At 53.6% G+C, this 56,929-nt stretch carries 57 protein-coding genes and 5 tRNA genes (2 of these 62 running past the window's edge); 30 read left to right on the forward strand and 32 right to left on the reverse strand.

The genetic code is table 11. From position 1 onward, the window contains the following. The 4 genes in view from sitD to BZK40_RS04335 are tightly spaced (at most 2 nt apart) and all read right to left on the reverse strand, a layout consistent with a single transcriptional unit that may run on beyond the window. Window positions 1-230, reverse strand: partial view of an iron/manganese ABC transporter permease subunit SitD gene (gene sitD, locus BZK40_RS04320; protein WP_032944764.1) — the 5' portion only. The gene continues 622 nt to the left of window position 1, outside the view; 230 of the gene's 852 nt are visible here — the first part of the coding sequence; the start codon lies at window positions 228-230; the stop codon falls past the left edge of the window. Then, window positions 227-1,084 (reverse strand): iron/manganese ABC transporter permease subunit SitC, encoded by an 858-nt coding sequence (gene sitC, locus BZK40_RS04325; protein ID WP_008785642.1) that lies wholly within the window; start codon window positions 1,082-1,084, stop codon window positions 227-229. Before sitC ends, sitD begins: the two co-directional genes overlap by 4 nt. Before the next feature lie 2 nt (window positions 1,085-1,086). Next, window positions 1,087-1,902: an iron/manganese ABC transporter ATP-binding protein SitB gene (gene sitB / locus BZK40_RS04330; RefSeq protein ID WP_003825870.1), complete on the reverse strand. Its 816-nt coding sequence runs from the start codon at window positions 1,900-1,902 to the stop codon at window positions 1,087-1,089. Next, window positions 1,899-2,816, reverse strand: coding sequence for a metal ABC transporter substrate-binding protein (locus BZK40_RS04335; RefSeq protein WP_057068101.1), 918 nt, complete (start codon window positions 2,814-2,816; stop codon window positions 1,899-1,901). Before BZK40_RS04335 ends, sitB begins: the two co-directional genes overlap by 4 nt. Window positions 2,817-3,003: 187 nt before the next feature. Here BZK40_RS04335 and BZK40_RS04340 point away from each other — a divergent pair, with 187 nt between their 5' ends. Next, window positions 3,004-3,348: a nitrous oxide-stimulated promoter family protein gene (locus tag BZK40_RS04340; protein ID WP_003825888.1), complete on the forward strand. Its 345-nt coding sequence runs from the start codon at window positions 3,004-3,006 to the stop codon at window positions 3,346-3,348. A gap of 122 nt (window positions 3,349-3,470) precedes the next feature. Here BZK40_RS04340 and BZK40_RS04345 read toward each other — a convergent pair whose 3' ends face one another. From BZK40_RS04345 to hypA, 7 genes are all read right to left on the reverse strand, one after another. Beyond that, the gene (locus tag BZK40_RS04345; protein ID WP_003825890.1) at window positions 3,471-3,899 is read right to left on the reverse strand and encodes a TOBE domain-containing protein; all 429 of its coding nucleotides are present in this window, start codon (window positions 3,897-3,899) and stop codon (window positions 3,471-3,473) included. Window positions 3,900-3,943: 44 nt separating this feature from the next. Then, window positions 3,944-6,022 (reverse strand): formate hydrogenlyase transcriptional activator FlhA, encoded by a 2,079-nt coding sequence (gene flhA / locus BZK40_RS04350; RefSeq protein WP_032944751.1) that lies wholly within the window; start codon window positions 6,020-6,022, stop codon window positions 3,944-3,946. A 220-nt stretch (window positions 6,023-6,242) separates the two neighbouring features. Next, on the reverse strand, window positions 6,243-7,253 hold the full coding sequence (gene hypE, locus BZK40_RS04355; RefSeq protein ID WP_032944749.1) for a hydrogenase maturation carbamoyl dehydratase HypE: 1,011 nt from the start codon (window positions 7,251-7,253) through the stop codon (window positions 6,243-6,245). Then, the gene (hypD, locus tag BZK40_RS04360; protein WP_003825899.1) at window positions 7,250-8,371 is read right to left on the reverse strand and encodes a hydrogenase formation protein HypD; all 1,122 of its coding nucleotides are present in this window, start codon (window positions 8,369-8,371) and stop codon (window positions 7,250-7,252) included. The genes hypE and hypD overlap by 4 nt, the downstream gene beginning before the upstream one ends. Continuing rightward, window positions 8,372-8,644, reverse strand: a complete 273-nt coding sequence (gene hypC, locus BZK40_RS04365; RefSeq protein WP_003037411.1) for a hydrogenase 3 maturation protein HypC — start codon at window positions 8,642-8,644, stop codon at window positions 8,372-8,374. It abuts the gene before it with no gap. Then, window positions 8,635-9,507 carry a hydrogenase nickel incorporation protein HypB gene (gene hypB, locus BZK40_RS04370; RefSeq protein ID WP_003037409.1) on the reverse strand — a complete coding sequence of 291 codons (873 nt, stop codon included), beginning with the start codon at window positions 9,505-9,507 and terminating at the stop codon, window positions 8,635-8,637. The genes hypC and hypB overlap by 10 nt, the downstream gene beginning before the upstream one ends. Window positions 9,508-9,610: 103 nt before the next feature. Further along, the gene (gene hypA / locus BZK40_RS04375) at window positions 9,611-9,982 is read right to left on the reverse strand and encodes a hydrogenase maturation nickel metallochaperone HypA (protein ID WP_008785634.1); all 372 of its coding nucleotides are present in this window, start codon (window positions 9,980-9,982) and stop codon (window positions 9,611-9,613) included. 198 nt (window positions 9,983-10,180) lie between these two features. Here hypA and hycA point away from each other — a divergent pair, with 198 nt between their 5' ends. From hycA to hycI, 9 genes are all read left to right on the forward strand, one after another. Continuing rightward, window positions 10,181-10,639 (forward strand): formate hydrogenlyase regulator HycA, encoded by a 459-nt coding sequence (gene hycA / locus BZK40_RS04380; protein WP_079934223.1) that lies wholly within the window; start codon window positions 10,181-10,183, stop codon window positions 10,637-10,639. Window positions 10,640-10,782: 143 nt separating this feature from the next. Beyond that, window positions 10,783-11,394 carry a formate hydrogenlyase subunit HycB gene (gene hycB / locus BZK40_RS04385; RefSeq protein ID WP_003825909.1) on the forward strand — a complete coding sequence of 204 codons (612 nt, stop codon included), beginning with the start codon at window positions 10,783-10,785 and terminating at the stop codon, window positions 11,392-11,394. Then, the gene (gene hycC, locus BZK40_RS04390) at window positions 11,391-13,217 is read left to right on the forward strand and encodes a formate hydrogenlyase subunit 3 (RefSeq protein ID WP_003825912.1); all 1,827 of its coding nucleotides are present in this window, start codon (window positions 11,391-11,393) and stop codon (window positions 13,215-13,217) included. Before hycB ends, hycC begins: the two co-directional genes overlap by 4 nt. Before the next feature lie 2 nt (window positions 13,218-13,219). Next, the gene (locus BZK40_RS04395; RefSeq protein ID WP_003825914.1) at window positions 13,220-14,143 is read left to right on the forward strand and encodes a respiratory chain complex I subunit 1 family protein; all 924 of its coding nucleotides are present in this window, start codon (window positions 13,220-13,222) and stop codon (window positions 14,141-14,143) included. Between the two features lie 17 nt (window positions 14,144-14,160). Further along, window positions 14,161-15,870: a formate hydrogenlyase subunit HycE gene (hycE, locus tag BZK40_RS04400; protein WP_003037393.1), complete on the forward strand. Its 1,710-nt coding sequence runs from the start codon at window positions 14,161-14,163 to the stop codon at window positions 15,868-15,870. 9 nt (window positions 15,871-15,879) lie between these two features. Next, window positions 15,880-16,422 (forward strand): formate hydrogenlyase complex iron-sulfur subunit, encoded by a 543-nt coding sequence (locus tag BZK40_RS04405; RefSeq protein WP_032944742.1) that lies wholly within the window; start codon window positions 15,880-15,882, stop codon window positions 16,420-16,422. Beyond that, complete coding sequence (gene hycG, locus BZK40_RS04410; protein ID WP_079934224.1) at window positions 16,422-17,189, forward strand: formate hydrogenlyase subunit HycG; 768 nt, start codon at window positions 16,422-16,424, stop codon at window positions 17,187-17,189. Before BZK40_RS04405 ends, hycG begins: the two co-directional genes overlap by 1 nt. Beyond that, a complete protein-coding gene (locus tag BZK40_RS04415) occupies window positions 17,186-17,596 on the forward strand; it encodes a formate hydrogenlyase maturation HycH family protein (RefSeq protein WP_003037385.1) in 411 nt (136 codons plus the stop codon). Before hycG ends, BZK40_RS04415 begins: the two co-directional genes overlap by 4 nt. After that, window positions 17,589-18,059, forward strand: a complete 471-nt coding sequence (gene hycI / locus BZK40_RS04420) for a hydrogenase maturation peptidase HycI (RefSeq protein ID WP_079934225.1) — start codon at window positions 17,589-17,591, stop codon at window positions 18,057-18,059. The genes BZK40_RS04415 and hycI overlap by 8 nt, the downstream gene beginning before the upstream one ends. 56 nt (window positions 18,060-18,115) lie before the next feature. Here the strand turns inward: hycI and BZK40_RS04425 are convergent, their stop codons facing one another. From BZK40_RS04425 to ascF, 3 genes are all read right to left on the reverse strand, one after another. Next, window positions 18,116-18,355 carry a SymE family type I addiction module toxin gene (locus BZK40_RS04425; protein ID WP_008785630.1) on the reverse strand — a complete coding sequence of 80 codons (240 nt, stop codon included), beginning with the start codon at window positions 18,353-18,355 and terminating at the stop codon, window positions 18,116-18,118. 172 nt (window positions 18,356-18,527) lie between these two features. Continuing rightward, entirely contained in the window at window positions 18,528-19,952 is a 1,425-nt protein-coding gene (locus BZK40_RS04430; protein ID WP_079934277.1) for a 6-phospho-beta-glucosidase, read from the reverse strand. Window positions 19,953-19,974: 22 nt separating this feature from the next. Further along, entirely contained in the window at window positions 19,975-21,429 is a 1,455-nt protein-coding gene (ascF, locus tag BZK40_RS04435) for a PTS cellobiose/arbutin/salicin transporter subunit IIBC (protein ID WP_032944740.1), read from the reverse strand. Window positions 21,430-21,693: 264 nt separating this feature from the next. Here ascF and BZK40_RS04440 point away from each other — a divergent pair, with 264 nt between their 5' ends. The 3 genes from BZK40_RS04440 (at window position 21,694) to hypF (ending at window position 25,782) form a co-directional block, all read left to right on the forward strand. Then, window positions 21,694-22,707 (forward strand): LacI family DNA-binding transcriptional regulator, encoded by a 1,014-nt coding sequence (locus BZK40_RS04440; RefSeq protein ID WP_079934226.1) that lies wholly within the window; start codon window positions 21,694-21,696, stop codon window positions 22,705-22,707. Between the two features lie 145 nt (window positions 22,708-22,852). Then, the gene (gene hydN, locus BZK40_RS04445; RefSeq protein ID WP_003037366.1) at window positions 22,853-23,398 is read left to right on the forward strand and encodes an electron transport protein HydN; all 546 of its coding nucleotides are present in this window, start codon (window positions 22,853-22,855) and stop codon (window positions 23,396-23,398) included. A 143-nt stretch (window positions 23,399-23,541) separates the two neighbouring features. Continuing rightward, the gene (hypF, locus tag BZK40_RS04450) at window positions 23,542-25,782 is read left to right on the forward strand and encodes a carbamoyltransferase HypF (RefSeq protein WP_079934227.1); all 2,241 of its coding nucleotides are present in this window, start codon (window positions 23,542-23,544) and stop codon (window positions 25,780-25,782) included. Between the two features lie 161 nt (window positions 25,783-25,943). On the opposite strand, the gene norW is transcribed toward hypF, so the two are convergent. Continuing rightward, window positions 25,944-27,077 carry an NADH:flavorubredoxin reductase NorW gene (norW, locus tag BZK40_RS04455; RefSeq protein WP_079934228.1) on the reverse strand — a complete coding sequence of 378 codons (1,134 nt, stop codon included), beginning with the start codon at window positions 27,075-27,077 and terminating at the stop codon, window positions 25,944-25,946. Next, window positions 27,074-28,522, reverse strand: coding sequence for an anaerobic nitric oxide reductase flavorubredoxin (norV, locus tag BZK40_RS04460; RefSeq protein WP_008785624.1), 1,449 nt, complete (start codon window positions 28,520-28,522; stop codon window positions 27,074-27,076). Before norV ends, norW begins: the two co-directional genes overlap by 4 nt. A 191-nt stretch (window positions 28,523-28,713) precedes the next feature. On the opposite strand from norV, the gene norR reads away from it, so the two are divergent. Further along, window positions 28,714-30,234, forward strand: a complete 1,521-nt coding sequence (gene norR, locus BZK40_RS04465; RefSeq protein WP_079934229.1) for a nitric oxide reductase transcriptional regulator NorR — start codon at window positions 28,714-28,716, stop codon at window positions 30,232-30,234. On the opposite strand, the gene gutQ is transcribed toward norR, so the two are convergent. The 7 genes from gutQ to srlA form a co-directional block, all read right to left on the reverse strand. Then, entirely contained in the window at window positions 30,231-31,196 is a 966-nt protein-coding gene (gene gutQ / locus BZK40_RS04470) for an arabinose-5-phosphate isomerase GutQ (RefSeq protein WP_003825938.1), read from the reverse strand. The two genes, norR and gutQ, sit on opposite strands and share 4 nt — an antisense overlap. Further along, on the reverse strand, window positions 31,189-31,962 hold the full coding sequence (srlR, locus tag BZK40_RS04475) for a glucitol operon DNA-binding transcriptional repressor SrlR (protein ID WP_003037350.1): 774 nt from the start codon (window positions 31,960-31,962) through the stop codon (window positions 31,189-31,191). Before srlR ends, gutQ begins: the two co-directional genes overlap by 8 nt. Window positions 31,963-32,032: 70 nt before the next feature. Beyond that, window positions 32,033-32,392: a transcriptional regulator GutM gene (gutM, locus tag BZK40_RS04480; RefSeq protein ID WP_079934230.1), complete on the reverse strand. Its 360-nt coding sequence runs from the start codon at window positions 32,390-32,392 to the stop codon at window positions 32,033-32,035. 55 nt (window positions 32,393-32,447) lie between these two features. Further along, complete coding sequence (gene srlD / locus BZK40_RS04485) at window positions 32,448-33,227, reverse strand: sorbitol-6-phosphate dehydrogenase (RefSeq protein ID WP_003037345.1); 780 nt, start codon at window positions 33,225-33,227, stop codon at window positions 32,448-32,450. A 17-nt stretch (window positions 33,228-33,244) separates the two neighbouring features. Continuing rightward, the gene (gene srlB / locus BZK40_RS04490) at window positions 33,245-33,607 is read right to left on the reverse strand and encodes a PTS glucitol/sorbitol transporter subunit IIA (protein ID WP_079934231.1); all 363 of its coding nucleotides are present in this window, start codon (window positions 33,605-33,607) and stop codon (window positions 33,245-33,247) included. Window positions 33,608-33,620: 13 nt separating this feature from the next. Then, window positions 33,621-34,592, reverse strand: a complete 972-nt coding sequence (gene srlE / locus BZK40_RS04495) for a PTS glucitol/sorbitol transporter subunit IIB (RefSeq protein WP_008785620.1) — start codon at window positions 34,590-34,592, stop codon at window positions 33,621-33,623. Beyond that, window positions 34,589-35,152: a PTS glucitol/sorbitol transporter subunit IIC gene (gene srlA, locus BZK40_RS04500; RefSeq protein WP_003037339.1), complete on the reverse strand. Its 564-nt coding sequence runs from the start codon at window positions 35,150-35,152 to the stop codon at window positions 34,589-34,591. Before srlA ends, srlE begins: the two co-directional genes overlap by 4 nt. A 264-nt stretch (window positions 35,153-35,416) precedes the next feature. Here srlA and mltB point away from each other — a divergent pair, with 264 nt between their 5' ends. From mltB to BZK40_RS04580, 16 genes are all read left to right on the forward strand, one after another. Continuing rightward, a complete protein-coding gene (gene mltB / locus BZK40_RS04505; protein ID WP_003037336.1) occupies window positions 35,417-36,496 on the forward strand; it encodes a lytic murein transglycosylase B in 1,080 nt (359 codons plus the stop codon). Window positions 36,497-36,687: 191 nt separating this feature from the next. Beyond that, window positions 36,688-37,185 (forward strand): nicotinamide-nucleotide amidase, encoded by a 498-nt coding sequence (pncC, locus tag BZK40_RS04510; RefSeq protein WP_048225249.1) that lies wholly within the window; start codon window positions 36,688-36,690, stop codon window positions 37,183-37,185. A 92-nt stretch (window positions 37,186-37,277) separates the two neighbouring features. After that, window positions 37,278-38,342, forward strand: a complete 1,065-nt coding sequence (gene recA, locus BZK40_RS04515) for a recombinase RecA (RefSeq protein WP_057068120.1) — start codon at window positions 37,278-37,280, stop codon at window positions 38,340-38,342. 86 nt (window positions 38,343-38,428) lie between these two features. Then, entirely contained in the window at window positions 38,429-38,929 is a 501-nt protein-coding gene (gene recX, locus BZK40_RS04520) for a recombination regulator RecX (protein WP_008785618.1), read from the forward strand. Between the two features lie 128 nt (window positions 38,930-39,057). Further along, the gene (gene alaS / locus BZK40_RS04525; protein ID WP_008785617.1) at window positions 39,058-41,685 is read left to right on the forward strand and encodes an alanine--tRNA ligase; all 2,628 of its coding nucleotides are present in this window, start codon (window positions 39,058-39,060) and stop codon (window positions 41,683-41,685) included. Between the two features lie 238 nt (window positions 41,686-41,923). Further along, a complete protein-coding gene (gene csrA / locus BZK40_RS04530; RefSeq protein ID WP_000906486.1) occupies window positions 41,924-42,109 on the forward strand; it encodes a carbon storage regulator CsrA in 186 nt (61 codons plus the stop codon). Between the two features lie 336 nt (window positions 42,110-42,445). After that, window positions 42,446-42,538: transfer RNA gene (locus tag BZK40_RS04535), tRNA-Ser, on the forward strand. Between the two features lie 3 nt (window positions 42,539-42,541). Next, window positions 42,542-42,618, forward strand: a tRNA-Arg gene (locus BZK40_RS04540). Between the two features lie 60 nt (window positions 42,619-42,678). Beyond that, a tRNA-Arg gene (locus BZK40_RS04545) sits at window positions 42,679-42,755 on the forward strand. A 60-nt stretch (window positions 42,756-42,815) separates the two neighbouring features. After that, window positions 42,816-42,892, forward strand: a tRNA-Arg gene (locus tag BZK40_RS04550). Window positions 42,893-43,063: 171 nt separating this feature from the next. Next, window positions 43,064-43,140, forward strand: a tRNA-Arg gene (locus tag BZK40_RS04555). 121 nt (window positions 43,141-43,261) lie between these two features. Then, the gene (gene yqaB, locus BZK40_RS04560; protein WP_008785616.1) at window positions 43,262-43,828 is read left to right on the forward strand and encodes a fructose-1-phosphate/6-phosphogluconate phosphatase; all 567 of its coding nucleotides are present in this window, start codon (window positions 43,262-43,264) and stop codon (window positions 43,826-43,828) included. Continuing rightward, window positions 43,825-44,253 (forward strand): YqaA family protein, encoded by a 429-nt coding sequence (locus BZK40_RS04565; RefSeq protein WP_003825961.1) that lies wholly within the window; start codon window positions 43,825-43,827, stop codon window positions 44,251-44,253. The genes yqaB and BZK40_RS04565 overlap by 4 nt, the downstream gene beginning before the upstream one ends. 77 nt (window positions 44,254-44,330) lie before the next feature. Continuing rightward, window positions 44,331-45,887, forward strand: coding sequence for a glutamate--cysteine ligase (gene gshA, locus BZK40_RS04570; RefSeq protein ID WP_032944711.1), 1,557 nt, complete (start codon window positions 44,331-44,333; stop codon window positions 45,885-45,887). 149 nt (window positions 45,888-46,036) lie between these two features. Continuing rightward, window positions 46,037-46,552, forward strand: coding sequence for an S-ribosylhomocysteine lyase (gene luxS, locus BZK40_RS04575; RefSeq protein WP_003037312.1), 516 nt, complete (start codon window positions 46,037-46,039; stop codon window positions 46,550-46,552). 345 nt (window positions 46,553-46,897) lie between these two features. Next, a complete protein-coding gene (locus tag BZK40_RS04580; RefSeq protein ID WP_008785614.1) occupies window positions 46,898-48,268 on the forward strand; it encodes a carbohydrate porin in 1,371 nt (456 codons plus the stop codon). A 48-nt stretch (window positions 48,269-48,316) separates the two neighbouring features. On the opposite strand, the gene emrB is transcribed toward BZK40_RS04580, so the two are convergent. The 9 genes from emrB to proV form a co-directional block, all read right to left on the reverse strand. Further along, window positions 48,317-49,855 (reverse strand): multidrug efflux MFS transporter permease subunit EmrB, encoded by a 1,539-nt coding sequence (gene emrB / locus BZK40_RS04585; RefSeq protein ID WP_003825966.1) that lies wholly within the window; start codon window positions 49,853-49,855, stop codon window positions 48,317-48,319. A 16-nt stretch (window positions 49,856-49,871) separates the two neighbouring features. Further along, complete coding sequence (gene emrA / locus BZK40_RS04590; protein ID WP_003825968.1) at window positions 49,872-51,044, reverse strand: multidrug efflux MFS transporter periplasmic adaptor subunit EmrA; 1,173 nt, start codon at window positions 51,042-51,044, stop codon at window positions 49,872-49,874. A 129-nt stretch (window positions 51,045-51,173) separates the two neighbouring features. After that, window positions 51,174-51,704, reverse strand: a complete 531-nt coding sequence (gene emrR / locus BZK40_RS04595; RefSeq protein WP_003037300.1) for a multidrug efflux transporter EmrAB transcriptional repressor EmrR — start codon at window positions 51,702-51,704, stop codon at window positions 51,174-51,176. Window positions 51,705-51,794: 90 nt separating this feature from the next. Further along, complete coding sequence (gene ygaH, locus BZK40_RS04600; protein ID WP_003825969.1) at window positions 51,795-52,130, reverse strand: L-valine transporter subunit YgaH; 336 nt, start codon at window positions 52,128-52,130, stop codon at window positions 51,795-51,797. Continuing rightward, the gene (locus BZK40_RS04605; RefSeq protein ID WP_048236632.1) at window positions 52,120-52,857 is read right to left on the reverse strand and encodes an AzlC family ABC transporter permease; all 738 of its coding nucleotides are present in this window, start codon (window positions 52,855-52,857) and stop codon (window positions 52,120-52,122) included. Before BZK40_RS04605 ends, ygaH begins: the two co-directional genes overlap by 11 nt. A 122-nt stretch (window positions 52,858-52,979) precedes the next feature. Next, complete coding sequence (locus BZK40_RS04610) at window positions 52,980-54,164, reverse strand: MFS transporter (RefSeq protein WP_071445458.1); 1,185 nt, start codon at window positions 54,162-54,164, stop codon at window positions 52,980-52,982. A 190-nt stretch (window positions 54,165-54,354) separates the two neighbouring features. Further along, window positions 54,355-55,350, reverse strand: a complete 996-nt coding sequence (proX, locus tag BZK40_RS04615) for a glycine betaine/L-proline ABC transporter substrate-binding protein ProX (RefSeq protein ID WP_003825976.1) — start codon at window positions 55,348-55,350, stop codon at window positions 54,355-54,357. A 189-nt stretch (window positions 55,351-55,539) separates the two neighbouring features. Next, on the reverse strand, window positions 55,540-56,604 hold the full coding sequence (gene proW, locus BZK40_RS04620) for a glycine betaine/L-proline ABC transporter permease ProW (protein ID WP_079934232.1): 1,065 nt from the start codon (window positions 56,602-56,604) through the stop codon (window positions 55,540-55,542). Continuing rightward, window positions 56,597-56,929 carry the final stretch of a glycine betaine/L-proline ABC transporter ATP-binding protein ProV gene (proV, locus tag BZK40_RS04625; protein ID WP_003825980.1) on the reverse strand. 870 nt of this gene lie beyond the right edge of the window, so the window shows 333 of its 1,203 coding nt (coding positions 871-1,203); its start codon lies beyond the right edge, outside the window — the gene reads right to left on this strand; it ends in the stop codon at window positions 56,597-56,599. Before proV ends, proW begins: the two co-directional genes overlap by 8 nt.

Consider the following 56,929-nt stretch of genomic DNA (forward strand, 5'->3'; position numbering starts at 1 on the left):
CAGAACAGCCCGGCGATAAATGCGCCAATTGCCAGTGGGATGCCCGCAATCCACGCCAGTACAATTCCCGGGAAAACCGCGTGGCTCATTGCATCGCCCATCAGCGCCCAGCCTTTGAGTACTAAAAATACAGACAGCAGCGCGCAGGGCACGGCGACAATGGTGGAGATGACCAGCGCATTGACCATAAAACCAAACTGAAAGGGTTCCAGCAGCGTTGTTAAGATCATACTGACTCCTTGTTCACCAGACGGGCGCGGCGGCGATTCGCCAGCAGACCGTGTTTTGGCGCGAAGACAAATGCCAGCAGGAACAGCAGCGTTTGCAGAACGACAATAATTCCGCCGGTTGCACCGTCCAGCCAGTAGCTCAGCCAGGCGCCGAAAAAGCTGGTCAGGCTGCCAATAGCTACGGCGATAGTGAGCAGGCGTGGAAAACGATCGGTCAGCAGCCAGGCCGTTGCACCGGGCGTAACCACCAGGCAAATCACCAGAAATGCGCCGACGGTTTGCAGCGCGGCGACCGTGGAAACGGAGAGCAGCGTAAAAAATAACAGCTTCAACCGGCCCGGATTCAGACCGATAGAGCGCGCGTGGTTTTCATCAAAAAAAACCACCATCAGATCTTTCCACTTCAAAAACAGGATGGTTAGCGAAATAACCCCGATGATGGCCAGTTGCAGAATATCTTCTGGCGCAATCGCCAGCACGTTGCCGAGAATAATGGTCTGAATATTCACCGACATCGGATTGAGCGACACCATAAACAGCCCGATACCGAAAAAAGACGAAAAAATCAGTCCGATAATCGCATCTTCCTTCAGGCGCGAACGTTGATTAAGAAACAGCATACTGCCCGCCGCCAGTCCGCCGGAAAGGAATGCGCCAAGCGCGAAGGGAAGCCCTAACATATAAGCGCCTGCCACGCCCGGCACGATAGAGTGCGACAGCGCATCGCCAATCAGCGACCAGCCTTTGAGCATCAGATAGCAGGAGAGAAACGCACACAGGCCGCCGACCATTGCCGAGACCCACATGGCGTTGAGCATGTACTGGTAGCCAAACGGCTCCGTTAGCCAGTTCATGGTTATTCCCCCTCGTTTGCCGTGCGTCGCGAAATAAACGGGCGTTCATCATCGGTAATTACGTGCTGTTCACCGCCGCTCAGCGCAACGTGACGCAGTACACCGCTGAATGCCAGTTCGAGATTCTCGGGGGTAAAGGTGGTTTCGGTGGGTCCACTTGCCAGCACCGTGCCCTTAATCATCACCGTGTAATCACAAAACTCGGTGACGGATCCCAAATTATGGGTAGAGACCAGCATGGTTCGACCCTCATCACGCAGTTCACGCAGCAGGTCGATGATCCGGGCCTCGGTTTTTACATCCACGCCGGTAAAGGGTTCATCCAGTAAAATAACCTGTCCGTCCTGTGCAATGGCCCTTGCCAGAAAAACACGCTTTTTCTGCCCACCGGACAGTTCACCTATCTGACGATGGCGATAATCCAGCATATCAACTCGCGCCAGCGCCGCATCTACGCAGGCGTGGTCAATTTGTTTTGGTCGACGCAGCCAGCCCATATGGCCAAAGCGTCCCATCATCACCACATCTTCCACCAGTACCGGAAACGACCAGTCCACCTCTTCTGACTGGGGGACATAGGCGATCAGATTCTGTTTGAGCGCCTTATTTACCGGCTGTTGCAGAATTGAGATTTCCCCCTGCGCCAGGCGGACAAAACCCATCAGCGCTTTAAAAAGCGTTGATTTTCCCGAACCGTTTACGCCGACCAGCGCGGCAATTGAGCCGCCCGGAACCTGAAAAGTGGCGTCCCGCAATGCGGTATGACCGTTGCGATACGTCACCGTAACCTGATTTACGGTAATCGCAGAGTGACTCATGGTTGGCTCTCCAGACCCTTGTTGATGCCGTTAACAATGGTTTGCGTGGTGACGCGCAGTAAATCCAGATAGGTCGGTACCGGACCGTCGGCTGCACTGAGGGAATCGACATACAGCACGCCGCCGTAATGTGCGCCAGACTCACGGGCAACCTGACGCGCTGGTTTGTCGGACACGGTGCTTTCGCTAAATACCGTCGGGATATGATGCTCTCTGATGGCATCGATAACCTTGCGTACCTGCTTGGGCGTACCCTGCTGATCGGCATTGATCGGCCACAGATACAGCTCCTTGAGATTGTTATCACGAGCTAAATAAGAGAATGCGCCTTCGCTGGTGACCAGCCAGCGTTTATCAGCAGGGAGCTTTGCCAGTTCTGTATGCAGTGGCGCCAGGGTCTGCTGGATTTTCGCTTTATAATTCTGCGCATTATTCTGGTAGGTTGCGGCATTGTCCGGATCATATTTGATCAGCGCATCGCGAATGTTATCCACGTAGATCAGCGCGTTCTCTGCTGACATCCAGGCATGCGGGTTTGGTTTACCGTTGTACGGCCCTTCGCTGATGCCCATTGGCTGCACGCCGTTTGAGACCATCACTTCAGGTACGCCGGACAAATTTTGGTAGAAGCGGGCAAACCATAGTTCGAGGTTTAGACCGTTGGAGAGAATAAGCTGTGCACCTTGCGCCCGTTTAATATCGCCTGGGGTTGGTTGATATTCGTGAATTTCAGCACCCGGTTTGGTGATAGAACTAACGTCCGCCGCGTCACCTGCTACATTGCTTGCCATATCGGCAATCACCGTAAAGGTGGTTACCACTTTGAATTTTTCTTTCGCCCAGGCGGGTGACAGCGTCAGCGCTGTTAACACGCTGGCAAGGAGAAATGACTTCAGATGGGGCAGATGCGGCATAGTATCCCTCGCAACAAAGTGGTTAATTTATCATCGAATATAGCCTTTGCTATGTTATATAGCACATGGCATAAACAAATGAAAATAATTCTTATTTGCGTAGGGTGCTAAGGATGTATCACCTTCAGGTAATAGTTCTGTGCTTTGTTAAGGTGTATTATTTATGCAACTTAATTGTGGAGGCATCATGTCCGGCAAACGCATTGCACGTGAAAAAATGACGATCCAGAGAATGATTTCGCTCTACGAGAGCCAGTGCCCGCAGGCTTCAGACGAGCCGGGGCATTACGATGCGTTATTTGCCTATGCGCAAAAGCGCCTCGACAAGTGCGTATTTGGTGAGGAAAAACCGGCCTGTAAACAGTGTCCTGTGCACTGTTATCAACCTGCTAAACGCGAAGAGATGAAGCAAATTATGCGTTGGGCTGGGCCGAGAATGCTCTGGCGTCACCCGATTCTGACCGTACGTCACCTGATTGATGACAAACGTCCAGTGCCGGAGTTACCCGAGAAGTACCAGCGGAAAAAATAAGGTCGCTGTGCGCCGGATGGCGGCTGCGCCTTATCTGGCCTACGAGAATAAGTGCATCTGTCGCGTAGGCCCGATGCGCATTGCGCCATCGGGCAACTTAGCCATGTGGTGATGAATGGCGACTACGCTTTGGTGGCAATCAGAATAGCTGAGGCTTTGATCAGCGCAACAACACGGCTTCCCTGACTCAGTTTCATCTCTTGCTGACTTTCGTTGGTGACGACGGCAACAATCTCGAAGCCTGCGTCAGTTTTGATATGTACCGTGGCGTTGACTGCGCCTTCTGTGACCTGGGAAACACTGCCAGCAAACTGGTTGCGGGCAGAGAACTTCAGACCACAGTCTTCAGTTGCCAGCGTCACCCATGGCGCTTTAATCAGGGCAATTGCTTCTTTCCCTTTCGCCAGACCCAGCGCCTGCTGGCTGCTATGGGTTACAATCGCGACCAGTTTTGCGCCGCCAGCCAGCGTCAGTTCAACTTCATCATTCACTGCGCCCGTAGCGACTGCGCTCACCGTACCGGTTAATTGATTACGTGCTGATACCGCCATACTGCCTCCTTTCGTTGAGATATCACCCAGTATAGCCACACTGGCTAAACCAGTGCATCCTTATCAATGCCTAATCGCTTCATGCGTGAGAGTAACGTTGTACGTTTCAACCCCAGCCTTTGTGCCGCGCCTTTGGGACCGGCAACCACCCCGTTGGTTTCTTTCAGTACGCGCATAATCAACTGGTATTCATCTTCACCGTCCTGCGCGACTTCGGTTGCCACCGGAGGCGTGGACGGCGTCAAAGGGGCAATATCCGGAAGGGACAGTTGCAGTACGTTGCCCCGGGTAAGCAGAACCGCACGTTCTACCACGTTTTCCAGCTCACGCACGTTACCCGGCCATTCCATACAGCTCAGCGTGCGCAGAGCCTCGGCAGGAATACTGTCGATATTGCGTCCCATCCGACGAGCAATTTTAAAGGTGAAGGCTTTTACCAGCAGCGGAATATCTTCCGGGCGCTCACGCAGCGGCGGCAGATGGATCGGGAAGACGTTCAGCCGGTAGTATAGATCGTTACGAAATTCGCGATCGGCAACCATCTTCTTCAGATCGCGGTTGGTAGCGGCGATCAAGCGCACGTCGGTCTGGATCAGCTTATTACTGCCCAGACGTTCAAATTCCTGCTCTTGCAGAACGCGCAGTAGCTTAGGCTGAAGCTCCAGCGGCATATCGCCAACTTCATCGAGGAACAGCGAACTTTTATCTGCCAGCTCGAAACGCCCAATACGTTGCGTGCTGGCCCCGGTAAACGCGCCGCGCTCATGACCAAACAGATCGCTCTCCAGCAATCCGGCAGGCATTGCCGCGCAGTTCATCTTCACCATCCGACGGGCGTTACGTCCGCTCAGGTTGTGAATGGCTCGTGCGATCAGCTCTTTACCCGTTCCGGTCTCACCCAGAATCAAGACGGTGCTGTCGCTTTGCGCCACCATTTCGACCTGCTTGAGTACGCTGTACATCGCTTCGCTGCGACCAATGATTTCGCCGAACTCACTCTCTACGTTGTTGAGTTGTTCAGTCAACGCCAGGTTTTCATCGACCAGACGTTCCTTCAGGCGGTGGATCTCCTGATAGGCAAGGGCGTTATCCACGGCAATTGCCACACGCTCGGCAATCTGGCGCAATAGCTTGAGGTTGGCGGTAGTGAAAACTTTCTCTTCGCACTGTGCCAGCTTGAGTACGCCGAGCATAGTATTGCCGGACATCAGCGGTAGCAGACACAGGGTTTGTAGCTGGTTGCCCCAGGTTTCGAACAGCATCCGTTCGTAAGGGGCAAGGATGTCACGTTCGCTCAGGTTGATCAGCAGCATCTCTTTGCTTTTGAAGACCCGTTCAGAGAGCGTTCCCGCTTCGTCCACTTCACTCTGTTCGTGTGCCGGATGATGTTCATCCAGATAGTGAGTGGAATAGATACTGAGTTTATTTTTGCGATCGCTGCGTAACACGATGCTGATGGCATCGATGTCGAAGTAGTGGTGGATCTCTTTGGCGACTTCGCTGACCAGCTCATCAATATCCAGTCGGGAGAGCACGGCATTGGTGATGGCGACCAGGATGCGAAAGTTGTCACGCTCACGACACAGCAGATCGTAATCGACGTTGTTGCTGACTCTGCTTTGAATTTGTTCAGCAACGACGCCGACTATCTGAGTGAAGGTCTGTAGACGGTTATATTCTTTTTCACTCCACGGACGGTCTTCGTTACGGATGAATTCGCAACCGCCAAAGATGCGCCCATCTGCCGCCAGTGGCAGCAGGCAGTAGTGGCCAAATTCAGAATACAGTCCACCTGAAGCCAATTGTGGCCATGTTTCCGTAAACTCATGATAGTTGCAGTGCAACGCATCAGGGCGAGACAAAATACGGCGTACCGGACCATGTGCCAGCACCGTTTCGTCTTCATAATCGATGGGTTTACCATTTTCACGCGTTGCAAAATAACGCGCACGTTGCGTTTGTGCCTGCCATAAGACAATAGCCGCGCAGTCGGCCAGCGCTGAACGCTTGACCAGCTGCGAAAGCGCCTCGCTAAGAGACGGGAGATCGGGCTGCTGTAATAATGTACGAGTAATATCGAACAGGCCTTGCTGTCCGAGGTCACTCATCGGTGTATACGACATATTGCTTTTCCAGGGAAAGCACCGCAGAACGGTGCGAAAACGGTAAATGAATTATAGGTATAAGTCGTAAATTATTGCCGGATGGCCTGCCACTGAACTGGCCAGGATATACAATCCGTTGGCCCGATCAGCAAAGCGGTATCAGGCATAATGCAGCATTAACGCCGGATGTTGACGCTAATGCGTCTTATCCAGCCTACAGCATGCTGCCAACCGGCTGCTAGCATATACGAGGTAATGGTTCGGCGTGTGGTAAATCGAGGGTTCGTTTCACACCGTAGAGTCCGGCAAGACGAACACCTTTGCGTTCGACCACTTCACCAATCATTGCGGCATCACACCCTAACGGATGCGCGCGCAGTGCGGCAAGTACGGTTTCAGCGGCCTGGCGCTCAACGGCAATCACCAGCTTGCCTTCGTTAGCAAAGTTGAGCGCATCCAGACCCAGCAGCTCGCAAACGCCACGCACCGCTGGCTTCACGGGCAGAGCAGCTTCCGACAGCTCAATACCAAATCCGCATGCTGCGGCAAATTCATGCGTGACCGCATTCACGCCGCCACGGGTGGCGTCACGAAGCGCCTTCACGCCAGGAATATCACGCAGCGTCTGGATAAGAGGTGTTAACACCGCGCAGTCGCTGACCAGTTCGCCATCCAGACCCAATTGCTCGCGTAGGTTAAGGATAGTTGCCCCGTGATCGCCAAGAGAGCCACTGACCAGCAGCACATCACCCACGCTGAGAGTCTGTGCACCCCAGTGAATGTTGGCGGGAATTGCCCCCATTCCGGCAGTGTTAATGAACAGCTTGTCTGCTGCACCACGCTGCACGACTTTGGTATCGCCAGTCACGATGGCGATGCCTGCTTCGCGCGCGGTTGCTGCCATGCTGTTAACAACGGTTTTCAGTGTCTCCATCGGCAGACCCTCTTCGAGGATAAAACCGCAGGAGAGGTAGCGTGGAATAGCCCCGCTGACCGCTACGTCGTTAGCCGTACCACAGATGGCCAGCTTGCCGATATTGCCGCCGGGGAAGAACAACGGATCGATAACGTAGCTGTCAGTTGAAAACGCCAGACGGTCGCCTTCTGCCACCAGTTGTGCCAGTTCCAGACGCGCTTGATCTTCTTGTTCCGCCAGCCACGGATTCGCGAAAGCCTCCATAAACAGACTGTTGATCAACTGCTGCATAGCCTGACCGCCGCTACCGTGGGCGAGTTGTACGCTGCTCATGCTTCACACTCCTGCTGACGATACTGATACCAGGCGGCACATGCGCCTTCTGAGGAGACCATCAGGGCGCCAAACGCGGTCTCCGGGTTACACGTTTTGCCAAATAACGGGCACTGATGTGGTTTACATCTGCCCGTCAGCACTTCCCCACAACGCGCGCGCGGATCGTCATATACCTGCTGCGGCGCTGGCTGGAAATGTGCTTCGGCATCAAAGCGCTGATAGTCCGGCGTCAGGTGAACGCCAGAGGATTCGATAACGCCCAGACCACGCCATTCGCTGTCACCATTGACGCAGAACACCTCGGCAATGGCCTGTTGCGCTAACGCGTTACCGGCATCCGGTACCACGCGGCGGTACTGGTTTTCTACCTGGCTTTGGGCTGCAATTTTCTGCTCAATTAACATCACTACGCCTTGCAGGAGATCAAGCGGTTCGAAACCGGCGACCACCAGCGGGCGATGGAAATCTGAAGCAATGAAGTTGTAGGCGTCGGTGCCAATCACCATGCTGACGTGGCCCGGCGCTAAAAAGGCGTCGATACCGTTGTCCGGCTGTTCCAGCAGGCTGCGCAGCGTAGGGATAAGCGTGATGTGCTGGCAGAAAAAGTAAAAGTTCTGCACATCACGCTGCTTTGCCTGTTGCAGGGTGATAGCGGTCGTTGGCATTGTGGTTTCAAAACCCAGACCAAAGAACACCACTTTACGCGTTGGGTTTTCCTGCGCCAGCTTCAGTGCATCCATCGGTGAATAGACAATACGGATATCCGCACCGCGCGCCTTGGCTTGCAGCAGGGAGCCTTGCTTACCCGGGACGCGCATAGCGTCGCCAAAGGTGCAGAAAATCACTTCTGGATGGCTGGCGATTTCTACACAGCTGTCGATTCTGCCCATCGGCAGAACGCAAACCGGGCAACCCGGACCATGAATAAACTCCACGTTTTCCGGTAGCAACTGGTCGAGCCCGAATTTGAAGATAGCGTGGGTATGACCACCACAAACTTCCATGATCCGCAGCGGGCGTTCAGCCGTGTAGGAGAGGTGGGCGGCACGTTCGCACAGGTGCTCTATCAACTGCATCACCTGTTCTGGTGCGCGGTATTCGTCAACAAAACGCATTTATTTTTCCTCGCCGTACAGCAACGCGCCGACATCCGGCTCAACGTCAAACATGTTTTGCAGCGCGTCGAGCGTATCGCGCGCTTCAGCTTCATTAATGATGCTCATGGCAAAACCGACGTGGACCAGTACCCACTGGCCGAGGCGCGGTTGACCATGTTCATCACAGCTACCGACCAGCGTCAGGTCGACGTCGCGCTGAATACCGCAAACGTCGACTTTGGCCTGGTTGCCATCAATGGTGCGGATTTGACCCGGAACACCTATGCACATCGCTGCGTCTCCAGCCAGGAGAGCCATTGATCCATCCCTTCACCACTGGTGGCGGAAATTAGGATAATCTCAATCCCCGGGTTCACTTCCCGGGCGCTGGCGATGCATTTTTCAACGTCAAAATTGAGGTACGGCAATAGATCCACTTTGTTGAGCAGCATCAGCGATGCGGCGGCAAACATATGCGGGTATTTCAGCGGTTTGTCTTCACCTTCGGTTACTGAAAGCACGGCCACTTTATGGCGCTCGCCGAGGTCGAAGCTGGCCGGGCAGACCAGGTTGCCGACGTTTTCAATGAACAGAATACCGTTATCGTCAAGCGGCAAACGCGGCGCGGCGTCAGCAATCATTTGTGCGTCAAGGTGGCAACCTTTACCGGTGTTGACCTGAATGGCGGGTGTGCCTGTGGCGCGAATACGGGCGGCATCGTTCACCGTTTGCTGGTCACCTTCAATAACGGCGCACGGCACGCTATCTTTCAGCTTCATCAGCGTTTCGGTCAGCAGGGTAGTTTTACCAGAGCCCGGGCTTGAAACAAGGTTCAGCACCAGATGCTGACGGGCCGCAAAGCGGGCACGGTTGCGCTCGGCGAGGCGGTTGTTTTTGTCCAGTACGTCAATTTCCACTTCCAGCATACGGCGTTGGCTCATACCTGGTGCGTGGGTTCCGGCCTCACCGTGACCGTAGTGCAAATCGCCTTCTTCAGTCTGGCTCGGTGTGAAATTTGAGGTCTTCACACCGGTAATATTCAGCGCCGGACGAGCCGCCGGGGCAAATGGCGCGCTGCGAAACGCCGAGTGGGGATTATGCTCATCACCCTCTATATATAGGTTGCCTTCAGCGCAACCACATGTCGTACACATCGCTCACTCCTGATCTTTTTACTTGCGATACATCTGTTGCCGGATGGCTGCGTTGCCTTATCCGGCCTACAAACGAGCTGTTTCTGTAGGCTGGATAAGACGCTTAAGCGTCGCCATCCGGCGCTGGAGTTTCATCTATTTCAATACGTCGAATCTGTAAGCCGTCATCGGCCACAATTCTCAGCATATCGCTGTTGCATTGCGGGCATCGGCGCACGCGTTGCGTCAGTAACGTGACGTATTGCTGACAAGATTCGCACCAACATTCGGCTTCTTGTTCTTCGAGGTGGAGTTTACAACCTTCTGCAAGGGTCCCGCGGCATACCAGATCAAAACAAAAGGAGAGAGCGCTGGTTTCTACGCAAGAAAATGCGCCAATTTTGAGCCAGACCCCAGTTACTCGCTTAGCACCGTGTTGCGTGGCCTGTTGTTCAATCAATTCCAGTGCCCGTTGGCAGAGGGTTATTTCGTGCATACCGCCTCCTGTGAAGTTGCCGTAGTAAAAGCAATAAGCATGCCAGGTTGATTTTTTTCATTCGTGACAATGACGACGATGACGAAATGACATGTCGTCACCCGCCTTTGATTTTTTATCTATATGAAAATTAAGTAATTTAATTTTGGCATGAAATGTGCTTAAGGCTGTTCATCTCTGCTAAACGGGTAACCTGACATGACTATTTGGGAAATAAGCGAAAAAGCCGATTACATCGCTGAACGGCATCGTCGCCTACAGGACCAGTGGCGTATTTACTGCAACTCGCTGGTTCAGGGGATCACCCTGTCAAAAGCGCGTTTGCATCATGCGATGAGCTGCGCACCGGACAAGGATCTCTGCTTCGTCCTTTTTGAACACTTCACTATCTACGTCACGCTGGCGGACGGCTTTAACAGCCATACCATCGAATACTACGTCGAAACGAAAGACGGTGATGATAAGCAGCTGATTGCACAGGCAGAATTGACTATCGACGGTAAGGTCGATGAGCGTATTAGCAACCGCGATCGCGAGCAGGTGCTGGAGCACTATCTCGAAAAAATCGCCACCGTCTACGACAGCCTGTACACCGCGGTTGAGAACAATATGCCGGTGAATTTAAGCCAGCTGGTTGAGGGACAAAGCCCGGCTTAAGCCTCGGGTGCTGCCCACTTTGTCATGGTGCGGTCTACATACTGCGTCACGACGTTTTAGGGAATGGGCATGTCGAAAAATGTCGAAATGACATTTGGTAGACATGTTTTCGTCAAAAATGACTATCACCTGAGGAATGCCTGGTGAATCGTTTTGTAATTGCTGACTCCACTCTTTGTATTGGCTGCCACACCTGTGAAGCCGCCTGCTCAGAGACACATCGCCAGCATGGCCTGCAGTCAATGCCGCGCCTGAAAGTGATGTTAAATGAAAAAGAATCCGCGCCGCAGCTTTGCCACCAGTGTGAAGATGCGCCTTGCGCCACCGTGTGTCCGGTTAATGCCATTAACCGCGTTGATGGCGCCGTACAGCTGAACGAAAGCCTGTGCGTAAGCTGCAAACTGTGCGGGATCGCTTGTCCGTTTGGCGCGATAGAGTTTTCCGGTAGCCGTCCGCTACACATTCCGGCAAACGCCAATACGCCAAAAGCGCCTCCGGCTCCGCCAGCGCCTGCTCGCGTGAGTTCGCTGTTGGACTGGGTTCCTGGCGTTCGTGCCATCGCGGTGAAATGCGATCTGTGTAGTTTTGACGAGCAAGGTCCTGCCTGCGTGCGCATGTGTCCGACCAAAGCCCTGCATCTGGTGAGCAACATGGATATCGCCCGCGCCAGCAAACGTAAGCGAGAGCTGACTTTCAATACCGATTTCGGCGATCTCACCTTGTTTCAGCAGGCTCAGAGTGGGGATGCAAAATGAGCGCAATTTCACTGATTAACAGCGGCGTAGCCTGGTTTACAGCGGCTGCGGTTCTGGCATTTCTGTTTTCATTTCATAAATCGCTGAGCGGATGGATTGCTGGGGTTGGCGGTGCAGTCGGCAGCCTGTGTACGGCAGCCGCGGGTTTTACCGTTCTGACTAATGCGCTGGCAGTGAGCGGCGTGATGCCGTTTATTGGTCACAGTCTGCAAATTACTCCGCTGAATGCTATCTGGCTGATTACACTGGGCCTGTGCGGCCTGTTTGTCAGCCTGTACAACATTGACTGGCATCGTCATCCTCAGGTGAAAGCTAACGGCCTGCTGGTGAATCTGCTGATGGCCGCGGCGGTATGTGCGGTGGTTGCCAGCAACCTCGGTACGCTGGTGGTGATGGCGGAAATTATGGCGCTGTGTGCCGTGTTCCTCACCGGATGCAGTAAAGAAGGCAAACTGTGGTTTGCGCTGGGGCGTATTGGTACGCTGCTGCTGGCGGTCGCCTGCTACCTGGTGTGGCAACGTTACGGCACGCTGGAGCTGCGTCTGCTAGACCTGCGCACCCAGGAGCTGCCGCTCGGGTCTGACATCTGGCTGCTGGGCGTGGCAGGTTTTGGCCTGCTGGCCGGGATTATTCCGCTGCACGGTTGGGTGCCACAGGCACACGCCAATGCCAGCGCACCGGCTGCTGCGCTGTTCTCTACCGTCGTCATGAAGGTTGGTCTGCTGGGTATTCTCTCCCTGTCGCTGCTGGGCGGTAACGCGCCGCTGTGGTGGGGGATTACGCTGCTGGTGCTGGGTATGATCACCGCGTTTGTTGGCGGTCTGTATGCGCTGATGGAACACAACATCCAGCGCCTGCTGGCGTACCACACGCTGGAAAACATCGGCATTATTCTGCTGGGTCTGGGCGCTGGCGTGACCGGAATCTCCCTGAATCAACCGGCGCTGATCGCGCTGGGTTTGACCGGCGGTCTGTACCACCTGGTAAACCACAGCTTGTTCAAAAGCGTTCTGTTCCTGGGTGCCGGCAGCATCTGGTTCCGTACCGGTCATCGTGATATCGAAAAACTGGGCGGTATCGGTAAACGTATGCCGGTTATCTCGCTGGCGATGCTGGTTGGTCTGATGGCGATGGCCGCACTGCCGCCGCTGAACGGTTTTGCCGGTGAGTGGGTTATCTACCAATCCTTCTTTAAGCTTGGCAATAGCGGCGCATTTGTCGGTAGCCTGTTAGGACCGTTGCTGGCGGTAGGGCTGGCAATTACCGGCGCGCTGGCGGTGATGTGTATGGCGAAAGTCTATGGCGTTACGTTCCTTGGCGCACCGCGCACGAAGGAAGCTGAAAATGCCTGCTGCGCGCCAATCCTGATGGGAGTGAGCGTCGTCGCGCTGGCTATCTGCTGCGTGATTGGCGGCGTTGCTGCGCCGTGGCTGCTGCCGATGATCTCCTCTGCCGTTCCGCTGCCGTTGGAAACCGCGAACACCACCGTTTCTCAGCCAATGATCACGCTGCTGCTGATCGCGTGTCCGCTGCTGCCGTTCATCATCATGGCCATTTTCAAAGGCAACCGTCTGCCGTCGCGTTCACGCGGTGCGGCATGGGTGTGTGGTTACGATCACGAGCAGTCAATGGTGATTACCGCGCACGGTTTTGCCATGCCGGTGAAAGAAGCCTTTGCCCCGGTACTCAAACTGCGTAAATGGCTGAACCCGGTATCACTGGTTCCGGGCTGGCAGAATGCGGCTGCACCGGTGCTGTTCCGTCGCCTGGCGCTGATTGAGCTGGCGGTGCTGGTGGTGATTGTGGTTTCACGAGGAGCCTGAGAATGAGTGTTTTATATCCGTTAATTCAGGCGCTGGTGCTGTTTGCCGTTGCGCCGCTGCTGTCCGGTGTTACCCGCGTGGCGCGTGCGCGTTTGCACAATCGCCGCGGTCCGGGCGTTTTGCAGGAATACCGCGACATTATCAAACTGTTGGGCCGTCAGAGCATTGCGCCTGCGGATTCCAGCTGGGTTTTCCGCCTGACGCCGTTTGTGATGGTGGGCGTGATGCTGACTATCGCCACTGCGTTGCCGGTAGTGACCGTTGGCTCGCCGCTGCCACAACTGGGCGATCTGATCACCTTAATTTACCTGTTCGCCATCGCCCGTTTCTTCTTTTCTATCGCGGGACTGGATACCGGTAGCCCGTTTACCGCCATTGGCGCCAGCCGTGAAGCGATGCTCGGCGTGCTGGTTGAACCTATCCTGCTGCTGGGGCTGTGGGTAGCGGCACAGGTTGCGGGTTCAACCCATATCAGCAATATCGCCGATACCATTTACCACTGGCCTGCTGCGCGCAGCATCCCGCTGATTCTGGCACTGTGCGCCTGTGCTTTCGCCACTTTTATCGAAATGGGCAAACTGCCGTTCGATCTGGCGGAAGCAGAGCAGGAGCTGCAGGAAGGTCCATTGACTGAATACAGCGGCAGCGGTTTTGCCGTGCTGAAGTGGGGCATTAGCCTCAAACAGCTGGTCGTTCTGCAAATGTTCGTTGGCGTGTTCCTGCCGTGGGGACAGATGGAAACCTTCACCGCCGGTGGACTGCTGCTGGCGCTGGTGATTGCCGTCGTCAAGCTGGTCCTCGGCGTGCTGGTCATCGCCCTGTTCGAAAACAGCATGGCGCGTCTGCGTTTTTGCGCCACTTCACGCGTGACCTGGGCCGGTTTTGGGTTTGCGTTTTTAGCGTTCGTCTCCTTGCTGGTGGCGTGATTTAAGAGAGTTTGAGCATGTCTGAAGAAAAATTAGGTCAACAATATCTCGCTGCGCTGCACCAGGCCTTTCCGGGCGTGGTGCTGGATGAAGCCTGGCAGACCAAAGATCAGCTGACGATCACCGTCAAGGTGAACTACCTGCCGGAAGTGGTGGAGTTCCTGTACTACAAACAGGGCGGCTGGTTATCCGTGCTGTTTGGTAACGACGAACGTCAGCTGTGCGGTCATTACGCCGTTTATTACGTGATGTCGATGGAGCAGGGCACCAAGTGCTGGATAACCGTCCGCGTTGAAGTCGATGCCAATAAACTGGAGTTCCCGTCCGTCACGCCGCGCGTTCCAGCAGCGGTCTGGGGCGAGCGTGAAGTGCGCGACATGTACGGTTTGATCCCGGTTGGTTTACCGGATGAGCGCCGTCTGGTGTTACCGGATGACTGGCCGGACGAACTCTATCCGCTGCGTAAAGACAGCATGGATTATCGTCAGCGCCCGGCGCCGACTACCGATGCTGAAACCTACGAGTTCATCAACGAACTGGGCGACAAGAAAAATAACGTGGTGCCGATTGGCCCGTTGCACGTCACCTCCGATGAACCCGGTCACTTCCGCCTGTTTGTTGACGGTGAGAACATCATCGACGCCGATTACCGTCTGTTCTATGTCCACCGCGGCATGGAGAAACTGGCGGAAACCCGCATGGGTTACAACGAAGTGACGTTCCTGTCAGATCGCGTGTGCGGCATCTGCGGCTTTGCGCATAGCACCGCTTATACCACCTCCGTTGAGAATGCGATGGGCATCGTGGTGCCGGAACGTGCGCAGATGATCCGCGCTATTCTGCTGGAAGTTGAGCGTCTGCACTCGCACCTGCTCAACCTCGGCCTGGCCTGTCACTTCACCGGTTTTGACTCCGGCTTTATGCAGTTCTTCCGCGTGCGTGAAACGTCGATGAAGATGGCGGAGATCCTCACTGGGGCACGTAAAACCTACGGTCTGAACCTGATCGGCGGTATCCGTCGTGATCTGCTGAAAGAAGATATGATCCAGACCCGTCAACTGGCGCAGCAGATGCGTCGTGACGTGCAGGAATTGGTCGATATGCTGCTCAGCACGCCGAACATGGAACAGCGTACCGTTGGTATTGGTCGTCTTGATCCGGAAATTGCCCGTGACTTCAGTAACGTCGGCCCGATGGTTCGCGCCAGCGGCCACGCGCGTGACACCCGCGCTGATCACCCGTTTGTCGGCTATGGTCTGCTGCCGATGGAAGTTCACAGCGAGCAGGGCTGCGACGTTATTTCTCGCCTGAAAGTCCGTATTAATGAAGTCTACACCGCGCTGAATATGATCGACTTTGGTCTGGACAACCTGCCGGGCGGTCCGCTGATGGTGGAAGGCTTTACCTATATTCCTCACCGTTTCGCACTGGGCTTTGCTGAAGCGCCGCGTGGAGATGACATCCACTGGAGCATGACCGGCGACAACCAGAAACTGTATCGCTGGCGCTGCCGTGCGGCGACTTACGCCAACTGGCCGACGCTGCGCTACATGCTGCGTGGCAATACCGTTTCCGATGCCCCGCTGATTATCGGTAGCCTCGATCCTTGCTACTCCTGTACTGACCGTATGACTGTGGTTGATGTGCGTAAGAAGAAGAGCAAAGTCGTGCCGTACAAAGAACTTGAGCGCTACAGCATCGAGCGTAAAAACTCGCCGCTGAAATAAGGAATCGCCATGTTTACCTTTATCAAAAAAGTCATCAAAACCGGGGCACCGACGTCGTCGTATCCGCTGGAGCCGATTGCGGTCGATAAAAACTTCCGTGGCAAACCGGAACATAATCCGCAGCAGTGCATCGGCTGTGCGGCCTGTGTGAACGCGTGCCCGTCGAACGCGCTGACGGTAGAAACCGATCTGGTCACCAATGAGCTGGCGTGGCAGTTCAACCTTGGGCGCTGCATTTTCTGCGCCCGCTGCGAAGAAGTCTGCCCGACAGCGGCAATCAAGCTGTCGCAGGAGTATGAGCTGGCGGTGTGGAAGAAAGATGATTTCCTGCAGCAGTCTCGTTTTGCGCTGTGCAATTGCCGCGTATGTAACCGTCCGTTTGCGGTGCAAAAAGAGATTGATTACGCCATTGCGCTGCTTAAGCACAACGGTGATACCCGCGCGGAAAACCACCGTGAAAGCTTTGAGACCTGCCCGGACTGTAAGCGCCAGAAATGCCTGGTGCCGTCTGACCGTATTGAACTGACTCGCCATATGAAAGAGGCCAGCTGATGAGCAATTTATTAGGCCCACGTGACGCCAACGGTATTCCGGTACCGATGACGGTGGATGAATCCATTGCCAGCATGAAAGCATCGCTGCTGAAAAGCATCAAGCGTTCAGCGTATGTTTACCGCGTGGACTGCGGCGGCTGCAACGGTTGCGAAATCGAAATCTTTGCTACGCTTTCTCCGCTGTTTGATGCCGAACGTTTTGGCATCAAAGTCGTCCCGTCACCGCGCCATGCGGATATTCTGCTGTTTACCGGCGCGGTAACCCGTGCCATGCGCTCTCCGGCGCTGCGTGCCTGGCATTCTGCGCCAGATCCGAAAATTTGTATCTCTTACGGTGCCTGCGGTAACAGCGGCGGTATCTTCCACGACTTATACTGCGTATGGGGCGGCACGGACAAAATCGTACCGGTGGACGTGTATATTCCAGGTTGTCCGCCGACGCCTGCGGCAACGCTGTATGGTTTTGCCATGGCGCTGGGTCTGCTGGAGCAAAAAATTCACGCGCGTGCGCCGGGTGAACTGGACGAACAGCCGGCGGAAATTCTGCATCCGAACATGGTTCAGCCGCTGCGCGTGAAGGTGGATCGCGAGGCTCGCCGTCTGGCGGGATACCGCTATGGTCGCCAGATTGCTGATGACTATATGACGCAGTTAGGGCAGGGCGAGCATCAGGTGGCGCGCTGGCTGGAAGCGGAAAACGATCCGCGTCTGACCGAGATCGTCACGCATCTTAATCATGTTGTCGAAGAGGCGCGTATCCGATGAGTGAAACGGTGGTGTTCAGTCAACTGAGCCGTAAGTTTATTGATGAGAACGATGCGACGCCTGCTGAGGCGCAGCAGGTTGTCTATTACAGCCTGGCGATTGGTCACCACCTTGGGATCATCGATTGCCTGGAAGCGGCGTTAACTTGTCCATGGGACGAATATCTGGCATGGATTGCTACCCTTGCTGAGGGAAGCGAAGCCCGCCGGAAAATGGAAGGCGTGCCGAAATACGGCGAGATCGTTATCGATTTCAACCATGTGCAAATGCTGGCGCGCGCGTTCGATGATGCGCGTGCCGTGCAGACCCCGCAGCAGCAGGAGTGGAGCAAGCTGATGCTTAGCATGCTGCACGACATACACCAGGAAAGCGCCATCTATCTGATGGTGAGGAGACACCGTGACTGACGTTTTATTATGTGTGGGTAACAGCATGATGGGCGATGACGGCGCGGGCCCGCTGCTGGCTGAAATGTGTGCTGCAAATCCTCAAGGCAACTGGGTTGTCATCGACGGCGGTAGCGCGCCGGAGAACGATATTGTCGCGATCCGTGAATTGTGCCCGCAGCGTCTGTTGATTGTGGATGCCACCGACATGGGGTTAAACCCTGGTGAAATCCGCATTATCGACCCGGATGATATTGCCGAAATGTTCATGATGACCACCCACAACATGCCGCTGAACTATCTGGTAGATCAGCTGAAAGACGATGTTGGTGAGGTAATTTTCCTCGGCGTTCAACCGGACATCGTCGGTTTTTACTACCCGATGACACAGCCGATCAAAGATGCGGTTGATACCGTCTATCAGCGATTAGCCGGTTGGGAAGGACACGGTGGATTCTCCGAGCTGGAAGCACCAGAAGAGTAAACCGTATCAGTGCCGGATGTGAACGACATCCGGCCTGTTTTCCCAGTGTATCCTCGTCATTCAATTGCCTGCTCAATAATTAATTTCCCCTGCATCACTGATACATTCACTGCTGTACCGGTCGGAAATCCAGCTTGTTCCAGCCAGTCGCCGTTCAGCGTGAGTGAGGCGTGACGACTGATTCGTCGGGTATAACCCGTTTTTGGATCTTCATGGCGTTTTCTGACATAGCTGACTTTCAAGCGACGTACCGGTTTGGTGATTGCCACCGCTGTTTTGCCCTTTTTATCAAACATGCACGCTTCCTTGTGGTGAATGGCCAGGATTAAAAACTACTGAATAAAATGCCAGTAAAAAAGGGGGAGGGCAAACCTGAAACTGGAAGGACGATTCCAAATCTGGAATGTAATAAATGAAATGAAAATAAGCACTTCTGCCGGAAGGCTGTAACCCCCTCCGGCAGATTCGTCATGCCAGATCGGCACCGTTACTGGCGATGACTTTTTTGTACCACCAGAATGATTTCTTGCGTGTACGTGCCAGCGTGCCGTTGCCCGCGTCATCGCGGTCCACATATACAAAACCGTAGCGTTTGCTCATCTCACCGGTTGAGGCTGAAACCAGATCGATACAGCCCCAGGAGGTGTAACCCATCAGCGGCACGCCATCTTCAATCGCGTCTGCCATGGCGCGAATATGTTCGCGTAAATAGCTGATGCGATAGTCGTCATTGATCTCACCGTTAGCATCAATTTCATCTTTCGCTCCCAGCCCGTTTTCCACCAGAAACAGCGGCTTCTGGTAGCGGTCATACATCATATTCATGGTGATGCGCAGGCCGAGCGGATCGATGCCCCAGCCCCATTCACTGGCGGGAATGTACGGATTACGCAGCGACTTCACCACGTTGGCAGCGCTGGTATTGCCCGTGTTCATTTCAGCGGAGGCGCAGCGCGATGCGTAATAGCTGAAAGAGACGAAATCGACGGTGTTTTTCAGGATGTCGTCATCTTCCGGGGCTTTTTCGATTACCACGCCTTTTTCGCGAAAAACGCGGGCAGAGTATGCCGGGTAGGCCCCGCGCGCCTGCACATCAATGAAGAACAGGTTTTCACGGTCTTTTTCCAGTGCGGTCCACACATCTTCCGGCTTACACGAGTAAGGATAAAAATTACCGCCAGCCAGCATACAACCGACCTGGTTTTGCGGATTAATTTCATGGGCTATTTTAGTCGCCAGGGCGCTGGCTATCAGTTCGTGGTGAGCGGACTGATATTTTACCTGATCCTGATTTTCACCTTCTTCAAATACCAGCCCGGCGCCTGAAAAGGGGCTGTGCAGCATGATGTTGATTTCGTTGAACGTCAGCCAGTACTTCACCAGACCGTCAAAGGCCTCGAAGCAGGTACGGGCGTAGCGGGTAAAGAACTCCACCATTTTGCGGTTACGCCAGGAGCCGTACTCGGTGACCAGATGCATAGGTACATCGAAGTGACACAGCGTGACTAATGGCTCAATACCGTATTTTTTACACTCGGCAAACACGGCCCGATAAAACGCAATTCCGTCTTCATTCGGCGTCAGCTCGTCGCCGTTAGGGTAGAGGCGGCTCCAGGCAATGGAAGTACGAAAAACCGTAAACCCCATTTCCGCCATCAGCGCGATATCTTCTTTATAGCGATGATAAAAGTCGATCGCCTGATGGCTGGGATAAAATTCGTCATCCCGCAGCGTAAAGCGCTTTTCCTGACCCAGTTTGACGGGCATGCGGTGTGTGCCGTGGGGGATCATATCGACGGTAGTCAGCCCTTTGCCGCCTTCCCGGTATGCCCCTTCAGATTGGTTGGCGGCCAGTGCGCCGCCCCATAAAAATCCTTGCGGAAAAACAGACATAATTAACCTCAGTTCGTACCAGTCAAATGCTGGCTCCATTGATATTGCCCGGTTGTGCGGCCTGGTTTTTTCTGGCCTGCGCGGCTGCATCTTCGACAGGAATATCTTCAAAGCCGAGAATCAGCGTTAGTACAAAAGAAAGCACTACCGCCAGCGCCATCACGCCAAATACCCAAACGATGGTCATCGGATTGGCCGGATCGAAAAACTGGACGCTGGTGAACAGACCTGGAGCCGCCATGGAGTGGCTTGCAAGCCCGGCCATTCCAGCAACAGCACCGCAGATAAAACCGCTGATAAGGCTCGCAATCAGCGGACGTTTCAGGCGGATTGCCACGCCATACAGCGCGGGTTCGGAAATGCCCGCCATGATGGCTGAGGCGGCGGCCGCTAACGCCGTCTGGCGCAGCTCCGGGTTTTTGGTTTTCCATGCCACTGCCAGCGATGAACCACCTAACGACAAATTGGCGCCAATTTCCGATGGCATCACCATGCCTTCTTTTCCGGTTTCGGCAATGGTCTGAATAATGGTTGGCGTAAAGACACGGTGCATACCGGTCATTACCAGCAGCGGCCACAGCGCGCCCATAATGGCCACTGACAGCCAGCCGAGATAGCCGTGGATGGTATAGACCAGCGCTGAAATCGCGCTACCGATCCAGATACCGATCGGGCCAATGATGACGATGGCGAGCGGGGCGGCGATCAGCACGATCAGCATCGGTTTGAGGAAGTTTTTGGTCACCGCCGGAGTTATACGATCGACCCAACGTTCGATGTATGACAAGCACCAGGTCATGACCAGCGCTGGGATTACTGTGTAGGTGTATTTCACCGCCGTCACTGGGATCAGGGCAAACTCAACGTGCTCACCCTGCGCGGCCTTCGCCATCAGGTCGATAAAGCTGGGATGCACCAGTACGCCCGCGATGGCGATAGCCAGCGACATGTTGGTTTTGAATTTGATAGCGGCCGACGCGGCGACCATCAGCGGCAGGAAGAAGAATGCACCGTCGCCAATGACGGTCAGAATGGTGAGCGTGGACGATCCTTTCACCAGCACGCCGGTCATTTCCAGAACCATCGCCAGCAGCTTGAGCATTGATCCGCCGATAATCGCCGGGATCAACGGCGACATTGTGCCGATCAGCGCATCAAGGATCCCCGCGCCAATCCGCTTCAGCGTCAGTCGGGGTTTGATTTGCGGCTCAGCAGGCTGCATGTTGGCAGGCAACAGGCTGACCACTTCACGATATGCCTGCGAAACGGTGTTGCCGATAATCACCTGACATTGGTTCTCGTTGCGCACCACGCCCAGCACGCCAGTGAGGGTTTTCAGCGTTGCGCTGTCGACCTGCGAGTCATCTTTGATAACGAAACGCAAACGGGTCATACAGTGGGTCACTGCTGTTATGTTGTCGACGCCTCCCAGAGCCGTCACAACGGAGCGCGCCAGCGCTGCATAATTCTTGGACATCGGATTTAATCCTGTTTTATCAGTAGAGTACGTTATTTTTTATCCGTTTACGTGGGTCGCTTTTCTGGGTTGATGAAACGCAGATAGGAAACCGGTTCCACAAAATAATGTTTAAATTGTATTAACTGATCAAGATTTAATTTTGATCAATTTTTGTAATTGTGACTCCGATCACCAGATGTCAGCGTCTGCGATTTAGCAGCAAGGACAGCGGCAAAACGGTGCAGTACACTGCGTCACATTGAGAGAAAAGGGATGAGTAATATGACCACGATGCTGGAGGTGGCGAAGCGTGCCGGAGTGTCGAAAGCGACGGTTTCCCGGGTGCTTTCCGGAAACGGCTATGTCAGCCAGGAAACCAAAGACCGCGTGTTTCAGGCCATTGAAGAGAGTGGTTACCGTCCAAATTTGCTGGCGCGCAGTCTCGCGGCGAAAACCACGCAGACACTGGGTCTGGTGGTAACAAACACCCTTTATCACGGCGTCTATTTCAGCGAACTGCTGTTTCATACCGCGCGGATGGCGGAAGATAAAGGGCGCCAGCTGTTACTGGCTGACGGTAAGCATAGCGCTGAGGAAGAGCGCCAGGCGATCCAGTACCTGCTCGACCTGCGCTGTGACGCGATTATGATTTATCCGCGTTTTCTCAGCGTGGATGAGATAGATGACATCATCGATGCCCACAGCCAGCCGATTATGGTGCTTAATCGACGCCTGCGGAAAAACAGTAGCCATAGCGTATGGTGCGATCAAAAGCAGACCAGCTTTAACGCCGTTACCCAGCTCATTGCCGCCGGGCATAAAGAGATTGGTTTTATTACCGGCTCGATGGATTCGCCAACCGGCGTGGAGCGACTTTCAGGCTATAAAGACGCGCTGGCACATCATGGGATCGCGCTAAATAATGATCTGATTGTTAAAGGGAAATGGACGCCAGCCTGCGGCGCAGCGGGTGTGGATACTTTGCTTTCGCGCAAGGTCAATTTTACCGCATTGGTGGCCAGCAATGACGATATGGCGATCGGCGCGATGAAGCAGTTGCACGAGCATGGTGTGAGCGTTCCCGCACAGGTGTCGGTGATTGGCTTTGATGATATCGCCCTCGCGCCATACACTATTCCGGCGCTTTCCAGCGTTAAAATCCCGGTAACAGAAATGATTCAGGAAACGATTGGGCGCCTGATCTTTATGTTAGGTGACGGGGCGTTTACGCCGTCAAAGACCTTCACCGGTGAACTCATTGCGCGCGACTCAGTTGCGCCGCCCGTTTCGCGCTGACAGCTGTCATTTGTCATCGTCACTAGTGACGATGACACGCCCTTTTTGCGTTCTTCAGAATTAAATTCCTTTAAAAACAGCAAATTAAATTCTGGCACGATTTGTGTATGCTTCGGCAGATATTCTGTCATTGCTGGAGAAATTGATGAACCGTTTCATCATTGCAGACGCCAATAAATGCATTGGTTGCCGTACCTGTGAAGTGGCCTGCGTGGTATCCCATCAGGATAACCAGGACTGCGCATCGCTGACCCCTGAAACCTTTTTACCCCGCATTCACGTCATCAAAGGTGTTAATGTCTCCACGGCGACGCTGTGCCGCCAGTGCGAAGACGCGCCGTGCGCTAACGTCTGTCCGAACGGTGCGATCAGCCGTGATAAAGGTTTTGTCCACGTAATGCAGGAACGCTGCATTGGCTGTAAAACCTGCGTTGTGGCTTGTCCTTACGGCGCAATGGAAGTGGTCGTGCGTCCGGTCGTGCGTAACAGCGGCGCAGGTCTGAACGTCCGTGCAGAAAAAGCTGAAGCCAATAAGTGCGACCTGTGCCACCATCGTGAGGCCGGTCCTGCCTGTATGGAAGTGTGCCCGACTCACGCACTGATATATGTGGATCGCAATAAGCTTGAGCAACTGAGCGCGGAAAAACGTCGTCGCGCCGCGCTGGATTCCACCGCATCTTTGCTGTTCTGATAGCTGAAAATCCGCGTAAAATACGGTAGTACTTATGCCGGATGGCGGCTTTGCCTTATCCGGCCTACTGTTCGCATCCACGTAGGCCTGATAAGCGTAGCGCCATCAGGCAAACCGGGATAGATGACTGCGGGAACGACTTAATGACAATAAACAACCACTCCGGCGTACAGCTGCGTATTCGCGGCAAAGTACAGGGCGTCGGATTTCGCCCCTACGTCTGGCAACTGGCGCAGCGCTTACAACTGCATGGCGATGTGTGTAACGACGGTGACGGTGTGGTTGTGCGCTTACAGGAAGATCCGGCGGAATTTATTGCGCAGTTGCATCAACACTGCCCACCGCTGGCGCGCATTGACAGCGTTGAGAGCGAACCATTCGCCTGGACGCAGCAGCCTGCCGATTTCTCGATTCGTCAAAGTGCTGGCGGTACGATGAATACGCAAATCGTTCCGGACGCCGCGACCTGTCCCGAATGCCTTGTTGAAATGAACACCCCCGGCGAACGTCGTTACCGCTACCCCTTTATCAACTGCACCCACTGTGGTCCGCGTTTTACGATTATTCGCGCCATGCCCTACGATCGTCCGTTTACCGTAATGGCGTCATTCCCACTCTGCGCGCAATGTGACAAAGAGTATCGCGATCCGTACGACCGTCGATTCCACGCCCAGCCAGTGGCTTGTCCGGCATGCGGCCCTCATCTGGAGTGGTTCTGTGCGGGTGAGCGAGCGGAGAAAGAAGTGGCGCTGCAGGCGGCGGTATCGCGGCTGAAAGCAGGCGGTATTGTGGCGGTTAAAGGCATTGGTGGGTTTCATCTGGTGTGCGATGCGCGAAATGATAACGCCGTAGCGCTACTCAGGCTGCGCAAACACCGTCCGGCGAAACCTCTGGCAGTGATGCTGCCCTCTGATGAGGGATTGCCTGAACCCGCTCGTCGTTTGCTGACTACCCCTGCTGCGCCGATCGTGCTGGTGCAGAAACGCTATGTCGCTGCATTGAGCGAGGGCATTGCGCCGGGGTTAACGGAGGTTGGCGTCATGCTGCCAGCGAATCCGTTACAGCATTTACTCTTACAAGAGATGAATTGTCCGCTGGTGATGACCTCTGGCAACCTCAGCGGCAGGCCTCCGGCCATTACTAACGCCCAGGCGCTGGAAGATTTACATGACATTGCCGACGGTTTCCTGCTGCATAATCGCGAAATTGTGCAGCGGATGGATGACTCCGTGGTGCGTGACAGTGGGGAAATGCTGCGTCGTTCCCGAGGTTATGTGCCGGATGCGGTCGCACTACCACCAGGATTTCGCGACGTGCCGCCGATGCTGTGCTTAGGTGCTGATCTGAAAAATACTTTCTGTCTGGTGCGCGGCGAGCAGGCGGTTATCAGCCAGCATTTGGGCGATCTTAGCGATGACGGTATTCAGCAACAGTGGCGTGATGCGCTACGCCTGATCCAGAACATTTATGACTTTACGCCGCAGCGTATCGTGCATGATGCACACCCTGGCTATGTTTCCAGCCAATGGGCCAGTGAAATGGAGCTGCCAACTGAAACGGTGCTGCATCACCATGCGCATGCCGCTGCGTGTCTTGCGGAGCACGGCTGGCCGCTCAATGGCGGTGATGTGATTGCCCTGACGCTAGACGGTATCGGTATGGGGGAAAACGGCGCGCTGTGGGGTGGGGAGTGTTTGCGAGTTAACTATCGTGAATGCGAACACCTTGGCGGCTTACCGGCGGTAGCGCTGGCGGGCGGCGATCTGGCGGCAAAACAGCCGTGGCGTAATCTGCTCGCGCAGTGCCTGCGTTTTGTTCCTGACTGGCAGCGTTATCCGGAAACATCGGTGCTGCAACATCAAAACTGGAACGTACTGGCGCGCGCTATTGAACGAGGAGTTAACGCTCCGCTGGCGTCATCGTGCGGACGACTGTTTGATGCCGTTGCCGCCGCGTTGCAATGTGCACCGGAATCATTGAGTTATGAAGGTGAAGCGGCCTGTGCGCTTGAGGCGATGGCATCGCAATGTGATGGCGTTGATCACCCAGTCACGGTGCCGCTTGATGACAATCAGCTGGACTTAGCAGTTTTTTGGCAGCAATGGCTGAACTGGCAGGCCAAACCAGCAGAAAGGGCGTGGGCGTTTCACGACGCGCTGGCGCGTGGGTTTGCCACTCTGATGCGAATGCAGGCCGAAGCGCGCGGGATTAAGACGTTAGTATTTAGCGGTGGCGTGATGCATAACCGCTTATTGTCGGCCCGTCTGGCGTTTTATCTGCGTGATTTTACCTTACTGTTCCCGCAGCGTTTACCGGCGGGCGACGGCGGGTTGTCATTGGGGCAGGGCGTGATTGCCGCAGCGCGAGCGTTGGCGCAAAAATAAAAAAAGCCCCGGGACTGGCGGGGCAAGAAAAACATGTCGGGGCATACCGACAAGTGGCAACGCACATCCATGTGCGTGAGGTTAATAAATCAGTAGCAGCGTTGCCGGGCAAAGTCGCAGGCCGGGTAAGACGCGAAGCGGCACCATCCGGCATCCCAGACTTACACAGGCAACGTTTTCAGCAGCGCAAAGGCCTCTTTCATGCGGTCTTCACTGACGACAAACGCACACAGCTGGCCCTCGTCGTTCATCCCTCTGGCAACCATTCCCTGCGCTTCGGCGGCGATGTGCCAGTTTAGATCGCGGCGCTGGGTTTCCCCGGCCAAATGCAGAGGCAGTTCTGGCGTTTTGACTTTTACCAGCATGGCTGGCAGTTTCAATGGCGCATTGCCGCCGAGCAGGTTTTTCGCCAGATACATGGCGCTCAGCTGAATCGGCTGCAGGAACGGGAGCACCTGACCGTTAATCTCCGCACAGTCGCCGAGAGCAAAAATGTCCGGGTGGCTGGTTTGCAGGTAGCTATCGACGCAGACGCCACGATTGATGTTCAATCCGGCACGACGCGCCAGTGCGGTCTCCGGGCGTAAACCGGTGGCGGCGATCACCGCATCGACTTCTACGCTGCGGCTACGATCGAGCGTGGCACAAATACCTGACGCCGTTTTCTCCAGCCCCTGAAGCTGTGATTTCAACAGCAGGTGTACGCCCATATCGGTCAGACGATGCTGTAAGCGACTGCTGACTTCCGGCGGCATCAGCGAAGCCAGAATGCTGGCGGCGTTGTCGATAAGCGTTACCGCTTTACCGGCACGACAGAAATCCATCGCCAGTTCACTGCCAATCAAGCCGCCGCCGACAATCAGTACCCGCTGGGCATCACGCAGCTGTGTTTCACAAGCGCGATACTCTTGTTGGCTGTTCAATGTGAGCATTAACTCACGTCCGGTAACCGGCGGTACAAAGGCTGACGCGCCTGTCGCCAGCACCAGTTTGTCGTACTGCCACTGCTGATCCTGGCTTTTCACTACGTGGGCATCAGCATCGATGTCGGTTACCCAGGTGTGCGGAAACAGACGCAAATTAAACTGTTCGGCAAACTCCCCCGCCGACTGGCGGGTGAGGTCGTCTGCACGCTGTGACTGACTGATAACATGGCTGAGATCGGGCTTGTTGTACTCATCCATGCTGTCCGCAGCAATCAGGGTCAGCGGGACATTTGCATCCTGCTTACGGATATTTTTGACTAACTGGCGGGCGGCGAAGCCCGAACCAATAATGACAATTCCGCGGCTCATTTTGCCTCCGTTGCCAGGACGTCGAAGACGTCTTTACCTAATGAACATTCCGGGCACAGGAAGTTATCCGGCACGTCGCTCCACGGTGTTCCCGGCGCGACATCCTGCAGCGGTTCACCTTTTGCCGGGTCGTAAATCCACTGGCACACGCTGCACTGCATGCTAGGTCCAAGATCGGCGGCAGCCGCAGCGGCGCAAGCGCATTCTTCTTCTTTGGATGCGGCTTTCACGGTTGTTTCCGGCAGTGGCGCAAGCGCCCACTGACGCGCGATTTCACGGCCGTGCTGGCGGCATAGTTCCAGTGCATCCAGGTCCGGACGCCATTTCGCCTTCAGGCTCAGCGACATTTCGAAACCAGCATCCTGCAAACGCGTAGACAAACGGTCTACTGCGCCGCCGCTCCAGCCGTGTGAGCCAAAGGCGCTGGCGCGTTTGTTACGAAAACGCAGGCCGGTCATCTCTTCCACCAAACCGGCGATTTTTGGCATCATCACGTTGTTCATCGTCGAAGTACCGACCAGCACGCCTTTAGAGCGGAAGACGTTAGTCAGAACTTCGTTCTTATCGCTACGGGCGACGTTAAAGATTTTCACTGCCACGTTCGGGTCAACTTCGTTGATGCCCTGGGCTATGGCGTCCGCCATCATGCGGGTGTTGTTGGACATGGTGTCGTAGAAAATGGTGATGCGGTCTTCCTGATAATCCGCCGCCCATTTCAGGTACATTTCCACGATTTGCGTCGGGTTGTCGCGCCATACCACGCCGTGGGAAGTAGCAATCATATCGACAGGCAGGTTGAAGCCGAGGATCTCAGTAATTTTCGGTGTAACCAGACGGCTGAACGGCGTCAGAATGTTGGCGTAGTAACGCTGGCACTGTTCGAACAGTTCGGTCTGGTCAACTTCGTCGTTAAACAGACGTTCGTCGCAGTAGTGCTGGCCGAAGGCGTCGTTACTGAACAGCACCGCGTCGCCGGTCATGTAGGTCATCATGCTGTCAGGCCAGTGCAGCATTGGCGTTTCAACGAAGATCAGCTGTTTGCCGTTTCCAATGTCCAGTGAATCACCGGTTTTCACCACGTTGAAATTCCACTCCGGGTGATGGTGATGCCCGTTGATGGAGTCAATGGCGTTGGCTGTGCAGTAAATCGGCGTGTCCGGGATGCAGGACATCAGTTCAGTCAGCGCCCCGGCATGGTCTTCTTCCGCATGGTTAATGATGATGTAGTCGATATCCGCGAGGTCAATTTCACTGCGCAGATTCTGTACGAATTCACGGCTAAACTTGTGGTCTACTGTATCGATCAGGACATTTTTTTCTTCACGGATGAGATAGCTGTTGTAGCTGCTGCCGCGCAGCGTTTTGTATTCAGTCCCGTGGAAATCACGAACTTCCCAGTCACGTTGGCCAACCCAATGAATGTTATTTTTAACCAGAATAGACATAGCAACCTCAGTAATTAATTCAGCGTTTTTCTAAAAAAGATGTTTTGCTTATTGCAGGTTGCGTGCCAACTTTTTATCTTTTTGATTTTAATGGTTTTATTGTTTTCTGCTTATTAAGTGGTAGTCAAAATGACTATTCATTTTATTGTCAATATGACAATATGAATTGTCAAAATGACAATGAGGTAGTCATGAGCTTTTCCGTAGACGTGCTGGCGGGCATCGCCATTGAATTACAAAGCGGTATTGGACATCAGGACCGTTTTCAACGTCTGATAACCACTTTGCGTCAGGTGCTGGAGTGCGACGCGTCGGCACTGCTGCGCTATGAGTCGCGACAGTTTATTCCGCTGGCGATCGATGGGCTGGCGCAGGATGTTCTCGGCAGACGCTTTACTCTGGAAGGGCATCCGCGTCTGGAGGCGATTGCCCGCGCTGGAGACGTGGTTCGTTTCCCTGCCGACAGCGATTTGCCAGACCCATATGATGGTCTGATTCCGGGGCAGGAGAGTCTGAAGGTGCATGCCTGTATTGGGCTGCCGTTGTTCGCCGGTCAAAATTTGATTGGTGCGTTAACCCTGGATGGCATGGAGCCCGATCAGTTCGATGTTTTCAGCGATGAGGAGCTTAGGCTGATTGCCGCGCTGGCGGCGGGTGCGCTGAGCAATGCGCTGCTGATTGAACAACTGGAAAGCCAGAATATGCTGCCAGGTTCGTCAACCAACTTTGAGCAGGTGACGGAAACCCAGATGATTGGCCTGTCGCCCAATATGATGCAGTTGAAAAAAGAAATTGAGATTGTGGCGGGGTCCGATCTCAACGTGCTGATTAGCGGCGAAACAGGAACCGGGAAGGAGCTGGTGGCTAAAGCTATCCATGAAGGTTCGCCGCGCGCGGTGAATCCACTGGTGTATCTGAACTGCGCGGCGTTGCCGGAAACCGTAGCCGAAAGTGAGCTGTTTGGTCACGTAAAAGGCGCGTTTACCGGGGCTATCAGCAATCGTAGCGGTAAGTTTGAAATGGCCGACAATGGGACGCTGTTTCTCGACGAGATAGGCGAACTCTCGCTGGCGCTACAGGCTAAGCTGCTGCGCGTATTGCAGTACGGCGATATTCAGCGCGTGGGTGACGATCGCAGCCTGCGCGTGGATGTGCGGGTGCTGGCGGCAACGAACCGTGATTTACGCGAAGAGGTGCTGGCCGGGAATTTCCGCGCGGATTTGTTCCACCGTCTGAGCGTCTTCCCCCTTTTTGTACCGCCTCTTCGTGAGCGCGGCGAAGATGTGGTGCTGCTGGCCGGCTATTTTTGCGAGCAATGCCGACTGCGGCTGGGTCTTTCCCGCGTGGTGCTAAGCCCCGGTGCGCGTAGCCATCTGCTGAATTACGGCTGGCCCGGAAACGTGCGCGAGCTGGAACATGCCATTCACCGGGCGGTTGTTCTGGCCCGGGCTACCAGGGCAGGGGATGAAGTGGTGCTGGAGGCGCAGCATTTTGCCTTGCAGGATGAAGGTCCGGCTCCGCAGGTGGCGGAAGTTGTTGCGGAGATCCCACAACATCACAATCTGCGTGAAGCAACAGAGTCGTTCCAGCGGGAGATGATCCGCCGGGCACTGGCGCAAAATAATCACAGTTGGGCGGCAAGTGCGCGGGCGCTGGAAACAGACGTTGCCAACCTGCACCGGCTGGCGAAACGTCTGGGTCTGAAGGATTAGATAATACCGGCCTGATAGAAATCCTGCAGGTTGATAGCACCGGTGAGTTTACCGTTTTCATCGACCACCGGTGCGGCAGTGATTTTACGCTTCATCAGGATCTCTTTGGCGTCAATCGCGCGGCTCTGCGCCTGCAGCGTAATGCCATTCTGAGTCATAGCTTCGCTAACCTGGGTGGTGAGCGCTCCGCCGCCAACCAGCCAGCGGCGCAGGTCACCGTCGGTAAAGACCCCTTTCACCAGTGACTGGTCGTCGCAGACCGCGACCAGGCCAAGACCCGTGCGGCTGAGTTCCAGCATCGCGTCCATAACGCTGGTGGTGAGCTTCACCTGAGGTATGGCATCGTCACGGCGCATCAGATGATGCACTTTATTTAACAGACGAGCGCCCAGCGCACCTGCCGGATGTGAGCGGGCAAAATCTTCTTCGTTAAAGCCGCGCGCCTGCATTACGGCGATCGCCAGCGCGTCGCCCATCATCAACGTATTTACGGTGCTGGACGTCGGTGCCAGGCGCATCGGACAGGCTTCGCGCTCAACGGAAATATCCAGCACGGCTTTGGCTGCCAGACCCAACGGTGAGGTCGGTTTTCCGGTCATTGCCAGCAGTGCGACGGATTTGTCTTCCAGGCGTGGGATGATGAGATCCAGCTCTTTCGCACCGCCGGAGTAGGAGATAAACAGCATGACATCACGGCTTTCGATCATCCCTAAGTCGCCGTGCAGCGCTTCCGCCGGATGCACAAAAAAGGCGGGCGTGCCGGTACTGGCGAGGGTCGCCGCAATTTTTTTGCCAATATGACCTGATTTACCAATACCGGAGACAATGACTTTGCCTTCACAGTGGATAATCGTATTGGCGGCGCGGACAAAATCATCGCCCAGGCGTTCTGGCAGTCGGCTGGCTTCCTGTAGTTCCAGCATTAACGTCTGACGGCCCGCGTTCAGTAGTGCATCACTCATTGGTTTCTCCGGTTATGATCACTTCAATCCCTTTTGCTTCCAGCGCCTGACGAAACGCAGGGTCGATGCCCGCATCGGTAATCAGCTTGTCGACGCTTTCCAGACTGCATACAACATTAGGGCTTTTGCGCCCAAATTTTGACGAGTCAGCCATCAGAATCACTTCGCGAGCGGCATTGCACATCGCTTTACTGACGCTAAACACCTCATTAAAGGTGGTCACGCCGGCATTGAGGTCAATGCCGTCGGTGCCCATAAAGAGTTTATCAAAGCTGAACTGCTCAAAGGCGTTTTCTGCCAGCTGACCGTGAAATGACGCAGATTTTTTGCGAAAGGTCCCGCCGGGCATCAGGATAGTTTGCTCGTTGTCCAGCTCCGAAAGGGCGTTAACAATGTGCAGACTGTTGGTCATGACGGTGATGTTGCTAAAGCGCGTGAGCATCGGCACCATCTGCAGTACGGTGCTACCCGCATCCAGAATAATAGAGTCGCCATCGTGTATAAAACGGACGGCGGCTTCGGCAATCTGCTCTTTTTTATGCGTATTGATTAGCGTTTTGTGATCGATTGGCGGGTCGGATTCGTCTTTATTTAATACCACACCGCCATAGGTACGAATGACGGTTCCGGCATTTTCCAGAATGACCAGGTCTTTGCGAATGGTCGTGCCGGTCGTGTCAAAGTAGTGGGCCAGTTCTTCAACCGAGCATTTGCCCTGCTTTTGCAGATGCTCCAGTATGGCAGCCTGACGCTGACGAGGTTTCATAGGCGTGATTACCCTGACTTAATAAGTTGCAAAATGATAATTTCGCAAGCTATTAGCATTCACAACGAAATTACCCATGTTTCAGTTTAAGCGCCAATGATAGTGCATTCTGTGATAACGGATCATGGGGAAAGATCACATCAGGCTGTAAATCATCAAGATGTTTGCCCATTATCGTGGCAATTTTGCCTGGTCGGGCGAATACCGTAAGACCTTTCATAAATAACGTGTCGGTCACCCGTTGCTGCTCATCCAGCGCAATGGCTACCACCACGCGCGGTTTAAAACGCCCACCGGAGCGACCAACACCAACCCGACCTTGCTGGCAGAGTTGATCGAACGCCTGGTTAAAGCGGGATATTTGCCAGCCACCAAGCGCCAGTTGCAGGCACCAGGCGATAGCGGCGACGGTAATCAGTGCGGAAACCATTATGTACTCCTTTGATTTTGCCGGATAAGCGCAGCCGCCATCCGGCAATTCAACATTAAAACATCACCTGACCGCCGGTCACGTTGATGGACTGCCCGGTGCAGTAAGAGGCTTTTGGACTGGCGTAAAACAGCAGCATGTTCAGTACGTCCTGATAATCGCAGCCGCGTTTAAGCGGAACCTTATCAATGTAGTACTGCTCCACTTCGTCTGGCTTAAGGCCCAGCTTGGTCGCATATTGCGGTAATAACGACTGAAACATTGGTGATTTCAGTAGGTTGCCGAGCATCAGCGAATGTACGGTGATCCCGTACTCCGCCAGATCCAGCGCCAGCGACTGGGTTAAGCCCACGCCGCCAAATTTTGCCGCGCTGTAGCCTGAATTGTGTTTGCTGCCCACTTTCCCTGATTTTGAGTTGATCTGGATAATGCGTCCCTGCACGCCATCGCGGATCATCAGGCGTGAAAATTCACGAGCACAGAGGAAGTAGCCGACCAGATTGACCTGCAGCGAGCGGTCGAAATCCCCAAGCTGAAAGTCGCTGATAAACGCGGCTTTAGCGATACCCGCACTGTAAACCAGCAGATCGACACGACCGAATATTTCATCCACTCCGCGCGACAGCGCCAGCACGCTCTGTTCGCTGGTGGCATCTGCGCCAAAACCGTACGCGGTACCTTCGCCAAACTCGGCGTTAATTTCTTGCGCGACGTTGGCAGCTTTATCGCTTTGAATATCCACCACCGCGACGCGGTATCCTTCTGTCGCAAGCCCACGGCAAAGGAATGCCCCCAGGGTCTGGCCTCCACCAATGACAACGGCAACCTGATTCATTTTTATCTCCTTCAATCTTAAGCAACAAACTTCAAAATACAGCCCGGGGTGATACCGTCCGGGACGGGGCCCGCAACGTGTACAGTGCCGGGGAATTCCGCTTCGCTCTGCCCGTCAAAGCGCAGGGTGATATGCCCGAGTTCACGTAAGTTTTGTTCCGCCACGCTGCCAACGGCTGTGACCGGGTAGTGGTGCTGGCCCAGTTCAAACTGGATCCCTGCTTGTAAAGAGCCGTTCAGGTCCCCGTGGCAATGGATGTAACAAAACTCTTCGATATCCGCTGGCGCGCCTTCACGAAAGGTAATCAGCATCTGGTCGCACAGTGCATCCGGGGCGCTCTGGCCGATACGGGTAATGGTGGTTTGATAAATTACGGTCATTTTTGAATGCCCCTTATTGGTAAATAAAGCCAGAAACAAACCAGGCGATGAGAACGGTAGGTGCGCCGGTCAGAAAACGGCTCACCAGTACGGATGGCACGCCGACGCGAACAGTGTCCTGACGCGCTTCGGCCAGCGACAACCCAACCGGAATAAAGTCACATGCAGCCTGGGCGTTAATGGCGAACAGGGCAGGTAGTGCAAGATGCGGAGGAATGTTCCCCAGACCAATCTGTACACCGATCAGCACGCCGATAACCTGGGCGATAACCGCACCGGGGCCGAGGAAAGGCGACAGCAGCGGGAAAGAGCAGATCAGCGCCAGAGTAACCAGTCCCAACGGATGGCTGGCCAGCGGCGCGAGTCCATGGGCAATCCAGTCTCCCAGACCCGAAGCCATAATGATGCCGATCAGTGCCGAGACGAACGCCATAAATGGCAGAATAGTTTTCAGGACGGTATCGATGGTGTCACGTCCGGACTGGAACAGAACCGCAACGGCTGAACCCATGCCCATTCCCACTTTTGCCAACAGGCCGTCGCTTTGTTCGGTAATCTTTTTACTGGTGTCGTAATCGCGACCGATAGTGCTGCTTGCAGGTTGCGGCGCAGCGGATGCCTCGCCGACAATCGTGATGTTTTCTTCTTTCACGCCAGAGACATAGATATCTTCGACAATGTACTGAGCCAGCGGGCCGGATTTACCCGTAGCGTGAATATTCACCGTCGGTATACGGCGTTTGGGATAGATCCCACAGCGCAGCGTGCCGCCGCAGTCGATGATCGCCACACCAATTTCGTTCTCCGGTGGCTCGCCCTCTTTGAAGCCATCAACTGCCTGCCAACCGGTCAGGCTTGCTATCCTGTCGACTATTGCGGGGCGAGTTCCTGCGGTGATATAGACAATTTTCTTGCCCGGAATGGCATCCAGTTCAAGGGGGCCACCCCAGCCGCCGGTGCCTTTTTCAATACGAATACGTGTCATGATGTTGCTCCCGCCAGATGCACCTTCTGTTCAAGTTGAATGCCCATTTTTTTCTCGAAGATAGTGGTGGTGAAATCGGTCACCCAGCCGCGGAAGAAGTTAGTCACCAAACCGACCAGCAGGTAGCTCACCGCCAGTGGGCCAAGCGGAAGCCCCAGCGTGGTCAGGCCGCTGGCGATCCCCAGATAGACAAAGAGTTCGCCGGGGTTGATGTGCGGGAATAAGCCGTTCATGGAATGGCAACTGTAAGAGGCGGCGGCGTAGTAGCTGGGCTTGTATTTTTCTGGCATAAAGCGACCCAGACTCAGCGTCATCGGGTTACAAAATACAAATGTGCCGATGCACGGCAGCAGCAAATAGCGGGACAGTGGATTTCCGGCGCAGCGCTGAGCAAAACGTTCAATACGCTGCTGGCCGATAAAGTTAATCAGCGCATTCATGATGACCAGCAGGCTAATCAGCAGGGGAAGAATACCGGTCACCATACCGGTAAACACTTCTCCGCCTTTCTGGAACAGCCCGATAAACCACTCAGCACCGAGTGTGATGGTGTCGATCATTATTCTCTCCTGTAGGGATTTTAGTTATCTTGCCAAACGGTGGCTAATTTTAATCAGATCGAAAGATATAAAAGTGTTATTTTGATCTCAAAATGAAAGATAAATATTTTAATTTGAAAGTTATTGCGTGAAAGCTCGCAAATGTGAAGGTCAGAGATGAAAGGGGATGTAAATTCTGTGAAGGAGAGCGACTACCGCTTCCTTGTATGGCGGAGGATGCTTTACCATACTTCTCCCAGGCTGAATTTGTTTAATGGATGTCTCATGTTCAAGCGTCGTTATGTAGCGTTACTCCCCCTTTTCGTACTGCTCGCTGCCTGTAGCAGCAAACCTAAACCTTCAGAGACTCAAACGACTACGGGTGCGCCATCCGGCGGCTTCCTGCTTGAGCCACAGCACAACGTCATGCAAACGGGCGGTGATTTTGCCAATAATCCGAACGCGCAGCAGTTCATCGAAAAAATGGTCAACAAGCACGGCTTTGACCGCCAGCAGTTGCAGGAGATCCTGTCGCAGGCCAAGCGTCTGGACTCGGTATTGCGTTTGATGGACCGCCAGGCACCGACGACTCAACCGCCAGCCGGTCCTAACGGCGCATGGCTGCGCTACCGCAAACAGTTCATCACGCCTGACAACGTGCAAAATGGTGTGGCCTTCTGGAATCAATATGAAGATGCGCTGAACCGCGCGTGGCAGGTCTATGGTGTTCCGCCGGAAATTATCGTTGGCATTATCGGCGTTGAAACGCGTTGGGGCCGCGTGATGGGTAAAACGCGGATTCTGGATGCGCTGGCGACGCTGTCGTTTAACTATCCTCGTCGTGCGGAATACTTCTCTGGTGAACTGGAAACCTTCCTGCTGATGGCGCGAGATGAAAGCGACGATCCGCTCGATTTGAAAGGTTCTTTTGCCGGCGCGATGGGCTACGGCCAGTTTATGCCGTCTTCCTATAAGCAATATGCCGTTGATTTTAATGGTGATGGCCACATTAACCTGTGGGATCCGGTTGATGCCATCGGTAGCGTGGCGAATTACTTCAAGGGCCACGGCTGGGTGAAAGGCGATACGGTCGCGGTGCCGGCAAATGGTCAGGCACCTGGGCTGGCGAACGGCTTTAAAACCCAGTACAGCATTTCTCAGCTTGCTGCGGCGGGTCTGACACCACAGCAGTCGTTGGGTAATCATCAGCAGGCCAGCCTGCTGCGCCTGGATATTGGTACCGGCTATCAATACTGGTATGGGCTGCCGAACTTCTACACCATCACCCGCTACAACCACAGTACCCACTACGCGATGGCCGTGTGGCAGTTGGGTCAGGCGGTCGCGCTGGCGCGCGTGCAGTAATCGCTCCACCGGCCTACAGGAAGAAATCTCTTGTAGGCCGGATAAGATGCCCTGACATTGTCATCCGGCAGGTCTTATTAATGCAACGGAGCAATTTTTGGAATCCCCCTCGTAAAACGTTCTCTCCATCCCCACATTGGTTATGAAAGTGCTATCTTGTCCGGCATATTTTTTAACTGACAGAGGCTGAAATGACCGACAGTGAACTGATGCAGTTAAGTGAGCAGGTTGGCCTGGCGCTGAAAGCGCGTGGGGCGACCGTTACGACGGCGGAGTCCTGCACCGGCGGCTGGGTGGCCAAAGCGATTACGGATATTGCCGGAAGCTCCGCCTGGTTTGAACGCGGGTTTGTGACCTACAGCAACGAAGCCAAAGCACAGATGATAGGCGTGCGCGAAGAGACGCTGGCCCAGCATGGGGCGGTGAGCGAGCCTGTAGTGGTGGAGATGGCGATTGGCGCGCTAAAAGCTGCCCGCGCGCATTTCGCGGTCTCGATCAGCGGTATTGCCGGGCCGGATGGCGGCAGTGAAGAAAAGCCCGTGGGTACCGTATGGTTCGCCTTTGCCAGCGCGAGCGGCGAGGGGATTACGCGTCGGGAATGCTTCAGCGGCGATCGCGACGCGGTACGTCGACAGGCGACCGTCTACGCGTTACAAACCCTGTGGCAACAATTTCTACAAAATACTTGATACTGTATGAGCATACAGTATAATTGCCTCAACAGAACATTATCTATCACGTTTCGCGGTTTAACCCGAAAGCGGCATGACAGGAGTAATTAATGGCTATCGACGAAAACAAACAGAAAGCGTTGGCTGCAGCGCTGGGTCAGATCGAAAAGCAATTCGGTAAAGGCTCCATCATGCGCCTGGGTGAAGACCGCTCCATGGATGTGGAAACTATCTCCACCGGTTCGCTTTCTCTGGATATCGCATTGGGCGCGGGCGGTTTGCCAATGGGCCGTATCGTCGAAATCTACGGGCCTGAATCCTCCGGTAAAACAACGCTGACCCTGCAGGTTATTGCCGCTGCGCAGCGTGAAGGTAAAACCTGTGCATTTATCGATGCGGAACACGCGCTGGATCCGGTCTATGCCCGTAAGCTTGGCGTTGATATCGACAACCTGCTGTGTTCTCAGCCGGATACCGGTGAACAAGCGCTGGAAATCTGTGATGCGCTGGCGCGCTCCGGTGCGGTTGACGTTATCGTTGTCGACTCCGTTGCCGCATTGACGCCGAAGGCAGAAATCGAAGGTGAGATTGGCGACTCTCACATGGGCCTTGCGGCGCGTATGATGAGCCAGGCGATGCGTAAGCTGGCCGGTAACCTGAAGCAGTCCAACACGCTGCTGATTTTCATCAACCAGATCCGTATGAAGATTGGCGTTATGTTTGGTAACCCGGAAACCACCACCGGTGGTAACGCCCTGAAATTCTATGCGTCTGTTCGTCTGGATATCCGTCGTATTGGCGCGGTGAAAGAAGGCGACAATGTGGTCGGCAGCGAAACCCGCGTTAAGGTTGTGAAAAACAAAATTGCAGCACCGTTCAAACAGGCTGAATTCCAGATCCTTTACGGTGAAGGCATCAACTTCTACGGCGAACTGGTTGACCTGGGCGTGAAAGAGAAGCTGATTGAAAAAGCCGGTGCATGGTACAGCTACAACGGTGAGAAAATCGGTCAGGGTAAAGCGAATGCGACCAACTGGCTGAAAGAAAACCCGTCAACTGCGAAAGAAATTGAGAAGAAATTACGTGAGTTACTGCTCAATAACCAGGATTCAACGCCTGATTTCTCCGTTGATGACAGCGGCGAAGACGTAAAAGAAACGAACGAAGATTTCTGATAATCTGTTTTGAATCGCATGTTGTGAATCACATATAGTAAAGGGCTGCATATCATGCAGCCCTTTTTCATTTCTGAAGGCTTACTATGACAGAAGCAACTTCCCGCCGTTCTGCTTATTCCCGACTGCTTGACCGTGCCGTACGCATTCTGGCGATGCGCGACCACAGCGAGCAGGAACTGCGGCGCAAGCTGGCCGCTCCGGTGATGGGGAAAAATGGACCAGAAGAAATTGATGCCACGCCGGAGGATTACGACAAGGTCATCGCCTGGTGTATTGAAAGTCGTTATCTGGATGATGATCGTTTCGTGCAGCAGTTTATCGCCAGCCGTAGCCGCAAAGGTTATGGACCAGCCCGAGTGCGCCAGGAATTAAACCAAAAAGGGATCGCACGTGAAGCTATCGAGCGGGCCATGCGTGAGTGCGAAATTGACTGGGCAGTGCTTGCACGCGAGCAGGCCATTCGTAAGTACGGTGAACCTTTACCTGTCGATTTTTCAGATAAGATAAAGGTCCAGCGTTTTTTGCTCTATCGCGGCTATCTGATGGAAGATATTCAGGCAATATGGCGAAATTTTGACGATTGACCGCATACGGGATTTTACTTCCCAGTAAAGAAAACTTATCTTATTCCCACTTTTCGATTGCCAGAGGCGCAGTTTGCGTGCCGATGCTGGTAATGACATTTCGTTAGCTTGATTTCTTCAGGATAATTATGAGCAAGAGCACCGCTGAGATCCGTCAGGCGTTTCTCGATTTTTTCCATAGTAAAGGACACCAGGTAGTTGCCAGCAGCTCCCTGGTACCGAACAATGACCCTACTTTGTTGTTTACCAACGCCGGGATGAACCAGTTCAAGGATGTTTTCCTTGGCCTCGACAAGCGTAATTATTCCCGCGCAACCACCTCGCAGCGTTGTGTACGTGCGGGCGGTAAGCACAATGACCTGGAAAACGTCGGTTACACTGCACGTCACCACACTTTCTTCGAAATGCTGGGCAACTTCAGCTTCGGCGATTACTTCAAACACGACGCTATTCAATATGCATGGGAACTGCTGACCGGTGAAAACTGGTTTGCCCTGCCAAAAGAGCGTCTGTGGGTAACCGTCTATGAAACTGACGATGAAGCCTATGAAATCTGGGAAAAAGAAGTCGGTATTCCGCGCGAACGTATCATCCGTATCGGTGATAACAAAGGTGCGGCTTATGCTTCAGACAACTTCTGGCAGATGGGTGATACCGGTCCTTGCGGTCCATGTACCGAAATTTTCTACGACCACGGCGACCATATCTGGGGTGGACCTCCGGGAAGCGCAGAAGAAGATGGGGATCGCTACATTGAGATCTGGAACATCGTCTTCATGCAGTTCAACCGTCAGGCTGACGGCACCATGGAACCGCTGCCGAAACCGTCCGTGGATACCGGTATGGGTCTGGAGCGTATTGCGGCCGTGCTGCAACACGTTAACTCCAACTATGAAATCGACCTGTTCCGCTCACTGATTGAATCCGTGGCGAAAGTCACTGGCGCAACCGATCTGAGCAACAAGTCTCTGCGCGTTATCGCCGACCATATCCGTTCCTGTGCATTCCTGATTGCCGATGGCGTTGTGCCGTCGAATGAAAACCGTGGCTATGTGCTGCGCCGTATCATTCGTCGCGCGGTACGTCATGGCAACATGCTGGGCGCGAAGGATACCTTCTTCTACAAGCTGGTTGGTCCGTTGGTGGACGTCATGGGCTCTGCAGGTGAAGAACTGAAGCGTCAGCAGGTTATGGTTGAACAGGTTCTGAAAACCGAAGAAGAGCAGTTTGCGCGTACTCTGGAGCGTGGTCTGGCGCTGCTGGACGAAGAACTGGCAAAACTGTCTGGCGATACGCTGGATGGCGAAACCGCATTCCGTCTGTATGACACCTACGGTTTCCCGGTTGACCTGACGGCAGACGTTTGCCGCGAGCGTAACATTAAGGTTGATGAAGCGGGCTTTGAAGCTGCAATGGAAGAACAGCGCCGTCGTGCGCGTGAAGCCAGCGGTTTTGGCGCAGACTACAATGCGATGATTCGCGTTGATGGCGCCTCTGAATTTAAAGGCTACGAGCACCTGGAACTGAACGGCAAAGTGACCGCGCTGTTTGTTGATGGTAAAGCGGTAGACGCAATTAACGCAGGTCAGGATGCCGTTGTCGTACTGGATCAGACGCCGTTCTATGCGGAATCTGGTGGTCAGGTTGGCGACAAGGGTGAGCTGAAAGGCGCAGGCTTCGCGTTTGCCGTTAGCGACACGCAGAAATATGGCCAGGCCATTGGTCACATTGGCAAGCTGTCTGCGGGTTCTCTGAAAATTGGTGATGCGGTACAGGCTGATGTGGATGAAGCCCGTCGTGCGCGTATTCGTTTGAACCACTCCGCAACGCACCTGATGCACGCAGCGCTGCGCCAGGTTCTGGGCACACATGTGGCACAGAAAGGTTCGTTGGTTAACGATAAACTGCTGCGCTTCGACTTCTCTCATACCGAAGCAATGAAGCCTGCTGAAATCCGTGCCGTTGAAGATCTGGTGAACGCGCAAATCCGTCGCAACTTGCCGATTGAAACGAACATCATGGATCTCGAAGCGGCAAAAGCCAAAGGCGCAATGGCACTGTTTGGCGAGAAATATGACGACCATGTGCGCGTTCTGAGCATGGGTGATTTCTCTACCGAATTGTGTGGCGGTACTCACGCCAGCCGTACGGGTGATATCGGTCTGTTCCGCATTGTGTCCGAGTCAGGTACTGCGGCAGGCGTTCGTCGTATTGAAGCCGTAACCGGTGAAGGTGCTATCCAAACCGTGCATGCTGAGAGCGATCGCTTAAGCGATGTTGCGCAGCTGCTGAAAGGCGATAGCCAGAATATCGGTGACAAAGTTCGTTCCGTGCTGGAGCGTACTCGTCAACTGGAAAAAGAATTGCAGCAATTGAAGGAACAGGCTGCGGCGCAGGAGAGTGCAAATCTTTCCAGCAAAGCGGTTGATATCAACGGCGTGAAGCTGCTGGTCAGCGAACTCGCGGACGTTGAGCCGAAAATGTTGCGTACCATGGTTGATGATCTGAAAAATCAACTGGGGTCTACCGTTATCGTTCTGGCAACGGTAGTGGAAGGTAAGGTTTCTCTGATTGCGGGTGTGTCTAAGGACGTGACAGATCGCGTGAAAGCAGGGGAACTGGTTGGAATGGTCGCTCAGCAGGTCGGCGGTAAGGGTGGCGGTCGTCCGGACATGGCGCAAGCCGGTGGTACGGATGCAGCGGCTCTGCCTGCAGCGTTAGCCAGTGTGAAAGGCTGGGTCAGCGCAAAACTGTAATAATTATAAGCGTAAGTCGACGCTGCGGACTTCAATCCGCAGCGTTTGAATCAACGCTATCGACAACGATAAAGTCAGGTTGAAGTTGTGTATATCGGCTAAACTTAGGTTTAACAGAATGTGATGCCGTGACTGCTTACACTTAGGTGTTTGTCATCGCTTACTTTTTGGCGTTATATGATGGATAATGCCGGGATACAGAGAGACCCGACTCTTTTAATCTTTCAAGGAGCAAAGAATGCTGATTCTGACTCGTCGAGTTGGTGAGACCCTCATGATAGGCGATGAGGTCACCGTGACAGTTTTAGGGGTGAAGGGCAACCAGGTGCGCATTGGCGTAAACGCCCCGAAAGAAGTTTCTGTCCATCGTGAAGAGATCTACCAGCGTATCCAGGCTGAAAAATCCCAGCAGTCCAGTTACTAAGGTTTTCGCGTCTCACCTTTCTGGTGAGGCGCAACCTGATTGAGTTACTCTTTTTCTTCTCTTTTCTTCTTCGTCTTCCCCATTTTTTCGATTCCACTGCGCGTAATGCCTTTTCCTGCGAAGTTTCCGTTTGTTCACTCCTTCAGAAAATTGCCAATTTATCTGTTGATAAAACACTCTTTTTGCCGTTTTTGCAGACTAATTGCGCGTGAAATGTGCAAACGATAAAAGCTCTGGAAAAATTGTTTGACTTATAAGTCCCAGAAAGTAATATGTGCGCCACGCAGCGACGATGAGCAGAAACAAGTTCTTCGAAGCACTCGCAAGAGGCGTGTTGGTGAGGTGGCCGAGAGGCTGAAGGCGCTCCCCTGCTAAGGGAGTATGCGGTCAAAAGCTGCATCCGGGGTTCGAATCCCCGCCTCACCGCCATTTGCATCCGTAGCTCAGCTGGATAGAGTACTCGGCTACGAACCGAGCGGTCGGAGGTTCGAATCCTCCCGGATGCACCATATTACTTGATAGCGCTTTAGCAGTGCCATCAAATCTGCAGTAAAGTAAGTTTCCCTGATGCATCCGTAGCTCAGCTGGATAGAGTACTCGGCTACGAACCGAGCGGTCGGAGGTTCGAATCCTCCCGGATGCACCATCTCTTACTTGATATCGCTTATCACGATATCAATATCGGCAGTAAAGCAAGTTTTCCGATGCATCCGTAGCTCAGCTGGATAGAGTACTCGGCTACGAACCGAGCGGTCGGAGGTTCGAATCCTCCCGGATGCACCATATTCTCCGAGATAACAGCAAAACTGTTGTTTCATGGTCTGCGAGATAATCGCGAGCACCAGGGAGGATAACGTTGCTTCAGCAACGGCCCGCAGGGCGAGGCGCAGCCGAGTAATCCTCCCGGATGCACCATCTTCTTCGCAGTATCAGTAGTAATCAGCAATTCCCGATGCATCCGTAGCTCAGCTGGATAGAGTACTCGGCTACGAACCGAGCGGTCGGAGGTTCGAATCCTCCCGGATGCACCATCTTGTCCCTCCCTCTAAATCATTTCCACATACTCTCTGAACACCCCTCAATTCGCTGTCAGCGACAAAATCAATCAATTACGATAAAATAACGTCTGGTCACTCGGCTTGTGAGAAGACGATGTACGAACGTTATGCGGGTTTGATTTTTGATATGGATGGTACCATCCTGGATACCGAGCCTACGCATCGTAAGGCGTGGCATGAGGTATTGGGGCATTATGGACTACGGTTTGATGAACATGCCATGGTCGCTCTCAATGGTTCCCCAACGTGGCGTATTGCGCAGTCGGTAATTGAATTGAACCATGCCGATCTTGATCCTCATGCACTGGCACGTGAAAAAACCGACAAGGTGAGAAGCATGCTGCTGGATAGCGTCCAGCCTTTGCCGTTGGTTGATGTCGTGAAAGCCTGGCATGGTCGTCGTCCTATGTCGGTAGGTACGGGTAGTGAAAGCGCAATTGCAGAAGCGCTGCTCGCTCACCTTGGTCTGCGTCACTATTTTGATGCTGTAGTCGCAGCCGATCACGTACAACACCATAAACCGGCTCCTGATACGTTTTTGCTTTGTGCCGAACGTATGGGGGTTGTTCCGGCTCGCTGCGTCGTGTTTGAAGATGCCGATTTTGGAATACAGGCGGCGCATGCCGCGGGAATGGATGCCGTGGATGTCCGGTTATTGTGAGTGATGGACTGTCGCTCCTGTCACTGTTTGCCAGCAGTTTTCTCAGTGCCACGCTATTACCCGGCAATTCTGAAGTTGTTCTGGTTGCTTTGTTGGTTTCCGGGGTCAGTCATCCCTGGGTCTTAGTCTTAACAGCAACAATGGGTAATAGCCTTGGAGGGTTAACTAACGTTATCCTTGGGCGTTTCTTTCCATTGCGTAAAACATCGCGCTGGCAAGAAAAAGCCACAGGCTGGTTGCGGCGCTATGGCGCTGTCACACTATTATTAAGCTGGATGCCGGTTGTGGGGGATTTGCTGTGCCTGTTAGCCGGGTGGATGCGCATCTCGTGGGGCCCAGTTCTCTTTTTCTTATGCCTTGGCAAGGCGCTGCGCTATGTTGTTGTCGCAGCGGTTACGACACAAGGCATTATGTGGTGGCACTAATTGTGTTGTGGGATAGCCTTCAGGGTAACCAATACCATTATGCTAATTAAAACGATTTTGACAGGCGGGAGGTCAATTTGATCCCGGACGTATCACAGGCGCTGGCCTGGCTGGAAAACCATCCTCAGGCGTTAAAGGGGATTCAACGTGGTCTGGAGCGCGAAACGCTGCGTGTTAATGCAGATGGGTCATTAGCAACGACAGGCCATCCTGAGGTGTTAGGCTCAGCGCTAACGCATAAGTGGATAACCACTGACTTTGCCGAAGCATTGCTGGAGTTCATTACTCCACCCGGTGATGACATTGAGAAAATGCTCACGTTCATGCGCGACTTACATCGTTATACCGCCAGAAACCTTGGCGACGAGCGTATGTGGCCGTTGAGCATGCCTTGCTATATTGCCGAAGGTCAGGATATCGAACTGGCGCAGTATGGTACGTCGAATACCGGTCGCCTGAAGACGCTGTACCGTGAAGGCCTCAAAAACCGCTATGGCGCGTTGATGCAGACAATCTCGGGCGTACACTACAACTTCTCGCTGCCTATGGCTTTCTGGCAGGCGAAATGCGGTGTAACCGAAGGTGAGGATGCTAAAGAGAAGATCTCCGCGGGCTACTTCCGTCTGATCCGCAACTACTACCGTTTTGGTTGGGTGATCCCGTATTTGTTTGGTGCCTCTCCGGCCATTTGTTCCTCATTCCTGCAAGGAAAACCGACAACTCTGCCGTTTGAAAAAACCGACTGTGGGATGTATTACCTGCCGTACGCAACGTCGCTGCGTCTGAGTGATTTGGGCTATACCAATAAGTCGCAAAGCAATCTCGGAATTACGTTTAACGATTTGCATGAGTATGTGGCAGGATTAAAGCGCGCGATTAAGACGCCTTCCGAGGAGTACGCGGCGATCGGTCTGGAGAAAGACGGTAAGCGTCTGCAAATTAACAGCAATGTTCTGCAGATTGAAAATGAGCTGTATGCGCCTATTCGCCCGAAACGCGTCACTCGTCGTGGAGAAACGCCATCAGATGCGCTTCTGCGTGGCGGTATCGAGTACATCGAAGTACGCTCGCTGGATATCAACCCGTTCTCGCCTATCGGCGTGGACGAGCAGCAGGTGCGCTTCCTCGATCTGTTTATGGTCTGGTGTGCGCTGGCTGATGCCCCGGAAATGAGCAGCGATGAATTGCTGTGTACGCGTAAAAACTGGAATCGCGTGATTCTCGAAGGGCGTAAGCCTGGGCTGACGTTAGGTATTGGCTGTGAAACAGCCCAGTTCCCGCTGCCGAAGGTTGGGAAAGATTTGTTCCGCGATCTGAAACGAGTGGCACAAACGCTGGACAGCATCGATGGGGGAGAGGAGTATCAGAAGGTCTGTGATGAACTGGTTGCCTGTTTTGACAATCCTGAACTGACTTTCTCTGCCCGGATCCTACGGTCTATGATTGATGAAGGCATTGGCGGCACGGGCAAAGCGTTGGGTGAGGCTTACCGAAATCTGCTGCGTGAAGAGCCGTTAGAAATAGTGCAGGAAGCTGAATTTATTGCTGAAACCGAGGCTTCAAAGCGTCGTCAGCAGGAGATCGAAGCGGCTGATACTGAGCCGTTTAGCGTGTGGCTGGAAAAGCACGCTTGATACAAAAGAAAAAGGCCACTCGGGAGTGGCCAAAATTTCATCTCTGAAAACAGGGATGATGATAACAAATGCGCGTCTTTCATATACTCAGACTCGCCCCGGAACAAAGAGTTCAGATTATTTTTAAAAAATTTATCGGAGGTGGCTAAATGCCGTTGTTAGATAGTTTTACTGTCGATCACACCCGGATGGAAGCTCCCGCGGTCCGGGTTGCAAAAACGATGAACACCCCGCATGGCGACGCAATCACCGTGTTTGATCTGCGTTTCTGCATTCCGAACAAAGAAGTGATGCCTGAGAAAGGTATCCATACGCTGGAACACCTGTTTGCAGGTTTTATGCGTAACCACCTTAACGGTAACGGCGTTGAGATTATCGATATCTCTCCGATGGGATGCCGTACCGGCTTCTACATGAGCCTGATTGGTACGCCGGACGAACAGCGCGTAGCCGACGCGTGGAAAGCGGCAATGGCGGACGTGCTGAAAGTACAGGATCAGAACCAGATCCCGGAGCTGAACGTTTACCAGTGCGGTACGTATCAGATGCACTCTCTTAGCGAAGCACAGGATATCGCGCGTCATATTCTGGAGCGTGATGTACGCGTGAACAGCAATGAAGAGCTGGCGCTACCGAAAGAGAAACTGCAGGAACTGCATATTTAGTCTTATTGATTAGCTGTTCCAGTATTTAAATTAACCCCGGTTTATGTCCGGGGTTTTTTATTGCTTAATATAATGTGCGTTTATTATATTTGCGGCGAGAATACATTTTAATTTAAGTGATGCTTGACCTGTTAAATAATAAAATGTGATCTGGTAAACAGAAAGAGGTGGATAAATAATGATGCCAGAGTGTATTGATCACATAAACTAAAAAACATAAATAATTAATAGAAAAACATAATGGAATGCGCCAGATATCCGGGTAATAACAAGACTCTTTTAATAGCCGGTAGATAGGGTTTTTATCAAATCTTATCTGGTATACATTAAACTTTAGGGATGAAAATGAAGGCTAAATATTTGGCGCTGATGATCGGTGCTTGCTTTTCTCATAACCTTTGGGCAGCAAATAATATCACTATTGAGCAGCGTCTGGCTGAACTGGAGCAACGTGTTGTTAATGCCGAAAAACGGGCATCCGATGCTGAGGCGCAAATTCGCTCGCTGAAGCAGCAGCAGGTCGCCGCTACGCCGACGGTGAATGTCCAGTCTGCCGAGCCGATTGCAGCAGGTGAAACTCCGCCTAAGCTGACATTATCTGGCTTCAGCGATATTAAGTTCTATGGCGATGTCGAATTTAATATGGATGCGGCAAGCCGTTCCGGTAGCCTGACATCGACGAGAACATCAGCGAATAAAGATTGGGCACCAGGAACCAATGAACGCTGGGATATTAACGGACGCCTGTTACTGGGCTTTGATGGCTACCAGCGGCGGGACAACGGTAATTTTGCAGGGTTCTCGGTACAGCCTCTGGCGGACCTGACCGGAAAAATGAACCTCGATGATGCCGTTTTCTTCTTTGGTCGTGAGAATGACTGGAAAATTAAGGTTGGTCGTTTTGAAGCCTACGATATGTTCCCGCTGAATCAGGATACGTTTGTTGAATATTCGGGGAATACAGCGAACGATCTCTACAGTGACGGTTACGGCTATATCTATATGATGAAAGAAGGACGGGGACGTAGCGACAGCGGGGGTAACTTCCTGCTGAGCAAAACCATCGACAACTGGTATTTCGAAGTTAACACATTGCTGGAAAATGGCAGTACGTTATATACCGAGAAGCAGTACCACGGAATGGATTTAACCAACGATAAAAACGTGGCTTACGTCCGTCCGGTTATCGCCTGGCAAAATGGGCGTTTTTCAACGGCGATAGCGATGGAAAGTAACGTCGTTAACAACGCCTACGGTTATTACCAAAATGGGACGTGGATCGATCAGTCAGATCGTACGGGCTATGGTTTTACCATGACCTGGAATGGTCAAAAAACGGACCCGGAAGATGGCGCGGTGATTAACCTGAATACCGCCTATATGGATGCGACCGATGAGACAGATTTTACCGCAGGGGTGAATGCGTTGTGGCATCGATTTGAACTGGGTTATATCTATGCGCATAACAAAATCGAAGCCTTCAATGCTACCAATATCGATGCCGTTTGTGAGGACGATTGCTGGATCACCGATCCCGGCAATTATGACATTCACACTATTCATGCCTCATATTTATTCCCCAATGTGATGGATATGAAAAACTTTAACATCTACCTAGGTGCCTATGCTTCATGGGTAGAGGCCAATCCGAATAATGGTGATAACAGCGAAGATGCGCGTTACGGCGGGCGTCTGAGATTCAAATATTACTTCTGATTGTAGGTCTAATAAAAAAGGGATCCGCAGATCCCTTTTATCAGATAGTTAGTGTGCGCCACCGCCGCCGCCGCCCGCACCGAAGGGCGGTTTGGCGAACCACACCAGGCCAAGCAGGACCAGGAAGATCCCCGCCGACATCCAGAAGATTTCGTTAGCGGAAATAATCAGCCCCTGATTGGTGATCTGCTGAGCTATCCAACCTGAAGCCTGCTGGTGCGTCATCCCTAAATCTTGCAGCTTATCGTACATAGCCTGTGCATTTGGGTTGTAGGGGTTAACAGATTCCGTTAGCTGAGCATGGTGCAGCGACTCGCGGTTTGTCCACATTGTCGTCGTAATCGATGTACCGATGGAACCTGCCAGCGTTCGCGTAAAGTTCGACAAGCTGGATGCCGCCGCCAGACGCTCTGGCGGTAAGCCGGACAACGTAATGGTGGTTAGCGGCATAAAGAAGCAGGCTACCGCGAACCCCTGAATAAACTGCGGCCAGGCCGATGCGCCAAAGTCCATACCCGGCTCGAACGTCCACGCACGCCAGTAGAAACAGACGGCGTACATAATAAAACTGAACGTTACCAGCCGACGCATATCCAGCTTGTGCGCGAAGCGGCCGATAATCGGAGACAGGATCACCGGAATCACCCCAACCGGCGCTGACGCCAGACCAGCCCAGGTTGCTGTATAGCCGTATACCTCCTGCAACAGCTGCGGCAGCAGGACGATTGCGCCGAAGTAGAGCATATAGGCCAGACTGATACACAGACAGCCGATGGTAAAGTTGCGCGACTTAAACAGCGAGAGATCGACAATGGGGTGCTCGTCGGTAAGCTCCCAGACGATCAGGAAGCTGATAGCGACAACGGCGACCACCGTCAGGATGATAATCTCCTGCGAGGCGAACCAGTCCAGCTCTTTGCCGCGGTCGAGCATAATCTGCAAACTGCCGATACCGATAACCAGCAGTGCCAGACCAATGGCGTCAATGCGCCGCTGCTCGGTTTTGGTTTCCCGACCGCGAAGGGTTTGCAGGGTCATCAATACCACCACAGCCCCGATTGGCACGTTGATAAAAAATATCCAGCCCCAGTGATAGTTGTCGCTGATATAGCCCCCAAGAATAGGACCACATATCGGGGCAACAATCACCGTCATCGACCATAGCGCGAGGGCGATGGAACGCTTGGCGGGTGGATAGTTATTCAGCAACAGGCTCTGTGACAGCGGAATTAATGGACCGGCGACAATACCCTGGATTACGCGGAAGAAAATCAGCATGTTCAGGCTGGTGGACATCCCGCATGCCCATGACGCAATGACGAAGGCGATAGTTGACCACATAAAGAGTCTTACTTCGCCAAAGCGTTTTGCCAGCCAGCCGGTGATCGGAATAGAGATAGCGTTCGCCACCCCGAATGAGGTGATCACCCAGGTCCCCTGGCTCAGTGAAGAGCCGAGGTTCCCGGCGATAGTGGGGATCGCCACGTTAGCAATGGTGGAGTCCAGCACCTGCATGAATGTCGCCAGGGACAGCGCGATCGTCATAATGACGAGCTGCGCGCCTTCCAGCGGTTTTTGCTGTTGCATCACACGCACCTTTGAATTAGCCCGCGTTGGCCCGCACGATCTCTTCGATCATCTTATTGACCGGAGCAAGGTTGATTTCACGTGCATTACTTTCTGATACCGGCGTGGTACGAACCTGGCTTGCCAGAATTTGTCCGTCACGATTTGAGGTATCTACCGTAACCAGCGTAGACAAACCAATACGTAATGGATGCTGTGCCAGTTGCTGCGCATCCAGTTCGATACGTACCGGCAGACGCTGGACGACTTTGATCCAGTTGCCGGTTGCGTTCTGCGCTGGCAGCAGGGAGAAAGCGCTGCCCGTACCCATATCGAGACCGACAACTTTACCGGTATATTTTACGTCATCGCCGTAAATATCGCTGATAACGGTCGCCGGTTGGCCGATACGCATGTGCGCGAGCTGTGTTTCTTTGAAGTTGGCATCTACCCACAGGTTAGTGGCCGGAACAACCGCCATCAGCGGCGTGGTTGGGCTAATTTGCGCACCAGGCTGTACGGCGCGACGGGATACATAACCGGTCATTGGGCTGACAATTCTGGTACGTTCCAGCGCCAGCCAGGCATTGCGCACTTCGGTGGCAGCCTGTTGCACAGCGGGTTGATCTTCCAGCTTGCTACCCAGAATCATCGCCTGGTTAGCATTATATTGTTGGATCGCGACATCAAGCTGGGCCTGAGCGCTGGCGACGGCATCACGAGCGTGTTGCAGCTCTTCGCGGCCAATCAGGTTGGCATTGCCCAGCGGGACTCGGCGATTAAAGTCGCTTTGTGCCTGCGCCAGTGCGGTTTTCTGCACTTCAATGCTTGCCTGTAACTGCTTGCTGTTGATCATCAACTGGTGCGTCTGACGCACGCTGGAAGCCAGCGCAGTTTTGGCTTTTTCAAATGCCTGCTTTGCGTCTGTCTGGTCGAGGGTGACCAGCACATCGCCTTGTTTTACAAAGTCAGTGTTATCAGCCCAGACTTTCGTCACGCTGCCTGATACCTGAGCCATGATTTGAACCTGGTTCCCTGCCACGTACGCATCGTCTGTCTCTTCGACATGACGAAGTACTAAAAACCAATAAATCCCATATGCCACGGCAATGATAATAAAGAGCAAGGTCAGAAGGAGCAGCATACTTTTACGTTTGCCATTCTTCTTGACCGGTTGCTGCGGGGTTTGAGTCTCCGCATTTGCGCTCATGTTGTTCTCCACGATCTTATTTTTTTCACATCGGCTGAGCCGACCTGTTTATCAGACAGGCCAGCAGTATGCGTGCTGGCCTGTCGGTTTTTTCATTTATAAATCTGGATTTCTGAGCGAGTCGGCGCGTTAGCGCAGCGCTTCTAACACCGCGCCATCCTGCTCCATCTGATCAAGACGGGTCAGAAGTTTACGGGTAATTTGCTCAAGCTGATCTTTTTCGGTGGTGCTAAGAGATGACCAGAGCTGATGCAGGCAGTTATGCTGAGGCGGTAACACCTCTTGCAAAAATGCATGGCCTTTCTCGGTCAATTGCAGATGCAGACAGCGGCGATCGTTATCGCTTTCGCGACGTTCGATCCAGCCACGTTTTTCTAACTCATCCGCAATGCGGGTAGCGTTAGTGCGTGACGAGCCAAGCGCGCAACTCAGTTCAGAAGGCTGAATACTGTGGTTTTCCTGAGACTCCAGCGTAATCAACGCCATAAACAATGTCTCGTTAATCCCTTGAGCTTTCAGCATCTTATTGCGGTTTTCCAGCAACTTACCCTGCATGTGCATACAGAGGCGAGTCAGAAGCACTTCCTGATAAGGGAACTCTTCGTAGCGGCTGGCGCGAAATTTTAGCATTTGTTCAATGGGCGTAAACGAACTATCCATTTGGGTATAACCTCATTAATTTCAGCCGATATAGTAACGACAGTGACAAATAAAGTAAATGTATTATTTCTTTAAAATGATTGTTTTTATCTATAAGCCAACAAGCATTTTCCAGGCTAATCCATAGCCCAGAGCACTCAGTAACGTTGGAATGATGATGCTGCGGGTCTTATAGAAGCTTGCGCCCAGTATGACAAACCCCACCAGCGTAGGCACGAACCGACGAGCGTCGTGCATAACTTCTGGTGCGGTAGACACCACCAGCAGGGCGCAAATAGATGCAATGCCAATAGTGTCGAGTAGTATGCCCGTCGCGCCGCGCTTCGTCGGGCGAACATTGCCTACCCCAAGACGGAGTGGCAAATAGCGAAAACAGTAATTAACGCAGCCGACCAACAGGCCAAGTAGCAGAACCTCATAGCTCATCAGGACCTCCCTGCCAAAATGACTGGATGAGCGCCGTCAGGCATCCGCAGACAATACCTGCAAGGATAGCGGCAGGTATGGAAAACAGCATGACGCCAGCCAGCGCCCCAGCCAGGGAGGCAGTCACGCAGAGCGCTTGTTTACGTTGGAATGACGCGAGCAGGAAGCTCATAAACAGCGCCGGGAGCATGAATCCCAGTGCCGCTTCAACCGCCGGGTAATCCTTGAGTAAACCACTGCCGGAAAACGCGCCGATCACCGTACCAAACACCCAGGAGGCCCAGGAGCACAGTGCGATGCCGATCATCCAGTTTTCACTCCAGCGCCGATTATCCCGGACCAGTTTTGCCGTTGCAGCGGCAAAGACTTCATCGGTAAGGCCAAAAGCCCACAGTGCACTTTTGGGTTTACTCAGTCGCTGGGCTATTCGGCTGCGCAGGGAAGGGCCGTACAAAACATGGCGGACATCCATGGCCATGACGGTAAGGGCGGCGACCCACAGCGAACTGCCCGCAGCGAGCATGGTGGTAATGACAAACTGGCTGGCTCCCGCATAGATAATGCAGGAGAAAAAGACGCTTTCAATCGGCGTAAAGCCAAGGCGAGTGGCATTGAGACCAAATGCAAAAGCGACCGGAATATAGCTGATGACTATTGGCAGGCTGTCTTTGAATCCTTCCGTTAACGTTGCCGAACAGGATTCAGACTGGGGTACAGGGCTTTCCATAGGGTTATAGGTTTCATTACCGAAATTAATATAACTTGGTTCAATGAGTTATAACCTTAGCAGACTGATGGGCTCCTTAACACCCTGTGGAGCCCAATCAGCGGTAAACATGCGCTATACGCTTAATTTACGGCTTCCTGACGGTGAAAACCTCGCCACCAGACCACCAGGTTGAGTACGGCAACGGTCGTACCCGCCAGACAAACGCCAGCCCACCCGGCATGCTGCCAGGCAGAGGCTGAAATTAGCGAACCTGCCGCTCCGCCAATAAAATAGCTGGTCATGTATCCGGCGGTCAGGCGATTACGCGCATCCGGATGAATGCGATAGATAACCGTCTGGTTGGTGATGTGTACTCCCTGAACGGTGAGGTCCAACACCAGAATACCGATAATCAGCATGGGGACGGAAGCGTGCCCAAGCCAAATAGCAAGCCAGGAGAGCAGCAGTAATAGCAGCCCAATGGTTGTGGTCAGGTGGGATTTACCTTTATCGGCAAAACCGCCCGCCGGACGTGCGCCTAATGCCCCTGCGGCACCCGCCAGACCGAACAGACCAATCATTCCTTCCGAATAGTTAAACGGCGGCGCGGCGAGCAAAAACGCCATCGAGGTCCACAGGATACTGAAATTGGCAAAAGTCAGGCAGCCCAGCATCGCGCGGGTACGCAGCAATTTATCGTGAATAAACAGGCTGAATACCGAGCCTAACAGCTGAGGATAGTTAAGATGAGTATCGGATTTCATCTTCGGCAGGCCGCGCCACAGAGCAACCGCCATCAGCGCCATTAATACTGATGCGACCCAAAATACGGTGCGCCAGCCGCCAAGATTCGCCAGTAATCCCGCCACGGTGCGCGCCAGCAGAATACCCAGCAGCAGGCCGCTCATAATCGTGCCGACAACCTTCCCGCGCTTATCCGGTGTGGCAAGCGTTGCCGCCAGCGGAACCAAAATCTGTGCCACTACCGAGAACAGTCCGGTCAGGGCAGTACCGAGAATCAGCATACCCAGCGACTGGCTGCTGGCGGTGATCAGCATGCCGCCAGCCGCGAGCAACGTCATGGAGACAATCAGCATCCGACGTTCAAACATATCGCCGAGCGGCACTAAGAACAGCAGGCCGGCAGCGTAGCCGAGCTGGGCCGCAGTGACGATAAACCCTGCAGTACTGGCAGATAGCGAAAAGTTGCGCGCGATGGTGTCGAGCAGCGGCTGCGCATAATAGTTACTGGCGACGGCGAGGCCGGTGGCAATAGACATTAACAGGATCAGCGAAGGGCTAAGTCCCTGAGTAGTTTTCGTCATTGTTTTCAACTGAGTAATGGGTTGCAGAAAACAATCATAACGGAAGTGATTAAATGTTGCTGATTTGTTGAGTGATGGATTGTGCGATTGGGGGAAGGAGGATAGGCCGGATTAGGTGCATCGCGCCACCATCCGGCATTTATGCGGTTACAGGCCTGATGGCGCTACACTCATCAGGCCTGCGAGTGGGTTATTTCTGCGCGGCCAGCGCTTCGTTCACCCAGCCGTCAAACTGCTGCTGGTGGGCTTTGATCCAGCCGTCAACGTGACCCTGTACGTCGGCTTCAGACGCTTTCCCGTCGTGCATCATTGCGTTCTGCGCGTTGATATCCGCCAGCGGCAGCTTCATGATGGCAAACAGTTTCGCCGCAGCCGGGTTTTTCTCCGCCCAGGCTTTATTGGCGACAATATGCATAGTGTTCACCGGGAAGCCGTAGTTGGCGCCGTTTGGCAGTTTGGTATCAATATCTTTCTGCTCGCCTGGCAGGGAAGAGAACGGCACCTGCAGCCAGACCACATCTTTACCAGGTTTCATTACGTCGCTCACCCAGTACGGTGTCCAGGTGTAGTAAAGAATGGGTTTACCTTCTTTGAAGCGGGTAATGGTGTCGGCCATCATCGCCGCATAGTTACCGTGGCTGACCTCGACGGTTTTTTCCAGATCGAAAGCTTTGTTCTGGTGGTTGATTACTGCTTCACAGCCCCAGCCCGGTGAACAGCCCATCATATCGGCTTTTCCGTCACCGTTGGTGTCAAAGATTTTGGCGATCTTCGGATCTTTTAACTGGGCGATATTGGTGATTTTATACTGCTCAGCGGTTTTCTTGTCGATCAGATAACCCTGTGCGGCACCCGTAACGAATACCCCCTCGCGATAAAACTTTTTGTCTCCGCCCGCAGCGGCGTACATATCATCATGCAGCGGCTGCCAGTTCACGGCGGTAAAAGTTGCATCGCCAGAGGCAATGGAGGTATAGCCGACGTTGTAGTCAACTTCGCTGGTTTTGTTAACGGTGTAACCCAGTTTCTCCAGCGCACGGGCGACTAACTGCGTCTGGAAGGATTCTTCAGAGATAGTGCTCTGGATTGGCTGTACGGTGATGCCTTTGCCCGGCAGGTCGGCAGCGAAAGTGCTGGTGGAGACAAGGGTGGCAAACGCTGTGGCAATAATTACTTTCTGTCGCATCGTTGTTCCTTATTACACTTCATCCTTCAAGCTGCCTCTTTGTTGGCTGCACTCATGCACTCCAGTCACGTACTACTTGTACGCTCCTGGGGATACATTCGTTTGCCGCTGCGATGCAACTTGAATGATTTTGTGTAAGTTAATGAATTGTAGGCCCGGTAAGCACAGCGCCACCGGGCAACGGGTGAATTACTTCGTGAAAGGGCGAGTGATAAGCCCAATGGGACCGGTGGTGTACCAGCGACGGTTGCCACGACTACGCGAGTCGCGACCGACGGCCTGCGTCAGGCGGTCGAGAATGATAGCGAGGATCACAATCCCAACCCCGCCGACGGTGGCAAGCCCCATATCCAGACGACCGATTCCGCGTAGAACCATCTGGCCCAGTCCGCCGACGGCAATCATCGACGCGATGACGACCATTGAGAGCGCCAGCATCAGCGTCTGGTTAACCCCAGCCATAATGGTGGGCATTGCCAGCGGGAGCTGCACTTTAAACAGCATCTGACGCGGGCTGGCGCCAAACGAGCGCGAGGCTTCAATCAGATCGGCTGGCACCTGGTTAATCCCCAGAATAGTCAGACGCACGATTGGCGGCAGGGCGAAGATAATCGTCACCACTACGCCCGGGACGTTACCAATACCGAACAGCATGACAATTGGCACCAGATAGACAAACGCGGGTGTGGTTTGCATGGCGTCCAGCAGCGGGCGAACAATTTTTGCTGCCCGTGGACTGCGCGCCAACCAGATCCCCATCGGCAGACCGATCACCACGCAGAACAACAACGCGGTCAACACCAGCGCCAGGGTTATCATGGCCTGCGACCACGCGCCGATGGCACCGATAGCAATCAAGGAAATCAGCGTCGCAACGCCCATCCCCACGCCGGAAATCTGCCAGGCAATCAGCGCGAACAGGATAATCGCTACCGGGGCTGGCATACCTAACAGCAGCTGTTGAAAGCCGTTGAGAATGTAATCCACCGGGACACGAATGCCCTGGAAGACCGGACGGAAATGGGTAACGACCCAGTCGATCCCCTCTGTGACCCAACTGTCCAGCGGGATCAGCGTTTTATGGAACGGATCCATAATATTGAAATGCTCTGGTGCCGGCGCGGGTGCGCTGGTCAGCCAGTCCGCGCCACCACCGTCAGTGGGTGCGCCTGATGGCGTACTCCAGGCATCAGCATTTTGTGTGGCACTATCGGCCGCTGGTGTGGTGTCCCACGGATTAGTTTGATCAGCCATTGTTTACCCCCTCACGATCTAAAGCCTGTAACAGCATGCGTTTTGAAATGACGCCCACATACTGCTGTTCCTCATCTACAACCGGCACCGCGCACGGGGCCTGACCGACATGAGAAAGCAACTCGCTGAGAGGGGTTTGTGCATCTACGGCTAACGGCTCATCGATCAATGCCGCTTCAATACCTTGCGCCTGACTTAACGCTGTTTTTAATGAGTCGATAGAGACAACGCCAACGAATTTATTGCCGCGTTCGATCACGTAACCATATTCGCGATCTTTGTCCTGCAATAATTGCAGCGCAGAACGTGGACCCACCCCGGGGTT

The organism is Citrobacter portucalensis (assembly GCF_002042885.1).
GTDB lineage: Bacteria > Pseudomonadota > Gammaproteobacteria > Enterobacterales > Enterobacteriaceae > Citrobacter > Citrobacter portucalensis.

Coding starts and splice junctions, on each gene's coding strand:
- BZK40_RS04345 (WP_003825890.1), bottom strand. CDS start 3,899: ATGGCGGTATCAGCACGTAATCAATTAACCGGTACGGTGAGCGCAGTC.
- mltB (WP_003037336.1), top strand. CDS start 35,417: ATGTTCAAGCGTCGTTATGTAGCGTTACTCCCCCTTTTCGTACTGCTC.
- norR (WP_079934229.1), top strand. CDS start 28,714: ATGAGCTTTTCCGTAGACGTGCTGGCGGGCATCGCCATTGAATTACAA.
- srlA (WP_003037339.1), bottom strand. CDS start 35,152: ATGATCGACACCATCACACTCGGTGCTGAGTGGTTTATCGGGCTGTTC.
- BZK40_RS04405 (WP_032944742.1), top strand. CDS start 15,880: ATGTTTACCTTTATCAAAAAAGTCATCAAAACCGGGGCACCGACGTCG.
- emrR (WP_003037300.1), bottom strand. CDS start 51,704: ATGGATAGTTCGTTTACGCCCATTGAACAAATGCTAAAATTTCGCGCC.
- srlR (WP_003037350.1), bottom strand. CDS start 31,962: ATGAAACCTCGTCAGCGTCAGGCTGCCATACTGGAGCATCTGCAAAAG.
- yqaB (WP_008785616.1), top strand. CDS start 43,262: ATGTACGAACGTTATGCGGGTTTGATTTTTGATATGGATGGTACCATC.
- BZK40_RS04440 (WP_079934226.1), top strand. CDS start 21,694: ATGACCACGATGCTGGAGGTGGCGAAGCGTGCCGGAGTGTCGAAAGCG.
- hycG (WP_079934224.1), top strand. CDS start 16,422: ATGAGCAATTTATTAGGCCCACGTGACGCCAACGGTATTCCGGTACCG.
- hycC (WP_003825912.1), top strand. CDS start 11,391: ATGAGCGCAATTTCACTGATTAACAGCGGCGTAGCCTGGTTTACAGCG.
- recA (WP_057068120.1), top strand. CDS start 37,278: ATGGCTATCGACGAAAACAAACAGAAAGCGTTGGCTGCAGCGCTGGGT.
- emrB (WP_003825966.1), bottom strand. CDS start 49,855: ATGCAACAGCAAAAACCGCTGGAAGGCGCGCAGCTCGTCATTATGACG.
- BZK40_RS04580 (WP_008785614.1), top strand. CDS start 46,898: ATGAAGGCTAAATATTTGGCGCTGATGATCGGTGCTTGCTTTTCTCAT.
- hypE (WP_032944749.1), bottom strand. CDS start 7,253: ATGAGCAGCGTACAACTCGCCCACGGTAGCGGCGGTCAGGCTATGCAG.
- BZK40_RS04415 (WP_003037385.1), top strand. CDS start 17,186: ATGAGTGAAACGGTGGTGTTCAGTCAACTGAGCCGTAAGTTTATTGAT.
- gutM (WP_079934230.1), bottom strand. CDS start 32,392: ATGGTTTCCGCACTGATTACCGTCGCCGCTATCGCCTGGTGCCTGCAA.
- hydN (WP_003037366.1), top strand. CDS start 22,853: ATGAACCGTTTCATCATTGCAGACGCCAATAAATGCATTGGTTGCCGT.
- hypC (WP_003037411.1), bottom strand. CDS start 8,644: ATGTGCATAGGTGTTCCGGGTCAAATCCGCACCATTGATGGCAACCAG.
- BZK40_RS04425 (WP_008785630.1), bottom strand. CDS start 18,355: ATGTTTGATAAAAAGGGCAAAACAGCGGTGGCAATCACCAAACCGGTA.
- hycE (WP_003037393.1), top strand. CDS start 14,161: ATGTCTGAAGAAAAATTAGGTCAACAATATCTCGCTGCGCTGCACCAG.
- csrA (WP_000906486.1), top strand. CDS start 41,924: ATGCTGATTCTGACTCGTCGAGTTGGTGAGACCCTCATGATAGGCGAT.
- flhA (WP_032944751.1), bottom strand. CDS start 6,022: ATGTCGTATACACCGATGAGTGACCTCGGACAGCAAGGCCTGTTCGAT.
- hycA (WP_079934223.1), top strand. CDS start 10,181: ATGACTATTTGGGAAATAAGCGAAAAAGCCGATTACATCGCTGAACGG.
- emrA (WP_003825968.1), bottom strand. CDS start 51,044: ATGAGCGCAAATGCGGAGACTCAAACCCCGCAGCAACCGGTCAAGAAG.
- sitC (WP_008785642.1), bottom strand. CDS start 1,084: ATGAACTGGCTAACGGAGCCGTTTGGCTACCAGTACATGCTCAACGCC.
- srlE (WP_008785620.1), bottom strand. CDS start 34,592: ATGACACGTATTCGTATTGAAAAAGGCACCGGCGGCTGGGGTGGCCCC.
- proX (WP_003825976.1), bottom strand. CDS start 55,350: ATGCGACAGAAAGTAATTATTGCCACAGCGTTTGCCACCCTTGTCTCC.
- hypA (WP_008785634.1), bottom strand. CDS start 9,982: ATGCACGAAATAACCCTCTGCCAACGGGCACTGGAATTGATTGAACAA.
- luxS (WP_003037312.1), top strand. CDS start 46,037: ATGCCGTTGTTAGATAGTTTTACTGTCGATCACACCCGGATGGAAGCT.
- norV (WP_008785624.1), bottom strand. CDS start 28,522: ATGTCTATTCTGGTTAAAAATAACATTCATTGGGTTGGCCAACGTGAC.
- srlB (WP_079934231.1), bottom strand. CDS start 33,607: ATGACCGTAATTTATCAAACCACCATTACCCGTATCGGCCAGAGCGCC.
- BZK40_RS04430 (WP_079934277.1), bottom strand. CDS start 19,952: ATGTCTGTTTTTCCGCAAGGATTTTTATGGGGCGGCGCACTGGCCGCC.
- BZK40_RS04395 (WP_003825914.1), top strand. CDS start 13,220: ATGAGTGTTTTATATCCGTTAATTCAGGCGCTGGTGCTGTTTGCCGTT.
- srlD (WP_003037345.1), bottom strand. CDS start 33,227: ATGAATCAGGTTGCCGTTGTCATTGGTGGAGGCCAGACCCTGGGGGCA.
- hypB (WP_003037409.1), bottom strand. CDS start 9,507: ATGTGTACGACATGTGGTTGCGCTGAAGGCAACCTATATATAGAGGGT.
- hypD (WP_003825899.1), bottom strand. CDS start 8,371: ATGCGTTTTGTTGACGAATACCGCGCACCAGAACAGGTGATGCAGTTG.
- BZK40_RS04605 (WP_048236632.1), bottom strand. CDS start 52,857: ATGGAAAGCCCTGTACCCCAGTCTGAATCCTGTTCGGCAACGTTAACG.
- recX (WP_008785618.1), top strand. CDS start 38,429: ATGACAGAAGCAACTTCCCGCCGTTCTGCTTATTCCCGACTGCTTGAC.
- hypF (WP_079934227.1), top strand. CDS start 23,542: ATGACAATAAACAACCACTCCGGCGTACAGCTGCGTATTCGCGGCAAA.
- sitB (WP_003825870.1), bottom strand. CDS start 1,902: ATGAGTCACTCTGCGATTACCGTAAATCAGGTTACGGTGACGTATCGC.
- BZK40_RS04335 (WP_057068101.1), bottom strand. CDS start 2,816: ATGCCGCATCTGCCCCATCTGAAGTCATTTCTCCTTGCCAGCGTGTTA.
- alaS (WP_008785617.1), top strand. CDS start 39,058: ATGAGCAAGAGCACCGCTGAGATCCGTCAGGCGTTTCTCGATTTTTTC.
- pncC (WP_048225249.1), top strand. CDS start 36,688: ATGACCGACAGTGAACTGATGCAGTTAAGTGAGCAGGTTGGCCTGGCG.
- ygaH (WP_003825969.1), bottom strand. CDS start 52,130: ATGAGCTATGAGGTTCTGCTACTTGGCCTGTTGGTCGGCTGCGTTAAT.
- proW (WP_079934232.1), bottom strand. CDS start 56,604: ATGGCTGATCAAACTAATCCGTGGGACACCACACCAGCGGCCGATAGT.
- ascF (WP_032944740.1), bottom strand. CDS start 21,429: ATGTCCAAGAATTATGCAGCGCTGGCGCGCTCCGTTGTGACGGCTCTG.
- norW (WP_079934228.1), bottom strand. CDS start 27,077: ATGAGCCGCGGAATTGTCATTATTGGTTCGGGCTTCGCCGCCCGCCAG.
- gutQ (WP_003825938.1), bottom strand. CDS start 31,196: ATGAGTGATGCACTACTGAACGCGGGCCGTCAGACGTTAATGCTGGAA.
- BZK40_RS04610 (WP_071445458.1), bottom strand. CDS start 54,164: ATGACGAAAACTACTCAGGGACTTAGCCCTTCGCTGATCCTGTTAATG.
- BZK40_RS04340 (WP_003825888.1), top strand. CDS start 3,004: ATGTCCGGCAAACGCATTGCACGTGAAAAAATGACGATCCAGAGAATG.